This window comes from Acinetobacter sp. YH12076 (assembly GCF_013419525.1).
Classification (GTDB): domain Bacteria; phylum Pseudomonadota; class Gammaproteobacteria; order Pseudomonadales; family Moraxellaceae; genus Acinetobacter; species Acinetobacter amyesii.
Genome location: NZ_VOZY01000010.1, coordinates 1 through 57,671 on the forward strand (window position 1 = coordinate 1; position 57,671 = coordinate 57,671).

Below are 57,671 nucleotides of genomic sequence, written 5' to 3' on the forward strand. Positions count from 1 at the left end.
CTCATGAGTGCTCGGTTATATGCGGGCCAATTGGTTGTGCGGTAGATTTTGTGTGTAGGCTTCTTCATTTGAAAATTATATCGCTGAAAAAGCCTTTACAGATAGGTTTGTGCAACAAAGCCCCTAATAAGCCTAAACCTTCTGCCAAAAAAATTAACATCACAGAACTCAGTAAATATAATTTAGATACCTCACGTGTACAAGAAATGCCAGCCGTTGCTTATGGTCGAACGCAACAAGGCAGCTATAATCCAAACACAGTAGCGAAGAATCTAAGTTTTATTGATGCGATACATATCGCCGTCCAAAGACGTCCAGAAATTACGCAAAGTATTGCTACAGTTGCATCGCAAAACGCCAATATTGACCTTGCGAATGCTGCATATTATCCCCAAATTTCAGGTGGATTAAGTACCGCAGATCTGACAAAAGGCGAGCGTGGACGTCAGTTAGTGTCTTTAAATGCGACGCAGATGTTATATGACTTTGGTAAAACCAAAAGTGCTGTCGGTATCGAAGAAGCAAAAATGTTACAAGAGCAGGCTAATGTACTTGTAAATTTAGATGAAGTTTCTTTTGATGTTGCAAATGCAATTATCAACATTAAACGATATCAAGAAGTGGCTAAAATTGCGCAGCAGCAAATTGCCGGTGTGAGTCGGATTGCTGAGATTGCTAATTTACGTGCAACCGCAGGGATCAGTAGTCAAGCAGACCCTATTCAAGCCAAGTCAAATTTAGAAGCTGCGGAATCAAATTTAATTGTGCAAGAAACTCAACTTCGACAGTACCAACAGCGACTTCGTACCTTGTTAGGTTTTGATGTAAGTCAGATCAATTGGGTGATACCTGATCGGATCTTAACTGCAGCAGCTTTATATGAGGATCCGGACTTCAAGATGATTCCGAGCATGATGAAAGCACAGGCTGGGGTTGAAATTGCCAAATTGCAAAAGCAACAGTCAAAATTAAGTGCTTATCCAACCCTCAATGTCAAAGGCAGTCTGAGTCAGGCGGTGAATGGCCGTAATCCAAATAATGATGAAGATGATGGTTTATATAATTCAATCATGTTGGAAGCCACCAGTAATTTTTACCAAGGTGGGGCAATTGCAGCGCAAACACGTGCCGCTAGCTATGCAGAAGAAGCAGCAAAAGCACAAGTAAATACAGTCTATTTGGATGTGATTGATCAAGTCCGAATGATTCGAGAACAAATCGAAAATAAAAAGCGTCAAATGTCGATATTGGTGCAGCGTCGTGAAACAACTGTAAGAACTAAAGAACTGTATCAAGAACAATATAAATTAGGAACTCGAACGGTTGTCGATCTACTGAATGCAGAGCAAGCCATACATAGTGCCGCACAAGAAATTGTGACATCACAATATGATATCTACTCAGCACTTGCGCAGTACATCCAAGTGACAGGACGTTCACGAAATATTTATGAACTTAATAATATATCTATTCAGGGGTTTGAAGTTCAGCCATGAGTAATACAATAAATTATCAACCGTGGCTACAAGCGGTTATGAATATTGCAAAGCATTATCGAATTGAACCCTCTGAAGAACGTATACGGTTGCAGTTGGATTGGGATCAACACAAAAATGCCGATGAACTGGTCGCAGTGATGGCACGCCAAATTGGATTAAGTGTTCGTAAAAACAAATACGACATAAATCTACTTAATCCATGGCGCTTACCTGTATTGGTCGAGTTCATCAGTGGTGAAGTGGGTGTGGTAGAACGCATCGACGTAGACGGTAATGCCAGTGTCCAATTGAGCGGAGATGAAGGCCTATCTCAAGTCTTCTCTATTGAACGATTGAGCCATGGCGTTCGCAATATTTATATTCTGCGTCCAGAGTCATCTGTACCCGATGCACGTGTTGATGAATACATCAAGCCGTTTGAAAAAAATTGGTTCTGGTCGATTGTTTTAAAAGACTGGAAACGTTATATAGACATTATGTTTGCTTCATTAATGGCGAATATTTTGGCCCTAGCCACTATTTTGTTCTCAATGAACGTGTACGACCGCGTCATTCCATCTCAATCTGTGCCGACCTTATGGGTACTCGCGGGTGGGGTGTTAATTGCGGCGATATTTGAGTTTGCATTACGCGTTTCACGAATTTATTTGTCGGATATTATTGGTAAACGTGCCGATTTGAAAATTTCAGATCGTGTGTTTGGTCATGCATTAAGAATTAAAAATAGCGAACGCTCAAAATCAACGGGTACTTTTATTTCACAAATTCGTGAATTAGAAGGGGTACGCGAAATGGTCACTTCGACGACTGTTACCGCAATTGCCGATTTACCGTTTTTCTTCTTGTTCCTGTTCATCTTCTGGTTAATTGGCGGCAATCTATTTTGGGTCATGCTGTTGGTTGTTCCTTTGATGATTATTCCAGGGATTTTGGCGCAAAAACCATTGGCTAAACTTGCACAAATGGGTATGCGCGAGTCTTCGATTCGTAATGCATTATTGGTCGAATCTGTGCAAGGCATGGAAGATATCAAATTACTTCGTGCGGAATCACGCTTCCAAAACCAATGGAACCACATGAATGAAGTGTCTGCTGATGTCAGCATGCGTCAACGTAAAATCGTCGGCTTAATGTCGGCATGGACGCAAAAAATTCAGGGTCTAACGTTTGCAATCGTTGTACTTGTCGGCTGTTTTGCTGTGATGAAAGGTGAAATGACCACAGGTGCTTTGGTGGCTTGTTCGATTTTGTCTTCACGAATGTTAGCACCGATTTCTGCACTGGCAGGGGTATTAGGTCGTTTACAACAGGCAAAAGTGGCGAAAGCCGGTCTTGATGAGCTCATGAAGAAACCTGTCGATCAACCGGATTATTCTCACCTTATTCATCGACCATCAATTAATGGTCATTATGAACTCAATGGTGTGTCATTTAAGTATGGTGAAGATGATCCACGTCCAAGTCTTTTAATTCCAAAACTGGAAATTAAGGCTGGAGAAAAAATCGCAATTTTGGGCCGTAACGGTGCTGGTAAGTCGACGCTACTCCAATTGTTATCGGGTATGCAAACGCCAGTACAAGGCAAAGTTAAATTAGATGGGATTGAACTGTCTTTAATCGACCCCGCAGATGTGCGTCGTGATATGGGGCTATTGAACCAAAATGCACAGTTATTCTACGGTACGATTCGTGAAAACTTGACCTTGGGTGCTCCGTTGGCTACGGATGAACAATTGATTGAAGTACTGAAAATTACGGGTGCAATTCACTTTGTTCAAGAGAAAAAAGAAGGGTTAGACCATATCATTTTAGAAGGTGGTGTAGGCTTCTCTGGCGGTCAACGCCAAGCCTTGCTGCTTGCACGCTTATTGATTCGTCAACCCAATATTCTATTGCTTGATGAACCTACAGCAGCGATTGATGACGTATCTGAGAAGCAGTTGATCGATCATTTAAAAGGTTATTTACAAAACCGAACTATGGTGGTAGCAACACATCGCCGTGCGGTACTTGAGTTGGTTGACCGCATTATTGTGGTGAATGAAGGTAAAATTGTCATGGATGGGCCTCGTGATCAAATTCTGAATCAGAATGCTCAGAAAAAAGTAGCTGGGGCTTAAATCATGAGTGAAAATAAACAAGAAATACAACGCTCGACCAAAGTCAGCTTTAAAGAGCCACCATTACCGAAATCGAGTTTAATCATTTGGATTATTACGATTGGTCTGGTAATCCTTTTAGTTTGGGCTTGGTTGTTTAAATTAGAAGAAGTCTCTACAGGGACAGGTAAAGTGATTCCATCTTCGAAAGAACAAATTGTTCAGTCGCTTGAGGGAGGTATTTTAACCAAGTTGAATGTGAAGGAAGGTCAAATTGTTGAACAAGGTCAAGTCCTTGCGCAACTCGATCCAACACGCTTCGCATCAAATGTTGGTGAAACCGAGTCTTTACTTGTGGCATCACGTGCGACAGCAGCACGTTTACGTGCAGAAGTGAATGGTACACCATTAACCTTTCCTGAAGATGTTCAAAAGATTCCAGCTTTAGTGAAGGAAGAAACAGCTTTATATCATTCACGTCGTGCAAACTTGGAAGAATCTGTTGCCGGCTTAAAACAGGCATTGGTGTTAGTTCAACAAGAATTGGCCATGACTGAGCCGCTCGTTGCTAAAGGGGCAGCAAGTGAAGTTGAAGTACTTCGTTTAAAGCGTTCAGCGAATGACTTACAAAATCAGTTAAATGATGTCCGTAACCAATATTTGGTGAAATCACGGGAAGAATTGTCGAAAGCCAATACTGATATTGAATCGCAGCAACAAGTGGTGAAAGGCAAATCAGATACACTCAGCCGTACCGTGTTTAAATCTCCAGTTCGTGGTGTGGTCAAAGAGATTGATGTGATGACATTGGGCGGTGTGATTCCGCAAAATGGTAAATTGATGACTATTGTACCTTTGGATGAACAGCTTCTGGTAGAAGCACGTATTTCACCGCGAGATATTGCTTTTATTCGTCCGGGTCAAGAAGCCTTAGTGAAAATTACGGCATATGACTATTCGATCTATGGTGGTCTAAAAGGTAAAGTGACCGTCATTTCACCAGATACTTTACGTGATGAAGTGAAACAAGATCAGTTCTATTATCGTGTTTATATCCGTACAGATAGTGATAAATTAAGCAATAAAGAAGGTAAAAGTTTTAGTATCACTCCGGGTATGGTGGCGACAGTTGATATCCGTACCGGCTCGAAAACTGTACTTGAGTACTTAATCAAGCCATTCAATAAAGCAAAAGAAGCACTTCGCGAACGTTAATAGCGCAGTGCCAATCAAGCCTCCAGCATTGGGGGCTTTTTTGTGGATGTAAGTCTTTCAAAAAACGCTATAATATCCTTTGATACAGGATCTAAAGACGTTATGCCATTTACACTCGCCGCACAGTTTGAATATGAAGAAGACATTAAAAAAAGTCGTTTTCAAGCCATCGCAGTTCCTGTGGAAAATGAACAAGCCGTTAAAGAATTTCTCGAAGCCCATAAAGATATCTCAACAACACATCAGTGTTGGGCATGGAAAATTGGACATACCGTACGTTTTAATGATGATGGTGAGCCTTCAGGCACAGCAGGTCGGCCCATTCTAGCAACCATAGAAGGGAATGACCTAACCAACGTGTTGGTCTTGGTTAATCGTTGGTATGGCGGAATTAAGCTCGGGACAGGGGGATTGGTACGTGCCTATGGTGGCTGTGCAGGTCAATGCCTTTTACAAGCTGAAAAAATTGAACTAATTGAGAAGAAAAAAGTGCAATTTAGTTGTCAGTTTAATGAATGGGCAATTTTCCAATACGAACTCAATCAGCAGCAAATTGAATTTCAGGAAGAATATACAGCGCAGGGCGTAAATGTACTTGCAGCATTGCAAATTCATCAAATCCAACCGCTACAGTTAAAGATTCAAGATGTAACTCGCGGACGTGAACAACTGTATATCGTAGAGGCTGCTGAAGATGAATGAAATAGATCCATTATTGAAATATCGAGAGCAACATAAGCATCGTCTGAATTATATGCCTTGGTTGTATTGGTCACTCAAACCGAAAAATCGTGGTTGGGCTGAAGCTTGGCAACAGGAATATCAAGACTATCTCAAATCGATGGAAACTGTGGAAATTGGTGAAAATAGTTTTATATCGCCATTGGCTCATATTTTTGCCGAACCGGGACGTAAGATTGTTATTGGAGATAACAGCTTTATTGCGGCGGATTGCACTTTGCATGGCCCAATAGAAATAGGCAATGAAGTGGCGATCAATCATCACTGTATTTTAGATGGTGGGCGAGTGGGCATCAAAATTCATGATCAAGTTCGTATGGCGGCATATTGCCATTTATACGCTTTTGATCATGGAATGGATGTCAATCAACCGATCTATCAACAAGCTGTACGTTCACAAGGGATTGAGATAGAGCATGATGTTTGGTTAGGTGCGCATGTTGGAATCAAGGATGGTATTCACATTGCTGAGCAGGCTGTAGTCGGCATGAACAGTATGGTGACGAAAAATGTTGAAGCGCGTGCAATCATTGCGGGAAATCCTGCAAAATTCATTCGATATCGTGAATAAATAATCGCCAAATACTTCATAAATATTTTTTATGCTTACACAAATGCATGCACAGTGAAACAGAGTTGTGATAAGTTAAAAATAACAAACAACATTTTATAGCCAAGCAATAATAAAACGAGGGCTAATCATGAAACGAGTTATCGCCTGTATCGACTCTTCTCCATGCATTAATGCACTAGCTGATGCTGCTGCTTGGGTTGCTAAACAAACTCACCGTGAGTTGGTTTTACTGCAAATACTTGATTACTATCCGGCAAGTTATCACTTAGGTGAAATCAGTGGCGTGATTGGATTTGAAAGTAATGCCATGCTCTTAAAAGAACTCGCGGAGTTAGAACAAAAACAAAGTGATTTAGCGTTAGATTATAGTAATAACTTGCTCAAACACATTTCTGAAATGATCCAAGATAAGCATGGGATTCAAACCACCCATATTCAGGAAAAGGGTGACTTCTTAGAGCAAAGTTTTAATATTTTGCAAGATGACGATATTGTTTTAATTGGTCGCGTTGGTGAACGTTCAGCAGAGCGTAATAAGCCGCTGGGTAGTAATGTTGAAAACTTTATTCGTGGTGCAAGTTGTACAGTTATGACCGTAGGACCAACGTTTAAACCACCGACTCGCTTTATTTTTGCCTATGAATATTCGCCTAAATGCGTTGAGTTAATGAAACGTGTGGCACAAAGTGATCTACTCAAACTCTTACAATGTCATTTGGTTTATGTTGGAGATCACCCACAAATCTTGGATGATCCAAAAAATTATTTAACCAATGCCGGTCTCGATGTGGTGACAGAATACCGTTATGGCGATGTTTCGGAAAATATTCTGGACTATCAACAAGAGCATGGTATTCAGTTAATCGTACTTGGCGCTTTTAGCCACAGTAAAATCCATCAGTTCTTCTTGGGCAGTATCACCACCAGTATTTTCAGAAATTCCAGTGTTCCATTGTTGGTTGTAAAATAAGTTGAGCAAACGAACAGTTGATTTAATAGACGGACAATTACGAGTAAATAAATAATAAGTTGTTGATTTAAAAATAATCAGAGTTATCCTCAAAAATTGTGGATAACTCTGTGTGTAGTATTTGTAAGTAATTGTTTTTATAATAAAATATTATATTGATTGTTTTTTATACCTTTATTCGAGGTGTTTAAAAAACACCTCGATTGAGATTATTTAACGATTGCAATTGCAAAACCGTCATGACCTTTGCAACCAACAGTTTGAAGTGCTGTGCAAGATAAAATTTTCGGATGATTTTGCATAGCTTTGAACATATCACGAATACCTTCAATGCTTGGTTTATGGTTTTCAGCGTTCAGAATCTCGCCTGCACGAATCACATTGTCTAAAACAATCACTGTACCTGAATGAGATAAATTTAAACTTAATTCTAAATATTCAGGGTAGCTCTGTTTGTCTGCATCGACAAAAATAAAGTCAAAAGCTTCTGTGTCGTCAGGAAGGGCACGTAAAATATCTGCCGCACGACCACATTTCAGTTCTATCGTTTGTGCAAGCTTTGCATTATCAATATTTTCTTGACCGAGGGCAGCATGTGTATCACGACCTTCAATGGTCAGAATGTAACCATCTTCAGGTAATGCACGTGCTAACCACATGGTGCTATAGGCTGCAAAAGTTCCAAGTTCTAAAACGCGTTTACACTTGTTCATTTGGATTAACATTTGAAGCAGCATGCCTTGATTAGCCGCTACAGCAAGATGATCAGGAAAGCCACGTTCATCCGTATGTTGAAGTGTTTGGGTCAATATTGGATCTTCAGGAATTAAATGTGAATCGATGTAAGCATCAATGTCTGTCCACATTTGTTGCATGTTGTCGCACCTCGTGATTGATGCAAGCATTTTAAACCTTTCCACCAACATCGCAATTTATTGTTCTATATTTGAATATTTTATGTACAAAAAAGACCTCCGAAGAGGTCTTGATATGACGATGTAATGTTTTAGTAATTACACATTGATGAGCGACTTGAGTGATCAGGCCCCCAAGTACGGTAGCCTTGAGTATCAATATGAATTTGTCCGCTGGCATATAAACCTAATCCCATATTGAGACTCTGCCCGTGTTGTGACCAAAATTGGCATAAACGGAACTTGGTATTTTCAATATAACTGTAGTCTTCGGGCTGCGGGTACGCAGGTCCAATACGGAAATCAATCGCCGAGTTATATAGGTGACGAGATGAACTTGCACCACCGGCACATTGGTTCAAAGGCAAATCACGATAAACCGAAGTCACTTCAAAGTCCGTTAAGATATTTGCAGCTACTAAATATTTAAAGACACGTAAGGTTGCAATTTGGTTTTGCCATAATTCACGGTTAGGCACCATATATTCTGAGCGACCACATTTTTGCCAATCACGTGCAGTACGCATCAGCTCAAATGATGGAATGATATTGCCTACACCATTTTTCTCTAAAAAGACTTCATAGTCTCGAACGCGACGTAAATTATCAACAGACGCGACCCATGAGTTGTATGCATAAGGCACCACTTTAGGCGGGGCTTGTCTGAGGGTCGTCACTTTTTCTTGAGGTATGTAAATACGTTTACCGTCGGGAGTTGTAATAGTGTGACCTTGTTTTTGTGGTGTAGTTGTACAACCAATGAAAACAAGAGGGAATATTGCAACGGACAATAATCCCTTGAGTAAATGCTTCATTATAGAAATCAATTATTTATAAACTCGTTCTATTTTAATCCAATTTGATTGAGAAAATTTGAATAATTTGCAATGAAATGTGTGCTTTAAGTATAAAAAAAGATCAGCATGTGCTGATCTTTTCATGAAAGCGTAAAATTACTTTTCAAGATATTGTAATTTATCAGCTTTACCGTTCCACTCTTCACGGTCGGCAGGTTGATCACCAATTTGAGTGATGTTCGGCCATTTTTGAGAAAGTTCAGTATTAAGTTCGATAAATACTTCTTGACCTTCAGGTAACTCATCTTCAGAGAAAATCGCGTTAGCTGGACACTCAGGTTCACATAGCGCACAGTCGATACATTCATCTGGATTAATAACAAGGAAGTTTGGACCTTCATAGAAACAGTCAACAGGGCAAACTTCTACGCAGTCTTGATATTTACATTTAATACAGTTTTCAGTGACAACAAAGGTCATGGCGACAGCTACCTAAAAAATATGGTTCTAATAAACTAATGGTGTATTTTAGGCAAAAAATAGGGTAACTAACAATTCCTTTTATTGATAATTATTATATGCAGTGCTGTTAAAATCACTAAAAACTGAACAATTTATGTAAATTTCACAATGAATGAGAATCATACTCAAAAACTGATTAAATTACATCTGTTTATCGAACAATATTTTTAATGTGTATTTTAAGCATGAAACATTTTAGAACATTAATTTTTTATCAATTTATTGCTGAATAGCCGCAGTGGTAGATAGCAAACATTCACTAATTTACGCGTTTGAATGGTGTCAATGCAAAGAACACCTTTATAGGTGCTCTTTGCGTTTCTTATCTATCGTTTCTGCTTAATTAGATCTTAAGTAAATCTTTCAAGGCGTAAAGTTGTTGTAGTGCTTCACGTGGACTTAAGTTATCGACATCTAAATCTGCTAAGGCATCAAGTACGGGCGATGTTTTTTCAACTTCAACCACGCGTTCGATGACTTCTGGCTCTGCTAGTGCAGAGAATAAATCGGTTTGTGCAGCCGTATTGAGTTGCTGCTTTTGCTGAGTTTCTAAAATGCGAAGGCGATTTTGTGCTTCTTTGATCACTGCCGCAGGAATACCTGCAAGCTTTGCCACCTGTAGACCATGACTTTGACTCGCCGGGCCTTGTTGAACTTTATGCAGTAAGATCAGGTTGCCATTTAGCTCACGAGCAGTCACATGATAGTTATCGATATTAGCGTCTTTGCCTAACTCGGTGAGCTCAAAATAATGGGTTGCGAATAGGCATAAACATTTAATGCGACGCGTGAGATCGAGCACACATGCCCACGCCAAAGATAAGCCATCATAGGTACTCGTACCACGTCCGACTTCATCCATCAGTACCAGTGATTGATTGGTTGCATGATGAAGAATTTGAGAGGTTTCAGTCATTTCCACCATGAAGGTTGATTTGCCTGTAGACAAGTCGTCGGCAGATCCAATACGGGTAAATATCCGGTCGATAGGCCCTAAAATGGCAGATTGGGCAGGGACAAAGCTACCACAGTAGGCCAATAAGCTGATTAAGGCAGTTTGGCGCATAAAGGTCGATTTACCGCCCATATTTGGCCCTGTGATAATCGCCATGCGGTGATTAAAGTCCAAACTAGTATCATTTGGAGTAAATGCTGATTTGCTCAGAGATTCCACAACTGGGTGACGTCCGGCTTTGATTTTGATCCCAACTTCAGGGCTATATTCAGGACGTGACCAATTTCGTAATCGAGCTTGATGGGCAAAATTAGCCAGTAAATCAATTTGCGCTATAGCGGCGCTCATCATTTGTAAGTTGCCAATATCTGCACGTAACTCATCAAGTAATAGCTCAAAGAGCATTTTTTCGCGCGCTAATGCACGTGACTCACTCGAAAGCACCTTATCTTCAAAAGATTTCAACTCAGGGGTAATGTAGCGTTCCGCATTTTTTAGGGTTTGGCGGCGAATATAATGATCAGGTGCTTGCTCAGCCTGCGCTCGAGTGAGTTCAATATAGTAGCCACTGACACGGTTATAGCCAATTTTTAAGGTTGAAATTCCGGTTTGTTCACGCTCTTTGATTTCGAGATCAATGAGGAATTGTCCTGCATGGTCACGAATTTTACGCAGTTCATCAAGTTCAGTGTCGAAACCCTCGGCAATCACATTTCCATCACGTAAAAGCACTGGCGGGTTTTCTACGATGGCAGACATGAGACGCTCATGTAAGCCGTGAAAATCACCCATTTCATCATTTAACTGAGCGATCAGCTTAGATTGGTGTGACTGAATGATCGGTTCAAGTGCATGTCGAAGATAGGGAATTTGTGCACAAGTTTGACGTAACTGAACTAGGTCTCGTGGACGTGCACTGCCGAGAGCTACACGAGATAGCACACGTTCAATATCACCAATTTCTTTGAGAACTAAGCGGATCGGAGACTCATGATAGCCTTGCAGCATCGCTTGTGATGCATCTAAACGTGCATCCAATAAAGCGGTATCTCGTAAAGGCTGCATTAAGGTACGACTTAATAGACGGCCACCCATCGCAGTTTGGCAATCATTGATCAGTTGGAACAGGGAAGTGCCATGTTCAAATAAAGGATCAATCAGTTCTAAGTTACGACGAGTGACGGGATCGAGCGCCACGAAATCACTACTTTGTTCGAGTTGAATGCTGCGAATATGGGGTAAAGCAGTTTTTTGAGTCACTTTTGCATAGTGAATCAAAGCCGCTGCGGCAGCTTTCGCCAAAGGCAAATGGTCAATACCAAAACCTGAAAGTGTGGCTACTGCAAATTGGTCACACAGAGTTTTTTGTGCGTTATTTAAATTGAAGTCGACGTTTGGACGTTTAGTGACAGGGCAGTCTAATTGACGTTTAATTTGTTCGACAATATTCGGATCAATAAGATCTTCATCAATCAAAATTTCGCTCGGCATTAAACGTGAAAGTTCGATTGCTAATTGTTCCAGCTGATACTCCATTTGCTGAACTTTGAAAATACCTGCACTGAGGTCTAGTAAAGCAATCCCGATCTGATTTTGTTGTAAGCAGATCGCGACTAAATTTGAACTTTGATGGGAGGCAATCAGTGCATCGTCCGTTAATGTCCCCGGGGTAATGATACGGACAATTCCGCGCTCAACCGGCCCTTTGCCTGTCACTTCACCAATTTGCTCGCAGATCACCACCGTTTCACCTTTTTTTACAAGGCGGGCTAAATAGCCTTCAGCTGCATGGTACGGGACACCCGCCATAGGAATAGGCTCACCATTGGCTTTACCACGATGTGTTAGTGTAATTCCTAAAAGTTTTGCTGCCTTATGCGCATCTTCAAAAAAGAGCTCGTAAAAATCACCCATCCGATAAAACATCAGTGAATGCGGATTTTGCATTTTGACTGACATGTACTGTTGCATCATCGGGGTCAGGGTTGAAAGGTCAACTTTGGAATTATCAGCTTGCATGAAACGAAATACCTTAAAATAAAAATTTGTGCGCTGCTAAACGAATAACACTGTTTTGATGGAAATTGAATTTAGAAAAAGTCCTTATATTTATATTGTCTCTTCATTCAAAATTACAGGTGCATGTTAACAAATCGTGTTGCTGATTCTAGCAAAAAAAGTGGTAGGAAAATGCCAGAAAAGGTTTGTCTGCATGTAAAAAAAGCAGTCAAAATATTATTTATAAACGCTAAAAAGTCTGTGTGTAAATTCAACAATGGATAAATTAACAAAGCGATAAACTGACTCAAACATCAAGCTGCGCTTCAGCCTGAGCTAATCGATATTGGTTGCGACCGCTACCTTTTGCAAGGTAAAGTGCACGATCGGCAGCCTATATAAATTTCTGAATTTGATAAGATTTGGATGGAATGATCGTTTCCGTACCGATGCTAATCGTCACAAATTTAGACATATGGCTGGCTGGATGTGGAAGTTCGAGTGATTAAATTCTGCCTAATAAATCGGCTGCCAAAGGTTCAATTTTCAGCTTCAGTTAACACCCTAAAGAGGAGTAAAAACTCTTCGCTGCCATAGTGTGCAGCTAACTCACCATTTCGATTAGTGATTTGAGACAAAACCTCTGCAATTTGGGTCAGGCAGATGTCACCCGCCTGATGACCTAAATGATCATTTTAATTTTCAAAAATTCGATATCGATCACCATGATGCTTAAAGGCTGTTGATGGCGTAGGGCATAACGCCATTGCTGTTCTAAAGCTCCTTATAGCGGACGACGGTTTGCTAGCCCAGTAAGTGGGTCATGTTCTACCAACCAGCAACCATGGCAATATAAAAACGCATACCTACAAAGGCATAGATGATGACCACGGCATAGTTCATGGCTGCATGTAATAGCCATCATTGTGATCATTACAAATCATAGTAAATATGATCGCAACAGCGCACATCGAGCCTAGACAAGTATAAACATTAAAATAAGGGTTTAATGCGGAACAAAAGATAAATCCCATGCAATCAGAATGATAAACACTACCCAAATATACAGAGGAATCTACAAAACTGCGTTATGGAATCACTTGATAAATCCCCGTACATGACAGGGCATACAGGAGAAAAATAATAATTCCGCGAAAACGAAATTCTTTCGCCACTTCATCACGGTAGAGCGGTTGATAAATGGATTATATACTTGACGTAAAATATACTTTATTTAATATTGTTATGATTAGACCCTTAATTTCACAGAAGAAGTGACTTAAAGCCTTAAAATTTCATAATTCGATATGCGCATAAAATAATTAGGAAAAGCGCACAATATTTTGTCTTTATTTTACAATAATTTATTTCCAATATAAGGTTTATGTAAAGTTCAACGAGTGCCTTTGAGTTTTAAAATGATTAAAAAAAAAAGCTTATATAGTAACTACCTGAATAATGGCATATTCAAGTAAATGCAGAAATAAAAAAACCGATCCTGAGATCGGTTTTAAAATATGTAGATCGATTTAAATGCTGTATTGCCTTATGGTTTATAGAGGCCAAGTTCAATCAAATGCAAACGTAATATACGGCGTAGTTCGAGTACAGCTTCAGGGGTTTCTTGAATCGAATGACCCCCTTTAATGATTTTTTCTGAAACAGCACCCTCTAGATGAGCACTAGTGTATGGTACGATATCATCCGTCATAATATTTTTATCTTGACTGTTGGTGTTATTTCCCATAATTGAATGAAACTTCAAACCCTTACGCGGCTGAATATCTTCAGTGAGCGCGATAAATTTTGATTGATGACTTAAGTCACTTGGTCCATTTTGGATCAAGCCATGGTCAATTTCACGAAATAAATCTTTCAGGTCTTCTTCTTGAGTTAACACATCACCCATGGCCGATAAAAAAGCTCCTGGGAGTTTAATAATTTTTCGAGCGGCTTTGGTAAACCAGCGATCTGCATATTCTGTACCGCGATGAGGTGCAGCTAAAAAAATTGCGCGGCTGAAATTAGGAATATCATCAATCACCATACGCTGCTTCACGACTGGAATATTTCGGTACTGATTTAATTGACGTGAATTCATCATTTTCAAAGCTGCTTGTGTGGTATCGGCTTGGCTGACCAGTAGTCGTGCAATAATGCCGCCCATACTATGACCGACTAGAACAGCATCTTTTTTAGCTGCGGCATTGGCGTCTACTTTGCTAAAGGTCTGAGTCAAAATGGAATAAATTTGGAAGCGGCTTTCAATAATCGGCATATTAGTTGAATAGAAGACTTGCCATACTTGATAATGTTCACGTAGCACTGAATCGCCCATAATATCGTTAGTCAGACGAATCCATGCTTCAGGGCTGCTAGCAAGACCATGTACCAAGACGATAACTTTCTTGTCAGGATTATATGGTTCAAGCATGTAGAGATGCGGCATCGTCAGCTTTTCATCTCGGTCAATCAGTGATAAATAAGCTGCCTTACCCAAGTTATTTTGTGCTAACCAAAGACCATATGGAGCAGAAAAATTGGCAGCAAGCGCATAGTTTTTATTGGCAATATTGACCTGTTCATACTTATACGGGTCGTAAGCTTTAATTTGAAACTCATGTTGATTCAAAATTTGATCAACTGTAGTTGTAGCGCTTAGTGGTTCAGCCGTTAAGGTTGCAGCTAAATAGCGCGCTTGATGGATATTAGGATTTGAACCAGACGGATATTTAAAATCAATCGGGTTGATAATATATTTTGCTTTGCCTGTTTCAATCGTATGTTCTTCGGGTAAAACTACAAGAAATTCGGAGCCAAAACCATCTCGGCGGGTAATTGAACGTAAACCTGAGAAGTTGAGGTTATAGGTTGACATCAATTGTTCAATTTTACGATTTTTGAGTTCTGGGTAGTGGCTGAAGTCAATGTGATAGGTGGTTTGTCCGACTTTGATCTGTTGTGTGACTTCTTGCGGTTTATAACGTAGCGCGTAGCTACTAACCAGTTTGGCAATCCCTTGATTATAGAAATCTCGGATTTGAACTTGGCGGTTATCAAAAATACGATCAGCAGGCGCACGTTTGGTTTTAAACATGTACGCATAGCTATAGCGAATACTTTTATCGAGAAGTATCAATTGTTGATCTAAGCACTTATTATAAGTGTCTTGTTCAATTTTTTGTTTTTCTTCAGATTTGTGACTACTGAGCACACCTAACTTGCAGGCTGAAGAAGATTCATATTCTATAGCTTTAGCTAAATATAATTCACTTGCTGTAGAAAGTAATTGTTCATCTTGAATCTGAGGAATTTGTTGTAACTCATCAACACAGGCTTTCGGGTCTTCTGTGCAGGCTTTGGCTTCCCGACCTGTCATCGACAAGACATTTAAACTGGCTTCGCTAAGTTTGTTTCGAGAAATAATACTTTCACGTTCATTGGCAATCGAAACATTGAGTTTTTGATTTTTGACACTGACGACCTGACATCCACTCAGTACGCTTGTACTTATGATTCCAAGGAGCAGTATTTTTTTAATATTTTGCTGCATAAAGAGGCCGCGCATAAGGTTAAGTATTTTCAAATCATACGATAATTGTCAGGATTTTCAATTCACCTTAAATGAAAAAAGACCGTTAAAACGGTCTTTTTTCAAAAGAATTTTCTAAATCGTCTGATTTAAGACGCAGCTTTTGGTGGATTTAAAACTTGCCAAACATTCCAGCGACCTTGCTTTTCAATTTCTTGAATTAAACGATCAGCAACTTCTGCTTCTTGTGGATATTTAACTTTATAGTTCTTTAAAACCTGAATGGCGTTCTTTTTTTGTTCCATGGCAATATAGTTATTTGCTGCAGAAAGATACGCTTCTTGAACACCGGCTTTCATTGCTTTGTCTAAGTATGGAATCGCTTCACGTTGACCACCACCTTCAGATAAACCAAAACCGAACCAGAAGTTTGCTTCTGCATCATCTTGGTTGATTTTTAAAATACGTTGTGCGTAAGTTAATGATTTAGTTGTATACACAGAACCCAAATCAAGGTTACGTGCCATCACACTGGCTTTAAATGCACGAACTAAAATATCAAAAGAAGCATTGTCTTTAGACGCAAGCGTATCTAATTTTTGCGTAACTTCCTTGAGTTTAAGCTCAAACCCTTTGCGTTCTTGGCGTTGAACAAAACGTGGTGGATAGTGACGTGCTTTACCTTCAACAAGCTGTAAGAAATCATCAATTTCAGTAATGTCGATTTCATTGTCACCTGCTAAAGCAGCAAATTTCATCGAACGTTCTTTGCTGTCAACAGTGGGGATAATCAGGCGGTTTTCTTCAAGAGTTAATTGCTTAGATGGGTCGGTTGGGCTAGTTACCACCATCTTAGTCACAGGCTGTGCTGCAGCTTTTTGTAAATTTAATTCAAAAGGAGGTGGTGCATCGTAGTTAAATGGATTGAGTGCGTAGAAAGGTGGAGTCAGTTCAGGCTCTACAAAAATCATGGCATCTTTAGGAGCATTATTTTTAGTTGGGGCGCTTCCACAAGCGGCAAGGGTTAAAGCAATACAAGCAACTGCCAAGGGCTTAAGCGTCATATTATTCATCCATTAAATTTATTTTATAAAAAAAAGCATGTTGGTCAGTCTAAAAAAACTCTGAACAACATGCAAGTTAAAGGCAACTTATTCTGATTGCTTTTGGTTAAGCTTTAGATTGTGAACTTTGCGCTTCGCATTCGCGGCGCACATCTTCAATGATTTTAAGTTCTTCCTGACTAAAAGGTTGTTCATTAAGCTGTTGCTTTTTGAACGTTGGGTCAAGGAGAGACAAACGCTGACACAAATTATTCATACGTTTTTCATTGTGCTGAATACGATCTAACAATACACGCATACCTTCTAACATCGGGTCAGTTTGGTCTTGGGTTGCAGCATAAGGCTGGAAACCAATACTTTCTGCATAGTCGCGACGACGTGTTTCCGCTTCATCTTTTGGTTTATCTTTGGTGATGAAGCGTGCTGGATTGCCCACAGCAGTAGTATTTGCAGGAACTTCTTTAGTCACGACGGCATTTGAACCGACTTTGGCATTTTTACCCACCGTAAATGGGCCCAAGATCTTTGCACCAGCGCCAACCACTACACCATCTTCCAAAGTTGGGTGACGTTTGCCTTTGTTCCAAGTCGTGCCACCTAAGGTCACACCATGGTAGAGGGTGACATCATCACCAATTTCAGCTGTTTCACCAATCACCACACCCATACCGTGGTCAATAAAGAAACGACGACCGATTTTCGCACCCGGATGAATCTCAATGCCTGTGGCAAAGCGGCTAAAAGAAGACAATAGACGAGCTGAGCCTTTACACTCTTTTTTCCAAAGTTCATGTGCCATACGATGCATGATTAAGGCATGAATTCCTGGATAAGTCGTTAAGACTTCGAGTGTATTTCGTGCAGCAGGATCGCGCGCGAATACAGCCTGTATATCTTCTTTGAGCTGCTTAAGCATTAGATTGATCCTCATTGTCTGTAGATTTTTTCCATGTTCCGTTATTTAATGCCTGTACTCGGCTAAAGATGCCACGTAATAAGTGGTATTCCATACGATCTAATTGTATACGTCCAAATAGGCGACGCAAGCGTAAAGGTAATAATCTTGGATTTTTTGGATCCATAAATTCAATCTCTGCCAGCATTTTTTCAATATGCGGGTAGAACTGTTCCATCATTTCATGGGTCACCAAAGGTTCGTCCCATTCCATATCGATGTCATCGGTAACATGCATATTGGCATCAGGATTTGCAGTTAACTCAGTATGTGCAAGGGCGGCCATGCGCATTTCATAGCAAATGACTTGAATCGCTTGGGCAACGTTTAAGACGCCATATTCAGTATTTACTGGAATAGTGACGTGATAATTGGCCATTGCCAATTCTTCATTGGTCAAACCACGGTCTTCACGGCCAAACACCACGGCAATTTCTTGCTGTTGTTCACAGACCGCTTTGAGAGACATTTCGGCAGCAGGGCGAGCGTCGAGTAATGGCCATGGGATGGTACGACTACGCGCACTAGTACCAAAGACAATATGACAATCTTTAATAGCTTCTTCTAATGATTCAACGATTTCAATTTGATCAATTAAATCGACAGCACCGGCAGCTAAGGCATTAATGTCCGGATGCGGGTAAGTCTTCGGTGCAACTAAGACTAACTTTGAAAGTCCCATGGTTTTCATGGCACGTAATGCACTACCAATATTTGCGGGTAATGTTGTGTTCACCATGACAATACGCACATGAGAGAGATGTGCTGAAACCGCAGCATTGTCAGTTTGATTCATGATATTTCCAATATGTTTATTTAAAAAAGCAGTTCAAACAGCGTTTAAACTTTAAGAAAATTGATTGGCTTCTGCTTGGTATAAATCCATGGCATCATCCATGCTCATCCCATCTGGCGGTGGCGGAACCTGCGCAGGAATAGAGGCTTGTTCATAACTTACCGCTTTGGCAGCTTTGGATTTGACATGATATTCGATATGCAAAGATTCTTTGCCGAAGTAGTCACGCAGCTTAGACAGTAATTCATCTAGTGGGGCAACTTTCCAGTTTAAGCCCAAATGAATGTCGGCCGTCGCATATGGATAGTCAATATATAACTGCACAGGGATATGCGTACACATATCGACATTGCAAAAAGGCAGTAAAATATCTTGGATGTCGCGTGATAGCGTTTTACTAAAATGTTCAGGTGTTAATTTAATTTGAATGGCATTGGCACGTTTTTGACGGATTTCATTCAAACTGAAGGCTTTAGTTAAGCGACCCATTGGCCGATCAAAACCTTCACGTTCGTAAATTTCACCTTCAATGACCACCACTTTTTCGTTTTGAATCACATCTTTGAAGCGGTTAAAACGTTCGTGATTCGCAGACACTTCTATACGTGCAGTACCATCATCGAGCGTCACCATCATGCGGTTCGGGAAGTTGGCAATATCGACGACTAGGCCTGCAAATACTGTAGTGACACCACGTCGTGTAGGCGTAAGCTCATTAATGCGCTGTGAAATAAAGGCTTTTAGCTCTGATCGATACACATCGATCGGATGACCTGTTAGATAAAGCCCAAGAGTATCTTTTTCACCTTTAAGACGAACTTCATCAGACCACGGTTTAACAGGTTTAGAAGGTTTACGCTGAACTTCTTCAACTTCACCAAATAAATCCATCATCCCTGTTTCGCGGTTTGTACGGGCTTGGTCAGCCGCTTGTACAGCTTCTGGCAATTGCGCCATCAAGTCAGCGCGTTCTAATCCTAAACAATCCAATGCGCCACCACGAATCAATGCTTCAAGCGTGCGCTTATTGATTTTTTTTAGGTCAATACGATGACAGAAGTCAAACAGATCTTTATATGGGCCATCTTGGATACGTGAGTCAATCACAGACTGCATGGCAGCTTCACCGACACCCTTGATCGCACCTAAACCATAGACGATGGTTTTTGGATCGCTGGCATGGAAATTATATAAAGACATATTGACCGAAGGTGGCAAGACTTCAAGACCATTAATACGACAGTCATCGATCAAGAACACCACGTTATCGGTATTCTGCATTTCCGAGGTCATCACTGCTGACATAAATTCAGCAGGGAAATGTGCTTTTAACCAAGCGGTTTGATATGCAACAAGGGCGTAGGCTGCGGCATGGGATTTGTTAAAACCATAGCCTGCGAATTTTTCCATATAATCGAAGATATGGTTGGCCGTATCTGCATCAATACCTTTGGTTGCAGCACCTTCAGTAAAGATCTGACGGTGCTTAATCATTTCTTCGACTTTCTTTTTACCCATGGCACGACGAAGTAAATCCGCGCCACCCAAGCTATAGCCAGCACAGAACTGCGCTGCCTGCATTACCTGTTCCTGATACACCATAATGCCGTATGTCGGTTCAAGGACACTTTCTAGTAATGGATGTAAGTATTCAAACTCGCCACCATGCATACGGTAAATAAAGTCAGGAATCAGATCCATCGGGCCTGGACGATATAAAGACACGAAAGCAATAATTTCTTCGAACTTACTTGGACGTGCCTCTTTCAGCATTTTTTTCATGCCGACGGATTCAAACTGGAAGACTGCTGTGGTATTTGCATCTGCGAACACAGCATAGGCAGGTTTGTCATCCAAAGGAATTAAGGAAATATCGATAGGTGTAGTGATATCTGGACGGGCATTAATGTGCTTAATGGCATCTTCAATTACAGTTAAGTTACGTAAGCCCAAGAAGTCGAATTTAACTAGACCTGCAGCTTCCACATCGTCTTTATCGAATTGGGCTACACGGTTAGTTCCATCTGCATCACACAGTACAGCGGAATAGTCGGTTAACTTGGTTGGTGCAATTACCACACCACCGGCGTGTTTACCTGTATTACGGGTAATGCCTTCAAGTTTGAGTGCCATTTCCCAAATTTCGGCTGCATCGTCGTAATCAGGATTTGATGGGTTGGTGACAATATCTTTTAGCTGTGGTTCGGCCTCAATGGATTCTTCCAAACTTAAACCTAAAGGCTTGGTCGGAATCATTTTAGAAATACGGTCAGCCAAACCATAAGATTTACCCAAGACACGGGCTACGTCACGAATTGCACCTTTTGCCGCCATGGTACCGAAAGTTGCAATCTGAGAGACCGCATCTCGACCATAAGTGCGTGCAACATAGTCAATAACACGGTCACGACCTGCAATACAGAAATCGACGTCAAAGTCGGGCATTGATACACGTTCAGGGTTTAAGAAACGCTCGAACAGTAGGTCATAACGTAGTGGGTCAAGGTCAGTAATTTTTAAACTATAGGCAACTAAGGAACCTGCACCCGAACCACGGCCTGGACCAACAGGGACGCCATTACCTTTAGACCATTGAATAAAGTCCATGACAATTAGGAAATAACCTGGGAATTGCATGGTCAGGATGATCCCAACTTCATAAGCCAAACGTTCATCATAAGGCTTACGAATTTCTGGCCAGTCGTCACCACGTTGTTCGACAGGGTACAAATGCGCTAAACGTTCTTCTAAACCTTCTTTTGATAAATGTTCAAAATAGGTGTCAATTGTATGACCTTCAGGAATTGGATAATCGGGAAGGTCATGGAAGCCTAAACGTAATGACACATTACAGCGTCGCGCAATGTGATAGGTATTTTCTATAGCCGTTGGAATGTCTGTAAACAGCTCCGTCATTTCCTCGGCAGTTTTAAAATACTGTTCAGGACTGTAATTTTTAGGGCGACGATTGTCACCGAGGACATAGCCATCGGCAATACAAACGCGTGCTTCATGTGCCTCGAAATCTTCTTTACGTATAAAATGCACATCGTTATGAGCAACTACACCAATGTTAAATTTCTTCGCAAGTTTTACTGCTTCGTGAATAAAGTCTTCTTCACCCGAGCGCTCAGTTCGTGTAATCGCTAGATAAACACGATTGCCAAATTTTTCGACCCATTCAGCTAACAGGGGTTCAGCTTTTTGCGGGTTAGAAGAGCAAAGCATTTTGCCGACATCACTTTGCATACCCAGTAAAACAATCAAGTCTTGGTGTTGATTTAAAATCCAATCTTTTTTTACGCAAGGAATATCAAGCTGTTGACCTGAAATATAACCTTCAGAAACCAACTCTGTTAGACTGCGCCAACCTTTATTGGTCATCGCTAGAAGAGTAGCTTTGTGTTCAGCATCATTCAAACGAATGGTTGAACCAAATATGGGTTTAATGCCTTTATCTAAGCACTTTTTATAGAATTTTACAGCAGCATGTAGATTTGAAAGGTCAGTAATGGCCAGAGCGGGCATTTCATCTGCAGCTGCAGCTTTAACAAGATCAGGTATACGTACAATAGATTCAGTAATGGAAAATTCTGTAAAAATACCAAGATGTACAAAGTGCATAGATGAGTCCCTGCGAAAACAGCTGCTGATTTTAGCATGCTCTGAGATCAAACTTGCGTTTATTGCATGGCTTTATACAGATTTATAAATTCACTGTTTAATCAATAAACGCTGTATGACAATCACCATTTAGCAAGCAATACCTTGATTAACTGAAAAGGCAGTTAATTTGCCATTTTTAAAGTTGAATGCTAGATTGCCAATATAGGGTAAATCATAATTTTGCGGCTCTTTCAGCACGGATTTGGCATGAGTCGGTGAGAGTAAAATCACATAAGCAACTTCATTTGGATTGGCCAATTTTGCACTTTTGGGAAAGTCTTTTACAAATTGTTGAAAGTTATATTGGCTTATCAGATGTTTTGACCCAATTTGAATTTTAACGCGTATTTGAGTGGATTTATCCCATTCCATCCAAACATCCCCTTTGGTTTGTCCAAGTTGGGCGAAGCTGCTTTTATTTTTATAGAATGAATCATTCTTAACTTGAGGATTGTCCTCAGCATAAATTTCAAATTTTAGAAATTTACCTTTTGATGTGACATGAAATTCAGTATTACCGGTACATTCTGAATATTCATATTTTGGTCTCACTGGATTTTTGCTGATTAATGCATTTACTTTTGATGCAGGCAAGGGTGAGGCTAAGTCAACATCATTTACCTTAATACTAGTTACATAGTCATAATCAGCAATGGATGTAGATGCTGCTGAAGTGATGAATATCCCCGTCGTGAAAAAATTTAAGCGGAAAATTTTTGCTGTCAGTGTAGTTTGCATGGGGAATATAAAATTCTATTCTTTTGATATTTTGTACTCATTCAAGTTTTTGTAAACGTAATATTGAAGGTTATATTTTAAATTTTATGGTGTTGCTAATTTGCCGTCAAAATAATTTAAAACTAAAAAAATTTTGGTTTAATTACGGCATTAAAAACTAAATTTTAGAATCTAAGAAACTAAAAAGCCCTCCGAGGAGAGCTTAAATATATGAATTATGCCGGCTTAGCGCAGTTTTGATAACCAGTCTCCCAGACTTTGAACAATTTGTACCAAAATCAACAATACAATGACGGTCATGATGACCACGCTACTATCAAAACGTTGATAACCATAAGAAATGGCAAGATCACCGATACCGCCTGCACCTACTGCACCCGCCATGGCTGTTGCACCAATTAAGCTAATGGTTGCAGTCGTTAAGTTTAAAATTAAAGAGCTACGAGACTCTGGTAGGACAAATTTAGTAATGATTTGCAGCGGAGATGCACCCATCGCTTGAGCAGACTCAATGATGCCGTCATTCACTTCAAGCAACGATGTTTCAATCAGACGACCAATGTAAGGACCAACATAGATAGTGAGCGGAACAATTGCAGCCCAAGTACCAATTGAAGTACCCACAATGACTTTGGTCAAAGGGATGACCGCAATCAAGAGGATAATAAATGGCAATGAACGCAGCGCATTCACAATCGGGTTCAAACCATGGTAGATGACACGGTTAGGCAAAATGCCTTGTGGACGTGAGACATATAAAATCACGGCCTGGATAAAACCCCAAATACAGCCAAAGAGCATGGCAAAGAACACCATGTGAAAAGTTTCTTGTAGGGCAGTGACGAACTGATCCATAGACAAAGAACTTTTCCAAAAGGGTGCTGTAATTTGAGTCAGCCATTGAACAATTAAATCTCTCATTGCTGAACTCCTGCTTGAGTGACTTCAACGCCATGTTGTTCTAAGAACGCCACCGCTTGTTGAATCAATGCTGCATCACCTAATAGCTGAACGAACATTTGTCCAATCACCGCACCATTAATTTCAGTCATATTGGCAAACAAAATATTCAGGCTAATATCAAACTGTTTAATTACCGCTTGAATGACGGTTTCCTGTGCCGAACTGCCCAGAAATTTTAAACAATAAATACTGTTATGGTTTTGATTTTCTAGATTATTTAAAATAGTAACAGGAAGCTGTTGCTGCAATACAGTTTGAATAAAGTTTTTGGTTGTATTGTGTTTTGGCTGACTAAAAATCTCTAAGGTTGAGCCGTGTTCGATGATTTTCCCTTGTTCCATCACCGCAACATAATCACAAACAGATTCAATCACATCCATTTCATGGGTGACCATCACAATAGTAATGCCTTGTTCTTGATTGATTTTCTTTAATAACGCCAATACCGACTTAGTGGTTTGCGGATCGAGAGCAGATGTTGCTTCATCACACAGTAAAATTTTAGGATGATTGGCAAGCGCACGGGCAATCCCGACACGTTGTTTTTGACCACCAGAGAGTTCATCTGGATAGGCATATTTCTTATGTTTTAAGTCAATAAATTCGAGCAACTCTTCTAAACGTTTTTGGCGTTCAGCTTTAGAAACACCTAAAAGTTTAAGCGGCATTTCAATATTTTCTGCAACAGTTTTGGTTTGCAGTAAATTGAAGTGCTGGAAGATCATGCCAATATTGGTTCTTTCTTGACGTAGCTCTGCCGAATTTAAAGCAGTAAAGTCTTTATCATGAATAATAATTTGCCCTTCACTAGGACGTTCTAGCAAATTAATTAAACGGATTAAGGTACTTTTGCCTGCACCACTGTAGCCAATTAGACCGAAAATACAGCCATCTGGAATGTCCAGATTAATCTGATCCAGTGCTGTAACGGTTTGGCCTTTTAGCTCAAAATGCTTGGAGATATTTTTAAATTGGATCATAGCGTCAAAAAAGGTTCAGAAATGAAAAAACAGGCAAAGTAAACTTTGCCTGTTTATTTGAAGAAATTATATTACTATTTTGCTTCAGTGAGGTAGCTAGTTGGTTTGTTTACATCAATTTTAGTACCATCAAAATGTTCATCGATGTAAGCTTTAACTGCTGGAGTGTGGTAAAGCGCGCCGACTTTTTGTAGAACTGGGTCATTTTGACGGTCAACAGCAACAGCAAGAATGTTCACGTTCATTTTTGTACTTTGGTCGATTGGCTCATAGTAAACCGCATCTTTCAGTACGTTTAAACCACCTTCCATCGCAAGGGTATTACCCAAAACAATCGCATCAACTTCGTCTTTAACACGAACAGCAGTCGCCATTTGAATTGGTTTGATTACGATTTTTTTCGCATTTTCAGTGACGTCAGCAGGTGTACCTTTTACATCGTCAAAATCAGCTTTAAGTTTGATTAAGCCTGCAGATTGAAGTAGCAACAATGCACGTGATTCGTTTGCGCCATCATTTGGAATCGCAATTGTTGCACCAGTTTTGAACTCTTCAAGTTTTTTGACTTTGCTTGAATAGATACCCATTGGTTCTAAATAAGTTGTCGAAAGCGGTGCGATTTTATCTTTATTGTTGTCATTAAACGCAACCATATAGGCATATGACTGGAATGCATTAACATCAATTTCTTTGTTCGCTACAGCAGTGTTCATAGACACATAGTCAGTAAAGTTTTTCACTTCTAGTTTAATGCCAGCTTCTTTGGTTTCAGGAAGCGTAGCAATATAGCGCCAAATATCAGCATCTGAACCAGTCGAAGCCATGGTAACAGTTTGCACTTCTGCAGTGTCTTTTTGTTGTGCGGCGTCAGTTGCAGGAGCTTCTTGTTTACCACAGCCTGAAAGGCCCACAGATAAACCGAGAACTAATCCTAGGAGCTTTTTCATATATTCACCCGAGTAAATTTATAAAATTAATAAATTCACAAATCATATTATGGAGAGATTTACTTAAGTCTTTTATCAGACAGGCTGATAGATGCTTAATAATTTAAAATGCTACACAGACTTATACAATTAAATCTGAGTCTATTTCCAAATGGGAAAAGATAGCCATTGCAAGCTGCTGTAAACAAAAGATTTAATAAAGCAAATCTCTATATTTCGCTAGGCATCATATCAATTTTTTATTATTCAATATAGTGATTTAAAAAGTTATGCTTAGCACCAAAAATGTATATGGAATATGTTTAATTAAATAATTTAATAAGTAAAAACAATATATTATTTATAATTAAACTATTTAAGTACGTCATTTGTATAAGTTTAGGTCTATATAACAAATTTTAAAATGTATTGCTGAAAAAATGATAAAAATGAAATAAGTCCTGTCATACACAAAATTTGTAACATTCATATGTGAAAATAACGAAGTGCTTCAATCTAAGCTGAGTTGAAATCTTTATTGATATATTTGAAGTTCAACTTTGATTCATGGTTTTTCAAAATTTTAGATCTAAATCTGATGAAGATTGAATCCACTATATTATTTAATATAAACTGCTTAATAATTGATCATAATAAATTGCTATGTGAGGCACGCTATGTTAAATCAGTTTGATTTCGTCTCAATTGTAAAAAAAGCCTACGGTTCATTATGGCGGTAGATCGGTGAGCCATGTTTTAAAAATGGAAGATGGTAGTCAAAAAACCTTCGGTGTATTTTTGCCATCAGAGCAACCCATGACGTTTAAGGCGCATGTGAAAGAACGTGTTGAAATCACATCGGGGCAGTGTGTTGTGCAAATTGGAGAGCAGGGCGAGTTTGTTCAATATACGTCTGGCGAAAGCTTTATTGTTCCACAAGATTCTATTTTTAAAGTGCAATGTACCGATGTTGTCGACTATGTATGCCATTTTGATTAAGCATGCTTAGACAAGTTTGCAGTTGCTTTAGCTTTACACCTTATGATTTTTAGTTCCTAGGTCATAGCAAATGATTTTTTAGAGCTGAACCCCGCACTTAGCGGGGGGTATATGATTCAATGAATGATTTAGCTTTCTTATGCGAAATGCTGCAGTAACTAAAAATAAGCTTTTTAACATCATCTATAGCCACTGTTTGGCAGAGTTAATGTACTTTAGTTTTGCCGTGAATAATTATTGAATTAGCAAAATGGAATGTGCAAATAATCACTGCGCTGAATTTCATAGAGTACATGACGGTTTAATGGATGATCCGCTGGTACATGCGGATGATTAAATTCACGGACTTTTTGCATACCAATGCGTTGCATGACATGTTCTGATGGTGTGTTCAAACTTGCTGTAAAGGAAATAACTTTATCTAATCTTAAGTTTCGAAAAGCATGTTTAAGTACAGCTTTTGCACCTTCGGTGGCATAACCTTGATGCCAATATTGCGGCAGTAAGCGCCAACCAATTTCAGGGGCATCGGCTATTTCAAATTCGGACGGGTGTATGTGTAAACCGATAAAGCCAATAAATTCACCTGTGGCTTTTAGCTCTACAGCGTATAAGCCCCAACCACGTGTTTCGATAGCATCTTTTAAGCGTTGCAGAAATGCAGTGGCTTCCTCAGCATTGAGCTTTTTGAGGAAATAACGCATGACCTCATCATCTGCACACATGTGGATGAATGGAGCAGTGTCGGAGTCTTGCCATTGGCGGAGGATAAGGCGAGGGGTTTTAATAGTCTGTGTCATAAAATAATGTTTCAGTATTAATTGCTTATATCATTTTGCTGGATAATATTTGACGCTGAAATAACCCACCTGTTGAGGAAGGTACAAAGTTCTAAATATATGCGCTGAATTGACTCGTCATTGGTTTTACATCGGATTAAATCATCATAAATAATGATATGGGAGTATAAAGAGCCTTCTTGTATGTAATTACCTACTTCATGGAGATATTCTGAAAGAAAAATTAAATTGTGTAGATGGTATTCGTATTGATGATCAAAAGTTATAGGCAACTTCTTTTGGATATATTCTTCTAAAATGGAAAAAGCGATATTTTCTGTATTGATATTTAATAATTGGGGATTAAGTTCAATAAAATATTTCTCAATTTTATCTGTTGATTCCATAAAGCAGAAATTAAGTGCAAACTCATTATGGATGTCTTTTGAGATCGTAGCTTCAGTCCAATCTTGAATGTCTTTTGCTGTACAAAGTTCCACAATCAATTTGAGTTTTAGACGAAATTTTTCCTCATCATTCATATTTTTTTATTTAAATAATAACAATTGATTTTATTTTGGCATAAAAAAACCCACCTAAGTGGGTTTTTGGAACTTAATTTAAATTAAGCATTTTCACGCGCAATTGCACGGTAACCAATATCTTTACGGTATTGAACACCATCAAAAGTCACTTTTTGGCAAAGCTTGAGCGCTTTTGCTTGCGCTTCACCAATTGTGTTGCCTAGCGCAGTCACACAAAGAACACGACCACCAGCAGTCACAATATCACCATTTTCAAGTGCTTTAGTACCAGCATGGAACACTTTCGCATCAGCCATTTCAGTGTCTAAACCAGAAATCACATCACCATTGCTAGAAGTTTCAGGGTAGCCCTTAGATGCAAGTACGATACCTACAGTCTTACGCTCATCCCATTCAGCTTCTGCAGGTAAGTTACCCGCAATACCTGCTTCAACTAGGTCAACTAAAGATGATTTTAAACGCATCATAATTGGCTGAGTTTCAGGGTCACCAAAACGACAGTTGAACTCGATCACTTTAGGCTGACCTTGTTCATCAATCATCAAACCTGCGTATAAGAAACCTGTATAAACATGACCGTCTTTTTTCATACCTTCAACGGTAGGACGCATCACTTCATTCATGGTTTTTTCAAATACGTCAGCAGTCACAACAGGCGCAGGAGAGTAAGCACCCATACCGCCCGTATTTGGACCTTCGTCGCCTTCAAAGATACGCTTGTGATCTTGAGACGTTGCCATTGGCAAAATGTTGTCGCCATCAATCATACAAATGAAAGAAGCTTCTTCACCTGCAAGAAATTCTTCGATCACCACACGTGAGCCGGCATCGCCAAATTTGTTGCCAGCCAGCATGTCATCAATCGCATCAAATGCTTCTTGATTGGTCATGGCAACGATTACGCCTTTACCTGCAGCAAGACCATCAGCCTTGATTACAATTGGTGCACCATTTTTTTCAACAAATGCTTTCGCTGCGTCTACTTCTGTGAATACGTCATAGAAAGCAGTTGGAATGTTGTGGCGTTTTAAGAAGTGCTTGGCAAATGCTTTAGAGCCTTCAAGCTGCGCTGCAAATTGAGTTGGACCCCAAATTTTTACACCTGCTTCACGGCAAGCATCTACCACACCATTTACAAGTGGTGCTTCAGGGCCAACCACGATTAAATCAACGGCATTGTTTTTTGCAAAGTCGATAATTGCAGCATTGTCTAAAATATTTAGTGCAACATTTTCGCATTTATTTTCAGTTGCAGAACCCGCATTACCCGGTGCTACAAATACTTTTGCGACTTTGTCATCTTGTGCGATTTTCCATGCTAATGCATGTTCACGACCGCCATTACCCAAAACTAAAATATTCATCGGTTCATACTCCATGAATCGAAAATGACATAAAGTCCTCAGCCTAAAAATAGGAGAGGACTTTATGCAAGATTAGAAATCTGTTTTAAACCACATGTATGACTTTGTCATTACATTCTAAGCGCTGTGCTTAGTGACGGAAGTGACGCATGCCAGTGAAGACCATTGCAATACCAGCTTCATCAGCAGCAGCAATTGTTTCTTCATCACGCATAGAACCACCCGGTTGGATAATGCATTTGATACCTGCTTTCGCAGCGTTATCAATACCATCACGGAATGGGAAGAATGCATCAGATGCCATTACCGCACCTTCAACAACTAAACCAGCATGTTCAGCTTTGATTGCAGCAATACGAGCAGAGTTCACACGGCTCATTTGACCTGCGCCCACACCAATCGTTTGACGGTTTTTAGCATAAACAATTGCGTTTGATTTAACGTATTTCGCAACTTTCCAAGCAAAGATCATGTCATCGATTTCTTGTTCAGTTGGTGCACGTTTAGTCACAACTTTAAGGTCATCTTTAGTGATCATGCCTAAGTCTTGGTCTTGAACCAATAGACCGCCATTTACACGTTTGTAGTCAAGCTGTGCTTTACGCTCAGTGATCGCAGGAAGCTCGCCGCATACAAGTACACGTACGTTTTTCTTCGCGCCAGTCACTTCAAGCACGCCTTCAGCAACGCTAGGAGCAATGATCACTTCAACGAATTGACGGTCAACAATGGCTTGAGCAGTTGCAACGTCTAATTCACGGTTGAATGCAATGATGCCACCGAATGCAGATTCAGGGTCAGTTGCATAAGCAAGGTCATAAGCCGCTTGGATGCCGTCTAAAGATACTGCTACACCACATGGGTTTGCGTGTTTTACGATGACACATGCAGGCTTAGCAAATGATTTTACACATTCAAGTGCTGCGTCAGTGTCTGCGATGTTGTTATAAGATAATTCTTTACCTTGAAGTTGTTTCGCAGTTGAAACTGAAGCTTCAGTCGCTGTGTCTTCTACATAGAAAGCAGCAGATTGATGCGGGTTTTCACCGTAACGTAAGTCTTGAACTTTGTTCAATTGAGTATTGAAAGTACGCGCAAATTTATCTGCTTGACCTTCTTCCTTACCTACGCGAGCGCCTAAGTAAGATGCAATCATGCCGTCATACTGTGCAGTATGTTCAAATGCTTTAACCGCAAGGTCAAAACGAGTTGCATGTGATAATGCGCCTTCAGCTTTTAACTCTTCAACAACAGTTCCATAGTCAGATGCATTTACTACGATACCTACAGATGCATGGTTTTTCGCAGCAGCACGAACCATAGTCGGACCACCGATGTCGATATTTTCAATCGCATCAGCAAGTGAGCAGTTCGGTTTTGCAACAGTTGCAGCAAACGGATAAAGGTTAACAACTACCAGATCGATTGCATCGATGTTGTGTTCAGCCATCACAGCTTCGTCTAGACCGCGACGAGCTAAGATACCACCATGAATTTTCGGATGTAGCGTTTTTACACGGCCGTCCATCATCTCTGGGAAACCTGTGTGCTCTGAAACTTCAACTACGGCAACATTATTGTCTTTCAACAATTTGTATGTTCCGCCAGTAGATAAAATTTCTACCCCTAGAGCAGCAAGTTCTTGTGCAAATTCAACAATTCCAGTCTTGTCAGACACAGAGATTAAAGCGCGTTTAATAGTCATGATCTTCGTCACAGTTTTCAAGGAACAGATTAAAACAAAATTAGCAAAATGCAGGTTAAAAAAAATGCCTGCGGAAGCCGCAAGCATTTTATCATTTATTCACTCATTAAACCGTGAGCTTTCAACTTTTTACGTAAAGTACCACGGTTTAAGCCGAGAATCTCAGCAGCGCGGGTTTGATTACCACGTGTATATTCAAGAACTACAGATAGAAGAGGCTTCTCCATTTCCGCCAGCACCATATCGTATACCTGAGATGGTTGCTCGCCTTGCAATTGTGCAAAGTAATGGCGAACTGCGCGATCTACGTGAATACGAAGAGCGACATCAGATTGTGCAGTAAAAATAGGAGATTTGCTATTCATGCGAATTAATCCGAAAAATCAAATATCACTTGGGTAAAGTGATTTGTTAAAAGTGGTCTATAAACTTGAATGAACTCCGTTTTAGTTCCTAATGCGGAGTTCTAAAACTTGTACATTACTTGTAGCTTGACACAACTCGCAAAATTGTTCGAAAAATAAGCGTAACAATAGATTAATAATTGTTACAGCCTAAAAAACAAACAAAAAATCTACTCAATACGCAATAAATATTAAAGCGCACGGTTGGGATTGTATTTGTTGTGAAAAATTAGCGAGGAGTTTGCAGCACAAAGCTTTCGTGGCGCGTATCATACCATTGTCTAGGAAAAAGTGAGCAAGAAAACTGCATTTTTTTTATGTTTTTTTTACTTTTTTAATAGTTTTTTCCAATATTAGGGGCGAATCAACTCAATTGAATAATTATCGAAGCTTTTGCGTGCAATTGGTAGGCTAAATTGGAATTTAAAAGGACTACTTTTTGGGATCCGTTGGATGCCATGCAGACTTTTGTCCAAATACTCTTCAGGTAAAAGCGTATAGTTTGCTATTTCAGCACCATTTTCTTTTAGTGAAATTTTCATATTGGGTAAGGCAAGGCTACGGTCATGAAAATTGATCATTTCACCAGTAAAACGTGTTTCATTATTTCCAATGCTACGAATTTTGACTTTTTTGGTACTAATTAAACTGTAATGTTCCTCTAGACGTGAACAATTGAATACATCACAGACCGCAGTAAATGCAGCACCCATTACTGGGCTGTTTTTTAAATATTGAGGATTGAACCAGAAAAACTGGAATATCAGTGCACCAAATAAGAAGGCATTAATACAGAACCACATAAAATAGTTCAGTGGGGTACGTTTTTTATCCTTTTCAGCCTGTTCTGCCCAATTTACTGCAGGAAGGTTGCCGATAGGCTCGGTACTGAAATAATTTAAGTTATTTAAATAAGTTTTTAGATCGATATTAGAGTTTTCGACTTTTTGATCAAATAGTTTTAATAAATGGTGGGTTGGTGTTTCTTCAACAGTCACTGGCGTAAGCGTATTATTAAATTCGCTGACATTAATAATAGTATTGGTATTTTTTTGCGGTGCATTTTCTGGCTCAGGGGTAGAAAAAGACAACGCTTTATCTACCACCAAATGAGACAGTGCATTAAAAGATGTAGAGCACTTTGGGCAACAAACCATGCCCTGAGCGACAGTAAGCTGCGGAACAGTTACTTTATATGTTGTAAAACAAGTTGGGCAGTTAGTTAATTTGTCGCTCATAAGTACACATTTTAAATTTTAATACTGTTGGCGTTTACCCGAAATTCGGCACCATGTTTCGTCACGTTTTTCTACGTCTAATATATCAAAAAATTCAGAATAAACACTAGAAACATCAGAAACTTGCTCTTCAATTACACCTGCAAGTGCGAACTCTCCCTCAGATTTAATTAAAGTTGAGAATTCTGCAGCCAAGGCCATTAGAGGGCCTGCAAGAATATTGGCAACAAACACATCGGCTTTTTGTCCAGCGAGCTCTTGGTTGAACTCTTCAGGTAGGCCTACATACAGATTTTCGAGTACACCATTCAATTCGGCATTTTGTTGTGTTGCTAAAACCGCTTGTGGGTCAATATCAGTGGCATAAACTTTTTTTGCACCCAAAAGTAAAGCGGCAACACCTAAAATACCAGAACCACAACCGTAGTCGATTACGATTTTATCTTTAAGGTCAACTTTACCTAACCATTGTAGGCATAAGAATGTTGATGCATGGTTACCAGTACCAAATGCCAGACCTGGGTCTAGTTTGATGTTTACGGCGTCTGCTTCTGGCGCTTCCATCCATTCTGGTACGATCCAGTATTTTTCACCAATTTGAATAGGCTCATAAGCATCCATCCATGTGCGTTCCCATTCTTGGTCTTCAATGAATTCGCTACGCATTGGTGCTTCAGGAAGTTGAGCTTTAATAAATGTTTCTAATGCAGCAACATCAATTTCTTCATCATCTTCTTGTGCATAGATACCAGTAACGATCACTTTATTCCAAAGTGGTGTTTCACCTGGAAGTGGTTCAAGTAAATCCTGATTTTCTGCATCATCTAGCGTGACACTGACTGCACCTAAAGAACTGAGCAGCGTTTCAGTGTAATCAACTTGAGCTTTTTCAACAGTAATATGAATTTGTAACCACTTCACGGACATAACCTAAATGAGTTTTATAAAAAGCTATTGTAACGGAACTCGGCAACTTGCAGCTAGCCATTATCAAAATTGACAAAAAATAAAAGGATGCAAGTGGCATCCTTTTAAGTTTTTAGCGCCTTAACTTTTAATTGTTTCTGTTGTAGTTGTCGAGAGCGGTGCAAAACGTGTAATCAGGAAGCCAAATACAGCGGCAAAGATGTACATAAAGATTGAATAAACCGCCGCAGGCATTGCGACGGCTGAGCTTGCCATCACTGTTAAGGCGATGGTCATGGCTAGCGTGCTGTTATGAATACCGATTTCAAATGCACATGCACGTGCCTGAGCACTATTGATGCCAAATAGTCTCGGAACAAAATAACCGATACATAAGCTAAAGATGCAGAATAGAACCGTTGCTAAGCCAACTTGGGTTAGATAAGCCGCAATATTATGTCGTTCAGAGTAAATAGCACCGATAATAATTAAGATGAGAAAGACCACAGCAAAGATACGGAGTGGTTTATGCAGTTTCTCAGTTAGTTTAGGTGCATAGTGACGAAGTAACATACCTATACAGACGGGGATGATAATGATGCCGAAAACTTGGAGGATTTTTCCAAATTGCAGACTGATTTGTTGGCCTTCTTGCATGAAGTGCATGATCGAAAAATTCACGATCAATGGAAGGGTTAATGCTGCAATGACAGAGTTGATGGCGGTCAGGGTAATATTTAAAGCCAAGTCACCTTTAAATAGATAGCTAAATAAGTTCGCTGTACTACCACCAGGTGAGGCTGCGAGTAGCATCAAGCCGACAGCAAGCAGTGGTGGTAATGCTAACAGTTTACATAGTAGAAAGGCGATACCGACAAGCAACACGAGTTGGCAAAATAATGCGATCAACACGGCTTTAGGATGTTTGGTGACACGTGCGAAATCTTTGGGGGTAAGTTCTAGCCCAAGCCCGATCATAATAAAGGCCAGTGCTAATGGCAAAAGAACCGTAATAATTCCAGAATCCATCGTATTTATTCTCCTTGAGCATATTTAATGGTTTTTCACCAAAGTCCTTATGGTGATTACGTTTGAAAAATAGTTTAGGTTTTCACTTGTTGAATTAGGTGGCTGCCACGGCGTGTCAAAATAAAACCAAATAAGGTTGCCAATAAATACATAAAAATAGAATAAACACCGGCAGGTATTGCGACTGTGGTGTTTTCAAGCACACTCAGTGCGATGGTTAGCGCGATACTGGTGTTATGAATACCAATCTCAAAGGTACACGCACGAGCCTGCTTTTCAGGCACATCCGAGAGGAATGGAATTAAGTAACCCAAAAATAGTCCACTGAAACAGAGTAAACAGGTTGCAATGCCGACGCTGGCAAAATACGTAATAATGTTGGATTGTTCACGCAAAACTGCGAGTGTAAAGATAAGAATTAATAAGAAAATAGATAACATTCGCATCGGTTTGTTGATGTGATATGCAATGGTCGGAAAGGAGTTGCGAATAAACATACCGAAACATACCGGTATCAAAATAATCAGAAATACATGTGTGATCTTATCAATAGGCATGCCAATACTGGTACTTTCACCAACAAAATGCAAAATGGATAGGTTGACAATAAACGGCAGTGTAAAGCACGAAACAACTGAGTTAATGGCCGTTAAGCTAATGTTTAATGCAACGTCACCTTTATATAGGTAGCTGAATAGGTTTGCTGTGGGGCCGCCGGGTGAAGCCGCAAGCAACATGAGCCCGACCGCGAGTAAAGGGGGTAACTCAAGCAACTTACACAGGAAAAACGCAATGCTGGTCAGTAGAATAAGCTGAGTAAATAAAGCGATGAAAATAACTTTTGGATAGCGTCCAACGCGTAAAAAGTCTTTGACTGAAAGTTCAAGTCCCAAACCCATCATCATAATGGCTAAAGCAATGGGTAGAAAAAATGCAAATAATCCCGAATCCATGGAATTTCCTGATATTTTTATCCTTATAGTGTTTTTGAGTTTATCTCAGTTTAATAAATAAGCAATAAATAAAAGCGAGTAAAAACTGATGTTTTACCCGCTTTATTTTTGATCTGTTAATTGGTCGATATTTTCATCGACAACTGATTATTTAGGACGAGGAGGAGTAAACCCTAAAGCACATTTTCCTTTAATTTCTTGTCCATTAATCGTTGCAGTAGTGGCTTTTGCATCTGCACTACATGTGCTTAATAATTCGGCTTCTTCGCCATGAAGATTTGCATTTTTGGACGAGCTAAAAAATTGTGGTTCGCAAGTACCATTCCAGATAATACCGCGATAGGCAAATGATACTTGAGCGCCTTGGCTTTTACCTTTACAGACTTGTTGATATCGCTGTGCATCATACACTTTCTCAACTTTATCATTGGCTGAGGCAGCAAGTGGTGATAAACATAAACCGCATAAAACCGTGGATAGCAAAATATTCTTATTCATGCTTATAGTCCTTATGATTCTCATGGGATCTATAACAGAATAAAAAATCATCAGAATAAAACAACAATCTTCGAGTAACATTTGCTTGAGAAATGTATATTTTTATGTGGAATATGCAAAGTATGTATGTTCATAAAGAAATATATAGGCACAAAACAGTAGCCAATAACAATAAAATCGAGTTAATCAGTCAACTTATCGATGAATTTTTGCTATAATCTTCCGTCATCCTTTTTTAATCTCCTTTACCACTATGCATTATCCTAAAGTTTACGATGTCATTGTTATCGGCGGCGGTCACGCGGGTACTGAGGCAGCTCTTGCTGCGGCACGTATGGGTCGACAGACTTTACTCTTAACTCATAATATTGAGACTTTAGGGCAGATGAGCTGTAACCCAGCCATTGGTGGTATTGGTAAATCACATTTAGTACGTGAAATTGATGCGCTTGGCGGTGCAATGGCATTGGCTGCCGACAAAGGTGGTATTCAATTCCGTATTTTAAACTCACGTAAAGGTGCGGCTGTTCGTGCGACTCGTGCGCAGGCTGACCGTATTCGTTATAAAGCTGCGATTCGTGAAACCTTAGAAAATCAAGCGAACTTGGATATTTTCCAACAAGCAGCTGACGACTTAATCGTTGAGGGCGACACTGTAAAAGGTGTGGTTACTCAGATGGGTATTCGTTTTGATGCGAAAACTGTTGTATTGACTACAGGTACATTCTTGGGTGGTGTGATCCACGTAGGTCTAAATAATGCTTCAGGCGGTCGTGCGGGCGATCCTCCTTCAATTTCATTGGCTGCGCGCCTACGTGAATTGAACTTACCTGTAGGTCGTTTAAAAACTGGTACACCACCACGTATCGATGCACGATCAGTTGATTTCTCTGTGATGACTCCACAGCCGGGTGATTTCCCATCTCCGACTATGTCGTTCATGGGTCATGCTTCTATGCATCCTGAGCAAATCAATTGCTACATTACCCATACCAATGAAAAAACTCACGATATCATTCGTGGTGGCTTAGACCGTTCACCAATGTATACCGGTGTAATTGAAGGTGTGGGTCCACGTTACTGCCCATCAATCGAAGATAAAATTCATAAATTTGCCGATAAAGATTCGCATCAAGTGTTCTTGGAACCTGAAGGTTTGGACACACATGAGCTTTATCCAAATGGTATTTCAACTTCTTTACCATTCGACGTTCAGTTTGAATTGGTACGCTCGATTCGTGGTATGGAAAATGCGCACATTTTGCGTCCGGGTTATGCAATTGAGTACGATTATTTCAACCCACAATCATTGAAATTCTCTTTAGAAACCAAATCGATTAATAACCTGTATTTTGCAGGTCAAATTAACGGTACAACAGGTTATGAAGAAGCGGGAGCGCAAGGTTTGCTTGCAGGCTTAAACGCAGCACGCCGTGCATGGGATCAAGAGCAATGGACACCAAAACGTGATGAAGCGTACATGGGCGTGTTGGTTGATGACTTGATTACTCTCGGTACTAAAGAACCATACCGTATGTTCACGTCACGTGCGGAATACCGTTTGATGCTTCGTGAAGACAATGCGGATCAGCGTTTAACTGCCATTGGTCGTGAAATGGGTCTGGTAGATGATGCGCGTTGGGATTCGTTCTGCCAAAAAATGGAAGCTGTAGAAACGGAGAAAGGTCGTTTACAACACCTTTGGGCAGCGCCAAACAATCCACTAGGCAAAAAATTCGTTGAAATGACTGGCGATGACCTGTCAAAAGAAACCAATGCAATTGATTTGCTCAAACGTCCAAATATCAACTTTGCGCAAATTGCTGAATTGACGGGTTCTGAAGTTTCAGCATTTGTGGGTGAGCAAATTGAAATTGCTGTGAAATATGCAGGTTATATTAACCGTCAGCAAGAAGACGTTGCGCAAATGAAGCGTTTGGAAGATACACGTATTCCTGCTGATTTTGATTACGATGTAGTTTCTGGTCTTTCACGTGAAATCACCATGAAGCTGAAAAATGTATTGCCTGAAACATTGGCACAAGCAAGTCGTATTCCAGGTGTAACACCTGCGGCTGTTCAATTGGTGATGATTACGATTCGTAAGAATAACCAAGCGAAAAAATCTGCATAAGATTTTGAATTAAATAAAAAACCCGCTCAGTTGCGGGTTTTTTATTGTCAATAAATTATTGGTTGTTGGTATTTGATCGGATTAAATGAATATTTTGATCATCATTAGTTTTAGCTATGGTTTGATTATTAAAATCTTTCATAAACCTAAGTGATTGATAATTAATTATAAATACAGAAAATAAGATCTAAAAACTATTGATATACAAAGTTTTAGGTCTTAATGGTGGGCTTTTGGTCGTGTGAATTCCGACCTTTGTAGTGGTATTTATTCTACCCAATAAAGCCGAAACTTCAGGGCATGGCGTACAAGTGGGTTTACGCTACATGAATGGAGTTCGATTATGGCAAATCAACAATCGGGAAAAATGCAAAAATTTCTAACAGTATTTTTGTGTTTCTGGGTGGCATTTTTTGAAGGTTTTGACCTACAAGCTCCCGGTATCGCAGCAAAAGGAATCGCAGCGACATTTTCCTTAGATCAGGTGCAAATGGGCTATGTGTTTAGCTTGGGTGTATTTGGTATGTTATTTGGCGCGTTCTTTGGGGGGCGTGTCGCTGACTATTTGGGGCAGAAGAAAGTCCTAATGTTGTCGATTTTTATCTTCGGTGTATTTATGTCTATAACGGCAGTTGCACCAAGTATTGAAATTTTATATATCGCACGATTCTTTACAGGTTTAGGTTTGGGCGCTGCGATGCCAACGATGATCTCGGTGGTGGGTGATGAAGCGACGGATGCTAACCGTGGACGCTTAAATAGTTTGATGTACTGCGGCTTACCTGTAGGTGCAATCTTTGTTGCTGGCTTGGGTATTATTTTTAAAGATATCTCTTGGCATACACTATTTTTAATTGGTGGTTTAACGCCTTTAATTCTAATTCCATTCATGGCGATTATCTTAAAAGATAAGCGTACTGAAAAAGTTCAGGCAGAAAGCAAAGAAGCGGTTCCTCCGATGGGGCAAATCCTTTTTGCTGAACAGCGTTATAAATATACCTTGCCGCTTTGGTTGAGTTTTTTCTTTACCTTAATGGTGAACTATATTCTGATCAGTTGGTTGCCTAACTTGCTTATGGAACAAGGGTTGGAAAAGCAACAAGCTTTTATGATCATGTTGATGTTCCAAGTGGGCGCGGTGATTGGTACGCTGGGTTTAGGCTACTTGCTAGATCGCCTAAAATTATGGCAAATGGCAGTGATTATCTATTCAGGTTTGTTTGTGGCATTGTTTGTACTGTTCACAACAAATTCAATTCCTGTACTTATCGCAGCAGGCATCATGGGCGGGATTTTCTCTACAGGTGGTCAATCGATTTTGTATGGGATCTCTCCAATTTTCTATACACCAGCTGGGAAAGTAACAGGTGTGGGGAGTGCGATTTCATGGGGGCGTTTGGGTGCAATGACAGGTCCATTACTCACAGGTAAGATTTTGGCGCTAGGTCTAGGAACGACAGGTATTTTAATTGCAAGTGCGCCGGGTATTGCTTTGTCAGCTATCGCAGTGGCTGCATTGTCAGCCTATAAGTCATCCCTTAAAAAATAGTCAAAACCAGTCATATTTAAAGGAGCTACGGCTCCTTTTTTATTGAATAAATATCTTTAGCTGAAACTAAGTTTTGTTAGAATAAATCTAATATTTATGAATAAATTTACTTTTATGTCTTATCAATTGATCGAACTTGATATTTCTCCCTCAGATAACATTCAGTGTCCACATTGCCAGCAGCAAGTGATTGATTGGTCAGAAGAGCAGTATGTGCAGCCATGTGAGCATGTGCTGTTTATTGCAATGGATATTGGTTTTGAGTTTATTACCGATGAATTTGAGCAAACCATGCAGCATACAGTCGATGACTTGCATGCCAATGATGATCAATATCATATGTTTACTGAAATTACCGCCTCAAGTTTCCCTGAGTTTCTGATTTATAAGTCTGATTTAGGGGTGGAAGGTTATTCACGTTATGTCGGCTTTACGGCATAAAATATTGCTAAAAAATCTCAAAATAAAAAAGCCAGTCAAGTGACTGGCTTTTTTAATGAAAATCAGAAAATTAACTTTCTAATTCTTCTTCGACATCATCTTCGGCACTGTCCATACCAAGTTCTTTGAGTTTACGGGTTAAAGTGTTGCGACCCCAACCTAAAAGTTCTGCTGCATGGCGCTTACGCCCACGTGTTTGCTGTAGTGCAGCATTGATGAGGGTGCGTTCAAACATTGGTGTGGCAATGTCGAGAATTTTCATCTCACCATTTTTAAGTTTTTGTACGGCCCATTGACCAAGTAACTCATCCCAGTGATGCACACCAATACGATCAATCCCTTGAGTAGCAGGATTGCCATCTGTGCCTTGAATTGGAATCTGTTTTAATTCAGATGGTAAATCTTCTGGATAAACTTCACGGCCTGTGATCATAACCGTTAACCAACGACAGGTATTTTCAAGCTGACGCACATTACCTTGCCATGGCAGTTTTTGCATGTATTCTTGCGTTTCAGGACGCAGAATCTTCGGACTTACCCCAAGTTCTTTACCTGCACTTGCTAGGAAGTGTTGTGCAAGCATCGGAATATCTTCACTACGATGTGCAAGTTTTGGAATATGAATACGAATCACGTTTAGACGGTGGTACAAGTCTTCACGGAAGCGACCTTCATGTACTAACTTTTCTAAGTCTTGGTGTGTTGCCGCAACGATACGGACATCCACCTTGACTGGGATGTGACCACCGACTCGGTAGAATTCGCCATCCGCTAAAACACGCAGTAAACGTGTTTGGGTTTCAAATGGCATGTCGCCAATTTCATCAAGGAAAAGAGTCCCGCCATTGGCTTGTTCGAAACGCCCTTGACGCTGTGTGTTGGCACCGGTGAACGCGCCTTTTTCATGACCAAATAATTCAGTTTCGATCAAATCCTTTGGAATTGCCGCCATGTTGAGCGCAATAAAAGGCTTGTTGCCACGTGGTGAATGCTTATGCAGCGCATGCGCAACCAATTCTTTCCCTGTGCCTGATTCACCATTAATTAATACAGTAATGTGTGATTGAGAAAGACGACCAATGGCACGGAAGACTTCCTGCATAGCAGGTGATTCACCAATAATCTCTGTAGATTGAATCGGTTGAATGGTTTTAGCAGATTCTTGTTGTTGTAATTTGGCAATATGCAAAATTGCACGGTTTACAAGTGCTAAAGCTTCATCAATATCAAAAGGTTTTGGTAGATATTCAAAAGCACCCGTTTGATAGCTCGACACAGCAGATTCTAAATCTGAATGTGCGGTCATGATAATTACAGGTAAGTCAGGGTAGTTGCCTTTGACTTTACCTAAAAAGGTCAGTCCATCAATACCCGGCATACGGATGTCTGTCAAAATAACATCTGGCGCATCGACACTTAACTGATCTAAAGCGGATTGTGCTTCTTCAAAACTGGTAACATCAAAACCTTCTTCTTTGAATGTTTTTTCCAGCACCCAACGCATGGCGCGATCATCATCGATGACCCAAATCTTATTACGCGACATGATCTGACTCCCAAGGTAAATATAGGCTAAATACTGTTTTTCCAGGAACTGATTGGCATTCAATCATTCCGTTATGTTGATGCATAATATTTTGTGCAATGCTTAGACCGAGACCTGTGCCTTTCGCTCGTCCTGTCACTAATGGGTAAAATACGGATTCTAATATTTCTTGTGGGACACCTGGTCCATTGTCCTCGATATCAATGCGTACCGCAGAGCGTTTTAATACACCGTTGATGGTGACTAAACGTTGAATACGTGTGCGCAAAGTGAGTTCTGGTTGGTGCTCAACAAAGAACTCTTTGTTTTCCGTCATTGCCTGAACGGCATTAACACTGATATTCAGCATGACCTGAATCAATTGATCACGATCTGCGAAAACATCCGGTAAAGAAAGGTCGTAATCACGGGTGATCTTAATTTTCTTCTTGGTTTGGTTGACGATCAGTGAACGAACACGTTCAAGGGGTTCATGCACATTGACTGGCTCGTAACTTGGCAATTGTCTTGAACCCAGCATGGTGTCAGCAAGATTTCTTAATCGATCCACTTCACTAATAATAATGTCGGTGAATTCACTGTACTTCGGATCATTTAAGCTACGCGCTAAAAGTTGTGTCGCCCCACGGATACCACCAAGTGGATTTTTAATTTCATGGGCAACACCACGAATCAGTTGTCGTGCGACTTGATGCTGTTGAATCAGGTTTTCTTCTTTAGAGATTTTCAACATCCGGTCGATTTGATTGAGTTCAATCAATAGCAACGGGTGGTAGGGTTTGCCAGAGTTGAGTTGTGACACGGTGTAATCAACATGAATGTCTTTAAAGTTGACATTAATCGTTGCTTCTCGGCGCGTATAGTGCTGGCCAGAAGTTAATGTATTCATTAATGCATCATGCGTATTGAATTCATCATCGGGCATATGGAGTAAATTTAATACAGGCTGACCTGATGCACGAAGTAAGCTGATGTCAAAAAGCGCTTCACATGATGAATTTAAATAAAAAATATTCAGGTTGCTATCGACCAATAAAATGGCAGTGGTTAAATTATCCACTAAAAGCCGGTAATCAATCGTCATAGTCTGATCCATTAGCGAGAGGTTCCTGTCTTAAAATGGCGCAATGGCATCTTCATAAAGCAAATCGTTCAATCTAATAAGGTTCGAATTGATGCAAGTTATGCAAGATATAAGCCAACTATTTCAGAAATACGCTAAGTTTTGATGCTTATTTGAATAAATGCGCTTATTTAAGACTTTAAATAAAGTGTATAGCTGATTAAAAACAGGCTGTAAATCTAAAATGCATTAAAATGGTGCAAATGAAATTATATGGATGAATTTATAGCATTATTTTGGTGCGTGATATAAAGAGTGGCCTTTTCACCTGTTTTTATGTTTTGAAAAGACATACAATACGCGGATTATAGTGGAGCGCAGATTCATGAAATCCCCCAAAGTCGGTTTTGTTTCTTTAGGTTGTCCTAAGGCATTGGTAGATTCCGAACGAATTTTAACTCAGTTAAAGACTGAAGGTTATGATGTAGCATCAGATTATGATGGTGCCGATTTAGTAGTTGTAAATACCTGTGGTTTTATTGAATCTGCAGTACAAGAGTCGCTAGATGCCATTGGCGAAGCGATGAGTTCAAACGGTCGCGTAATTGTGACTGGTTGTTTAGGTAAAGACGAAGACAAAATTCGCCAAATGCACCCAAATGTCTTAAAAGTGACAGGTGCTGCGGCATATCAAGAAGTGATGGAAGCTGTGCACGAATACGTGCCTGAGCCACCGAAACACAATCCGTTTATTGATCTAGTACCTGAACAAGGTATTCGATTAACACCAAAACATTATGCTTATTTGAAGATTTCAGAAGGTTGTAACCATCGTTGCACATTCTGCATTATTCCGAGCATGCGTGGTGATTTGGTTTCTCGTCCAGTAGGTTCAGTATTGACTGAAGCTCAAGCGCTGAAAAAAGCAGGTGTAAAAGAAGTCCTTGTGATTTCTCAAGATACATCGGCTTATGGCGTAGACACCAAATACAAATTGGACTTCTGGAACGGTCAGCCCGTTAAAACCAAATTCTATGACATGTGTGAAGCATTGGGTCAATTGGGTATCTGGGTGCGTCTGCACTATGTATATCCATATCCACATGTGGATGCTGTGATTGACTTAATGGCGCAAGGCAAAATTTTGCCTTATTTGGATATTCCATTCCAACATGCAAGTCCTAAGATTTTGAAACTCATGAAACGTCCTGCGCACAGTGAAAATACACTAGAGCGTTTAAAAGTTTGGCGTGAGAAATGTCCTGATCTTGTGATTCGTTCTACATTTGTTGTGGGCTTCCCGGGTGAAACTGAAGAAGACTTCCAAATGTTGCTTGATTGGTTAAAAGAAGCGCAGCTTGATCGTGTGGGTTGTTTTACTTACTCACCAGTTGAAGGCGCGACTGCAAATGATTTGCCAGATCATGTGCCTGAAGAAATCAAACAAGAGCGTTATGAACGTTTCATGCAAGTTCAGCAAGAAATCTCTGCTGTGAAATTGCAAAGTCGTATCGGTCAGAAAATGACAGTACTTGTGGATGATCTTGAAGAAGAGTTCCCAGTTGCTGTTGCGCGTTCTTATGCAGATGCACCTGAAATTGATGGTAATGTTTTTGTGGAAGATATCGATAAGTCAGTGATTAAAGCAGGTGATTTACTTGAAGTAGAAATCACAGATGCAGATGAATATGACTTATTTGCAAAACTAATCTCGGTTAAGTCTGCTTAAACGATTCATTAAAAATAATTGAAATTAAATAATTCGGAGTTGATGATGCTTGATTCTAAAAAACCACGTTTTGGTCGCATCCTGCTTAAGCTTTCAGGTGAAGCTTTAGCGGGCAATAAAGAGATGGGTATCGATGCACAAGTGCTCGATCAAATGTCACTCGCAATTGCGCACCTTGTTGGTTTGGGTGTTCAAGTGGGTATCGTTGTCGGTGGTGGTAACCTTTACCGTGGTAGCCAATTACAAAAAGATGGTTTGGTTGGGCGTGTAACAGGTGACCAAATGGGTATGTTGGCGACTGTGATGAACGGTTTGGCGCTTCGTGATGCTTTGGTGCGTCGTAATATCAAAACTCGTCTAATGTCGGCTTTACCCATTGGTGCAGTAGTTGAATCATATTCTAGCCGCGATGCAATTCGTCATTTAACTCGTGGCGAAGTATGTGTATTTGTCGCAGGTACGGGTAACCCATTCTTTACGACAGATACAGCAGCATGCTTACGCGGTATCGAGATTGAAGCCAATCTTATCCTTAAAGCGACGAAGGTTGATGGCGTATACAACAAAGATCCAAGTAAATATGAAGATGCAGTGAAATACGATGCATTAACATTTGACCAAGTTTTAGATGAAAAACTGGGTGTGATGGATTTAACTGCGATCTGCTTATGCCGTGACCACAACGTTCCACTTCAAGTATTTGATATGAACAAATCAGGTTCATTACTTTCAGTGGTAATGGGTGAAAAAGAGGGTACTCACGTTACTAACTAATGTACGTAGGCCCTAAAGCTCTTTATACTACAAGCTATTTTAGAATTTACATCTTTTCGAATTAAGTTAGGAAGATCACATGATTAACGATCTTAAAAAAGACGCAGAAGACCGTATGAATAAATCTCTAGATTCTCTAGAGCATGGTTTTGCCAAAGTTCGTACAGGCCGCGCGCACCCATCAATTTTAAATGGTGTTATGGTTCCTTACTATGGCTCTGATGTGCCATTAAACCAAGTGGCGAACGTGGGTGTAGAAGACTCTCGTACTTTACTTGTTCAGCCTTTTGAACGTTCAATGGTTGCTGCAATTGATAAAGCAATCCGTGAATCTGACTTGGGCTTAAACCCGATTACTGCTGATGCGATCCGTGTTCCTATGGCTGCATTAACAGAAGAAACACGTAAAGACATGCAGAAAATTGCACGTAACGAAGCTGAAAATGCAAAAGTTGCGATCCGTAACATCCGTCGTGATGTTTTGGGTGATATCAAAGCATTGTTGAAAGAAAAAGAAATTTCTGAAGATGATGAGCGTCGTGCGGGTGATGACATTCAAAAAATCACAGACAAATTCGTTGCTGAAGTTGAAAAACGTCTGGCTGCAAAAGAAGCTGAATTGATGAAGGTCTAAGTTTTAATGACCTCATCTGAAGAAACTTCCCGTCTTCCAAAACATGTTGCCATCATTATGGATGGCAACAATCGTTTTGCCAAAAAGAATCAAATGCAAAAAGGTGAAGGGCATCGTTCTGGAAAGGACATCCTAGATCCCATCGTTGAACATTGTCGTAAAAGAAATATCCAAGCACTGACGGTTTTTGCTTTTTCGAGTGAAAATTGGAATCGTCCTCAGTTTGAGGTTGATTTGTTGATGGCTCTTCTTGAAGAAACCATTCATGAACAGTTGCCACGCATGGAAAAATTTAACATTTCCCTACGTTTTATTGGTGATCGTTCTCGTTTATCTCCTAACTTACGTGACTTAATGTTGCAAGCTGAACAAAGGACTGCTAATTTCGACAGCATGACTTTAACTATTGCAATTAGTTACGGTGGTATGTGGGATATGACACAGGCTGCAAAAAAAATCGCAGCAGATGTTTTAACTAACAAAATAAATCTTGAAGCAGTGGATGCTGAAGTCTTTGGTCAATATGTCAGTTTAAGTGATCTACCTCCGGTAGATTTGTTAATTCGTACAGGTGGTGATTTCCGTCTCTCGAACTTCTTGCTTTGGCAAGCTGCGTATGCAGAACTTTATTTTACCCAGACATTATGGCCTGAATTTACCATTGAAGAATTTGACGACGCACTAGCGGTATTTGGTGGTCGTGAACGTCGTTTTGGTAAGACTTCAGAGCAGATTCAACAAGAGCAGTTTGAGAATAAATAAATGTTAGAGCGGATAATAACCGCATTGGTACTGGTTTCAGTTGTATTGAGTTGCATGTTTGCAACCGAGTCTAAATACCCAATGCTTGTGCTGATGATTATTGCATCAGCTGTCGCGGGTTATGAGTGGTTCAAACTCATGCCGCGTAATACAAAAAATGTGATTAAGCCTTTCGCTTGGGGCTATGGTCTAGTCACTGCTATTCTTTCAGCACTAGCATTGCATTTTACAGATGTTGCATTACTGCTTTGGGCGGCTTCGATCTTTACTTGGATCTTAAGTGTCTATTGGGTGAAGTCTTATCCTGATTACGATAACTGGTATAACCCGAGTCTCAGTGGTATTGGTTTAGTCTTAGTTCCTGCTGCGGTAACTGCTATTTTTTCTGTGTGGATGAACTCACCGTGGTGGCTCATGTATCTGTTCCTTTTGGTATGGGGTGCAGACAGTGGTGCATACTTCGTGGGACGTAAATTTGGTAAGAAAAAACTTGCACCAGATGTGAGCCCAAATAAATCGATCGAAGGTTTATATGGCGGTCTATTCACTGCAATGCTAATTGTTATTGTTGTTGAAATTATTTATCTTGATTTAAGTATCGCTGAACATATTTTATTTTTAATACTTTCAGTAATAACAGTATTTAGTTCAGTACTTGGTGATTTATTTGAATCGATGATCAAGCGTCGTGCAGGGATCAAAGATTCTGGTCGTATTCTTCCCGGACATGGTGGTGTGCTGGATCGTATTGACTCGTTGCTTGCTGCAGCACCTATCTTTGCGGCAGGTATGTATGTTTTAAAATTAATTGGCGTAGATTTATAGATGTCACAATCTGTTTGTATATTGGGTGTAACAGGATCCATTGGTCAAAGTACTTTAAAGATTCTGCAACAGCACCCCGAAGAGTATTCAGTTTTTGCAGTCACTGCACATAGCCGAATTGTTGAACTTGTCGAAATATGCAAACAATATCGACCGAAAATCGCAGTTGTTCCATACAATAAAGTGGATGAACTGCGCCAATTACTCGTAGCTGAAAAATTAACTGATATTGAAATCTTGCATGATGAAGCAGGATTGATTGCAGTAGCAGAACATCCACAGGTTGATGTGGTCATGGCAGCTATTGTGGGTGCGGCAGGGTTGCTACCTACATTGGCTGCTGCGAAAGCAGGTAAACGCGTGTTGCTTGCAAATAAAGAAGCGCTGGTGATGTCGGGTGACATCATGATTCAGACCGCACGTGAAAATAATGCTTTGTTGCTGCCGGTCGATTCTGAACACAATGCAATCTTCCAATGCTTACCTGAAACTTATCTACAAGGTGAGCGTCATGGTCAGCCAAAATTGGGTGTAAAACAAATTTTACTTACCGCTTCTGGCGGTCCATTTTTACATCATAGTTTAGAACAATTGCAAAGTGTAACGCCGGCCCAAGCCTGTAAGCATCCAAACTGGTCGATGGGACAAAAAATTTCTGTTGATTCTGCAACGCTGATGAATAAAGGCTTGGAATTGATCGAAGCCTGTCATCTTTTTGCAGTTGAAGAACAATTTGTAACAGTTGTTGTTCATCCACAGAGTATCATTCATTCAATGGTTCAATATGTAGATGGTTCGACTTTGGCGCAAATGGGAAATCCTGATATGTGTACGCCTATCGCTCATGCATTAGCGTGGCCAAAGCGTATTCAAACACATGTGCCTCCATTAGATTTATTTGTTCATTCACAGTTAAACTTTGAACAGCCTGATATACAGCGATTCCCAGCACTAAAATTAGCACGTCAAGCCATGAAGGCTGGGGGCTTAGCTCCTACGATTTTAAATGCAGCCAATGAAATCGCTGTGGCAGCATTTTTGCATGAGAAAATTGGCTTTACTCAAATCCCTCAAATTGTGGAACATGTGTTGGGGCAAGTTGAAAACTCAGCTGCAAATAATATTGATGTTATTTTGCATGCAGATAAATCGGCACGTATGGTTGCTGAAAAAGCAGTATTGAATTCAGGAAGTTAAGACATGAATGCCTTGTTTATGATTATTGCAGCAATATTGCTACTTGGACCGCTGATAGCGATTCATGAATTTGGGCATTATTTCGTTGCACGTAAACTGGGCGTAAAGGTTTTGGTGTATTCGATTGGTTTTGGCCCAACACTACTTAAGTGGACGTCAAAGAAGTCGGGTATTCAATATCAACTGTCTGCATTGCCACTGGGTGGTTATGTCAAAATGTTGGATGAGCGTGAAGGTGATGTCGCAGCAGAAGACTTACCGAAAGCATTTAACAGACAACACCCTTGGAAACGTATTGCAATTGTTGCTGCAGGACCACTCATCAACTTGGCTTTTGCTGTGGTGTTGTTTTGGATTTTATTTTTACCAGCTCAGGAACAGCTCAATACGCGTATAGGTAAAATTTTACCGAATACGCCAGCAGCGGCTGCGCAAATGCAGACTGGTGATAAAATTACTGCCGTAGATGGCACTCAAGTATCCACTTGGGAGCGCTTGAATTATGCCTTGGTTGATCGTGTAGGTGAAACTGGCAATATTCAAATTCAAGCTGAACGAGCAGGGCAAATTCAAAACTTCAGTTTACCTATTCAAAGTTTCTTACGTGATCAAACTCAGTCACCACTCGATGTTCTAGGTTTTACACCGTATCGTCCTGAAATTCCTGCAGTGGTTTCAAAACTCAGTGAAGATGGCGCAGCGATTCGCCAAGGGATGCAAGTGGGTGATCGAATTGTTTCGATCGATGGCGTAAAAATGAAAGACTGGTTTGATGTTGTACAAGTTGTACAAGCTTCTCCAGAAAAGTTACTTAAAATTGATGTTTTACGACAAAATAAAATTGTGCATTTAAGCGTGATGCCGCAAGGTAAGCGTGACCAAATGGGTAAAGTCACAGGGCTTTTAGGTGTACAAAGTGATCCGGGTAAAGTCAATATTCCAGCCGAATACAAACAAACAATTCAATACACGCCTGTAGAGGCGATGGGTAAAGCGGTAGAAAAAACAGGTCAGATATCTAGTATGATCCTGAATTCTATTGTAAAAATGGTGCGTGGTTTGGTTGGTTTAGATAATTTATCTGGTCCGATTACTATTGCGAAAGTGGCTGGACAAAGTGCTGAGATGGGGTGGCAAACCTTCATTTCATTTATGGCACTGATGAGTGTAAGTTTGGGTATTTTAAATTTACTACCGATTCCTATGCTCGATGGCGGTCATTTAATTTACTATTTTATTGAATTAATTCGTGGTAAACCTGTTTCTGAACAAATACAATTGGTTGGATTAAAAATTGGTATGGTATTGCTGGGTAGCATGATGCTACTGGCTCTATTCAATGACATTATGCGTTTATAAGAACGTTATACGAAATAAATTAACAGCGGAAAAGACTGGCATGCAGCACAAACATTTATTTATGCCATTGGCACTGGTTAGTGCTATGGCCGTAGCACAACAAGTATATGCAGCAGATGATTTTGTAGTACAAGATATTCGTGTTGATGGCTTAGTGCGTTTAACTCCTGACAATGTAGCCGGAATGATCCCATTCTCCGCTGGTGATCGTGTCAATGATCAAATCATTTCAAACTCAATTCGTAGTATGTTTGCGTCGGGTTTGTTTGATGATGTGAAGTCTTCACAAGTCGGTAATACCCTTGTATATACCGTGGTTGAACGCCCAGTTATTTCTAAAGTTGAGCTCAAAGGCAATAAACTTATTCCTAAAGAAGCCTTGGAAGAAGGCTTAAAGAAAATGGGACTTTCCGAAGGTGAAGTTTTAAAGAAATCATCTTTGCAAACGGTTGAAACTGAATTAGAACAACAGTACATGCAGCAAGGTCGTTATGATGCTGATGTCAAAGTTATTACAACCGCTCAACCGAATAACCGTGTCAATGTCTTAATCGAGTTTGAAGAAGGTCAATCTGCCAAAGTATTTGATATCAATATCATTGGTAATACGGTCTTTAAAGAAAGCGAAATTAAACAAATTTTTGCATTAAAAGAAAGTGGTTGGAACTCGATCATTTCTCGTAATGACCGCTATGCACGTGAAAAGATGGCTGCGAGTTTAGAAGCGTTACGTGCGATGTATCTCAACAAAGGTTACATCAACTTCAACATTACCAACTCAAGTCTAAATTTGAGTGAAGATAAAAAACATGTCTTTATCGAAGTTTCGGTGGATGAAGGTGAACAATTTAAGTTTGGTGAAACCCATTTCTTAGGTGATACGCTTTATACGCAAACTGATTTAAACGCTTTAAAACTCTATAAAGATGGCGATTTATATTCACAAGAAAAAGTGAATGGTGTGAAACAACTTTTACTTCGTAAATACGGTAACGCAGGTTACTACTTTGCAGAAGTGAACATTGTTCCTGAAATCAATAAAGACACCAAATTGGTTGATTTAAATTACTATGTGAATCCGGGTCAGCAAGTCACTGTTCGTCGTATTAATTTCACAGGTAACTCGAAGACAGCTGATGAAGTGCTACGTCGTGAAATGCGTCAAATGGAAGGCGCATTAGCAAGTAACGAAAAAATTGATTTGTCTAAAGTGCGTTTAGAGCGTACTGGCTTCTTTAAAACCGTTGATGTTAAGCCTGCACGTATTCCGGGCACACCAGATCAAATTGATTTAAATGTGAATGTGGAAGAACAGCATTCGGGTACAAGTACTTTGGCTGTTGGTTTCTCACAAAGTGGCGGTGTGACTTTCCAAGCAGGTTTGAGTCAAACCAACTTCTTGGGTACAGGTAATGCGGTTTCTATCGATTTGTCTCGTTCAGAGACTCAAGATTACTATAACCTCAGTGTAACTGACCCGTACTTCACTATTGATGGTGTACGTCGTGGTTATAACATGTACTACCGTAAAACCAAGTTAGATGACGACTATAACGTTAACAACTACGTTACTGACAGTTTTGGTGGTGGTATTAACTTCGGTTATCCGATTGATGAAAACCAAAGTATCAGTATGGGGTTAAATGTAGATCAAACTGATGTGACTACAGGTCCATATGTTTCTACATATGTGCGTGATTACTTACTTGCAAATGGCGGTAAGGCAACACATTCAACTAGCTATTGTCCAGTTGACTTAGTACCAATTAAAGATGCTGATGGCAAAATTACAGGTTATGAGCCATGTTCAGTGCCTGAAATAACTTATAATGATGAATTTAAAGGTGATTTCTTAACCTATAACTTAAACTTAGGTTGGTCGTATAACACGCTAAACCGTCCTGTATTCCCAACTTCAGGTATGTCACATCGTGTAAATACTGAAATTGCCTTACCGGGTAGTGATGTTGAATATCAAAAAGTCACTTACGATGCACAAGCTTATTTCCCACTCGGTAAAGACTTTGTGGTTCGTGGCTATGGTAAGTTGGGTTATGGTAATGATTTACCGTTCTATAAAAACTTCTATGCAGGTGGTTTTGGGTCGGTACGTGGTTATGACAACAGCACTTTAGGTCCAAAATACGATGGTGTTTACTATCAAGGTATTGGTAAAGAAGATTTGGATTTTGAGGAAGTGGGCGGTAATGCACTTGTCCAATTTGGTGCTGAATTAGCCTTACCAGTGCCTTTCAAAGGTGATTGGGCGCGTCAAGTACGTCCAGTATTGTTTGCTGAAGGCGCACAAGTATTTGATACCCAATGTGACGTTCCAGCCGCGGATAGTGTACTGGTTAAAGATGGTCAAACATATAACGCTCGTGAATACTGTAAAGATAACTACGGCTTTGATATGAATAATATGCGTTATAGCGTTGGTGCTGGCTTTACTTGGATCACGATGATTGGTCCAATTTCACTGAGTTATGCATTCCCGCTTAATGATAAAGCTGGCGATGAAACAAAAGAAATTCAATTCGAGATTGGTCGTACGTTCTAAGTACGACCCTTCTGGGAATAACAAAATTACAGGTTGATAAGATGAATAAATTATTTGCTGGTTTGGCGGTATTGGGTATGTCATGTACTGCTGTTGTGCATGCAGCAGGTTACGGTGTGGTTGATTTAGAAAAGGTGGTGGATCAAAGCACTTATCTAAAACAACAAAATGCTCAAATTCAACAGCAGTTGAAACCACAAACCACTAAAATTGAATCACTTGCAAAAGAGCTGGAAGCAATGCAGCAAAAAGCTCAGCAAGGTGGTGATAAGTTGACTGCTGCGCAAAAGCAGCAAATGGGTCAACAGTATCAAGCTAAACTTAAAGAGCTGACTGATTTACAGCAAAAAGTTCAAGCTTCGGTTCAAGGGAATATTCAGTCCTTAAATCGCACGATGGATACTCGAATCAAGCAAGTTGCAGAACAATTGCGCACAGAAAATAAGTTAGATGTTGTTTTGAATAAAAATTCAGCACTTGCGTATGACCCTAAGTTTGATTTAACTGATAAAATGATTCAAAAGGTTAATGCAATTAAATAATCAATGAATTCTCAAAAATTCAGTTTAGAAAAGCTTGCTCAACTTGTTCAAGGTCAATGTATTGGTCAGCTAGACTTGCAATTCAGCGGAATGGCAAGTTTGGAGAGTGCTCAACCACATCAGCTTGCATTTTTAAACGCAGATAAATATCTGAATGAAGCTCAACAGTCTAAGGCTGGTGCGCTGATTGTGACTGCAGACATGCAGTCACAAATCCCTTCACAGCAAAACTTCATTGTTGTACCCAATCCGTATCTGGCTTTCGCTATTCTAACGCATGTTTTTGAAAAGAAATCTGTAGAAATAGGAATTGAAAGTACTGCCCAAATTCATCCTTCCGCAATCATTTCTGATACTGCTTATATTGGGCATTATGTGGTGATTGGTGCGAATAGTGTGGTGGGTGAAGGAACGCGCATTGAATCACAAGTGAAGATTGATCATGGTGTTGAAATTGGTAAAGATTGTTTTATCGATTCGCATGTGACGATTACCGGTGAAGCCAAGTTAGGTGATCGTGTACGTATCCATGCAAATACGGTGGTCGGTGGTGAAGGATTTGGTTTTGCACCTTATCAAGGGAAATGGCATCGTATTGCTCAATTAGGTTCTGTACGCATCGGGAATGATGTACGTATTGGTTCAAATTGTAGTATTGACCGTGGTGCTTTAGATGACACAATTTTGGAAGATGGTGTCATTATTGATAACCTTGTGCAAATCGCGCATAACGTCAAAGTAGGTGCAAATACGGCAATGGCAGCGAAATGTGGCATTGCAGGCAGTACAACTATTGGCAAAAATTGTGTGCTAGCAGGGGCTGTTGGTATCGTAGGTCACATTAATATTACAGATAATGTGACAATTACCGGTATGTCAATGGTCACAAAAAGTATTTCCGTTGCTGGGAGTTATTCTTCAGGTACGCCAATGCTTGAAAGTGGTTCTTGGAAAAAGGCAGCAATCCGCTTTAAACAATTAGCAGATGTGCCATTGACCCAATTGGTCAAACGACTTGATCATATGCAGTCTCAAATTGAGTCCCTTGAATCAACATTTAAATTGCGTAAATAATTATGATGACAGAGTCGAATACCCCAGCTTTCACAAAACCTGAATTACCAATGACTATTCAGACTATTCGTGAATATTTGCCACATCGTTATCCGTTTTTATTGGTTGATCGTGTTGTCGAAGTGACTGACAACGGGATTGTAGGCTATAAAAATGTAACGATTAATGAAGAATTTTTACAAGGCCATTTTCCTGAATACCCAATTATGCCGGGTGTGCTGATTGTTGAAGCATTGGCGCAAGTATCGGGTATTTTAGGTTTCATCATGAATAATGAGAAACCTTCAGCGGGTTCGCTGTTCTTATTTGCTGGTGCAGAGAAGGTTCGATTTAAAAAACAAGTCGTTGCAGGCGATCAACTTGTATTAAAATCGGAATTAGTGATGCAAAAGCGTGGCATTTACAAATATAATTGTGTTGCCACTGTAGATGGCGTAGTCGCAGCAACCGCGGAAATTATGGTTTCGCATCAGAAAACAGAGACAGCATGAGCAATAACGAATTAATTCATCCTACCGCCATTATTGACTCATCAGCAGTAATTGCTCCGGATGTGCAAATTGGACCATATTGTATTATTGGTCCTAAAGTCACAATTGGAGCGGGCACTAAACTGCATTCACATGTTGTGGTGGGTGGTTATACCCGTATTGGTCAACATAACGAAATTTTTCAATTTGCCAGTGTTGGTGAAGTCTGCCAAGACTTAAAATATGCTGGTGAAGAAACCTGGTTAGAAATCGGTGATTATAACTCGATTCGTGAACACTGTAGTTTACACCGTGGTACTGTTCAAGATCAGGGTCTAACTAAAGTTGGTAGTCACAATTTATTGATGGTGAATACACATATTGCACATGACTGTGTGGTAGGTGATCATAATATCTTTGCCAATAATGTCGGCGTTGCAGGTCATGTCCACATTGGTGATTACGTCATCGTAGGTGGTAACTCTGGTATTCATCAATTCTGTAAAATCGATTCATACAGTATGATCGGTGGTGCTTCGCTTATTTTGAAAGATGTACCTGCTTATGTCATGGTATCTGGTAATCCAGCCCATGCTTTTGCAATGAACATTGAAGGAATGCGTCGTAAAGGTTGGTCTAAAAATGTGATTCAAGGTTTACGTGAATCTTTTAAATTGATCTATAAAGATGGCTTAACGACGAATGAAGCGATTGAACGTATTCGGACTGAAATATTACCTGAAGTGGAAGAGGCGCAATTGTTGATTGATTCACTTGAGCAGTCTAAGCGCGGTATCGTACGCTAAATGCTGCGAATAAAAAAAGACACCTTATAAGGTGTCTTTTTTTGCATTAAAAAATAGAACTATTTTTTAACAAAGCCTGCTTCTTCAGATTTTGGATACTTTTGGGTGAGCTTGGTTTTGAGCTGCGTTGCTAAACTGCTATTTCGATCGACATCTTTTGCAATGCTATACAGTTGATATAACGCTCTAGGCGCGCGGGTCGATTCAGGGTATTGATCTACCACGATACTATAGTTCTTTTTCGCTTCCGCGTAGTTGGTCGGTTCAACAGCAAGGTTGAACTCAGCTAGCCAAAAATATGCGTTGCTAATATAGACACTGTTAGGATTATTCTTAATAAAGTTTTTCATCGGTGCAATGGCTTTTTTCGCACCACCTTGTTTGTATGCATCTAAAGCAACGGTATATGCCGCTTTCTCGAGCTCAAGTGAGTCACCACCTGCATTTACAGGTTGGTTTGCAGATGAGCTTAATGTTGCTTGGGTCGTAGGTTGTTTAACAGGTGCAGGCGCTGTATTAGCTGTTACTGGGTGCAGTACCTTGTTGGTTATCCTCCGCAGCCTCTGTGTCTTCACTTGGATCTACTTTTTGTTGGAGTAGTTCTAAACGTTGATCTAAATCTGCATAGCGGTTTGTAAGTTCACTTTTTAATTGTTCAATAATATTGTCTTGCTCTTCCATTTTACCGCGTAAGCTACGCAATTCATTTTCGAGCTGTTGGTTCTTCTGCATAAGCTGCCAATTCAAATTGGTTGGAATAGGGGTAGAGCCAGCACCTGTTTGAATGGCCGTATTATTTGCTGTATACACAGTACCATTATTAGCGCCACTCAAACCACGAGATTCAATTGGAATATTGGCAAATAATGCACCTGAGCAAGTCAATGTAAGGGCACACAATACATGCTGTTTAAACATCATAAAAATTCCATATAGTTACAAGCATGTCCGTATAGAATAGTTTTATTACAGACAGCTTTAGATAAAACAATAAGCACATTAAAAACGCCAAAGTTCTGAATTGCAATAAGCTTTTACAATCTTGTTGTGTATTAAAGTAAAAATATAGTGGTGAAGCTTCACGTTTTCTACATCATCGACCATCATATTGATTTATAAATAATCAAACAGTGTTTTCTACTCAGGAATTCTTGGTTTTAGGCTTGCATGTTTATTAAAAATCTCTATACTCTGTTCTTGCAATGGTAGCCCTGCCGGTTACTTCGCAATTGTACTCTACAAACCCCGCCAGGACCGGAAGGTAGCAACGGTAGTAGAAATATGATGTGCCGAAGTCTTGCTGGTAGGGTTGCCACCAGTTTCAATAATAATAAATTAAACTTCCTCTCATTTTTCAATCCTAGATTCTTCTTTATTTTAATTTTATTAATTCATCATTTAGATCTATATCTTTATTATTCGTCTTCAAATTCTTTACGTGCAATCACTTTAAAAATCGTATCGAGGTCAAAGCCTCGATATTGTAAAAAACGTATTTGTTTGGCTTTTTGTTTTGGATCACGTTCAACAGCTTTGCCAAATTTTTTTATTTTGAGCTGGTAGGCTTCAGTGACCCAATCTGTTTCTTTTAATTCATCCTGAATTAATTCACTGTCTACTTTTTTATTTTTTAACGCGAGCTTTATACGATTAGGGCCTTTACCTTTACGTTTTTGACTCGATAGCACCATCTCTGCTACACGCTGATCGCTTTGATAGTTCTCACGCGCGAGTTCCTCCACCAAGTGTATGACTTCTTCTCGGCTATCCGCATACAGTGCTAATTTTTCGATTAAATCCGCTTTTGAGTATTCTTTACGTGTGAGTACTGCAAAAGCATACGAGCGTAGACGAGAGCCGCGCAGTCCTGGTTTTTTTTCAG

48 protein-coding genes, 1 other RNA gene and 2 pseudogenes (1 of these 51 running past the window's edge) are annotated in these 57,671 nt (G+C 39.9%); 23 read left to right on the plus strand and 28 right to left on the minus strand.

Going from position 1 to position 57,671, the window contains the following annotated elements; all coding sequences use genetic code 11:
• Window positions 1-101: 101 nt before the first annotated feature.
• From FTU22_RS10985 to FTU22_RS11010, 6 genes are all read left to right on the plus strand, one after another.
• Window positions 102-1,496, plus strand: a complete 1,395-nt coding sequence (locus FTU22_RS10985) for a TolC family protein (RefSeq protein ID WP_373886589.1) — start codon at window positions 102-104, stop codon at window positions 1,494-1,496.
• Window positions 1,493-3,619 carry a type I secretion system permease/ATPase gene (locus FTU22_RS10990; RefSeq protein WP_180023828.1) on the plus strand — a complete coding sequence of 709 codons (2,127 nt, stop codon included), beginning with the start codon at window positions 1,493-1,495 and terminating at the stop codon, window positions 3,617-3,619. The genes FTU22_RS10985 and FTU22_RS10990 overlap by 4 nt, the downstream gene beginning before the upstream one ends.
• A gap of 3 nt (window positions 3,620-3,622) precedes the next feature.
• Window positions 3,623-4,813, plus strand: a complete 1,191-nt coding sequence (locus tag FTU22_RS10995) for an HlyD family type I secretion periplasmic adaptor subunit (protein WP_180094448.1) — start codon at window positions 3,623-3,625, stop codon at window positions 4,811-4,813.
• Window positions 4,814-4,915: 102 nt separating this feature from the next.
• Entirely contained in the window at window positions 4,916-5,515 is a 600-nt protein-coding gene (locus FTU22_RS11000) for a YigZ family protein (protein ID WP_180094450.1), read from the plus strand.
• The gene (locus FTU22_RS11005; RefSeq protein WP_180094452.1) at window positions 5,508-6,125 is read left to right on the plus strand and encodes a DapH/DapD/GlmU-related protein; all 618 of its coding nucleotides are present in this window, start codon (window positions 5,508-5,510) and stop codon (window positions 6,123-6,125) included. The genes FTU22_RS11000 and FTU22_RS11005 overlap by 8 nt, the downstream gene beginning before the upstream one ends.
• 130 nt (window positions 6,126-6,255) lie before the next feature.
• Window positions 6,256-7,098: a universal stress protein gene (locus tag FTU22_RS11010; RefSeq protein WP_078193559.1), complete on the plus strand. Its 843-nt coding sequence runs from the start codon at window positions 6,256-6,258 to the stop codon at window positions 7,096-7,098.
• Window positions 7,099-7,307: 209 nt separating this feature from the next.
• On the opposite strand, the gene FTU22_RS11015 is transcribed toward FTU22_RS11010, so the two are convergent.
• From FTU22_RS11015 to FTU22_RS11080, 14 genes are all read right to left on the minus strand, one after another.
• Window positions 7,308-7,973 carry an O-methyltransferase gene (locus FTU22_RS11015; protein WP_180010142.1) on the minus strand — a complete coding sequence of 222 codons (666 nt, stop codon included), beginning with the start codon at window positions 7,971-7,973 and terminating at the stop codon, window positions 7,308-7,310.
• A 131-nt stretch (window positions 7,974-8,104) separates the two neighbouring features.
• Window positions 8,105-8,827 carry a D-Ala-D-Ala carboxypeptidase family metallohydrolase gene (locus FTU22_RS11020; protein ID WP_111883778.1) on the minus strand — a complete coding sequence of 241 codons (723 nt, stop codon included), beginning with the start codon at window positions 8,825-8,827 and terminating at the stop codon, window positions 8,105-8,107.
• A gap of 138 nt (window positions 8,828-8,965) precedes the next feature.
• Window positions 8,966-9,289: a ferredoxin FdxA gene (fdxA, locus tag FTU22_RS11025; protein WP_004651686.1), complete on the minus strand. Its 324-nt coding sequence runs from the start codon at window positions 9,287-9,289 to the stop codon at window positions 8,966-8,968.
• Window positions 9,290-9,674: 385 nt separating this feature from the next.
• Window positions 9,675-12,305, minus strand: coding sequence for a DNA mismatch repair protein MutS (gene mutS / locus FTU22_RS11030; protein ID WP_180094454.1), 2,631 nt, complete (start codon window positions 12,303-12,305; stop codon window positions 9,675-9,677).
• Window positions 12,306-12,823: 518 nt separating this feature from the next.
• A complete protein-coding gene (locus FTU22_RS16340) occupies window positions 12,824-12,922 on the minus strand; it encodes a hypothetical protein (protein WP_257222568.1) in 99 nt (32 codons plus the stop codon).
• A 908-nt stretch (window positions 12,923-13,830) separates the two neighbouring features.
• Window positions 13,831-15,837 (minus strand): triacylglycerol lipase, encoded by a 2,007-nt coding sequence (locus FTU22_RS11040; RefSeq protein ID WP_180094456.1) that lies wholly within the window; start codon window positions 15,835-15,837, stop codon window positions 13,831-13,833.
• A gap of 128 nt (window positions 15,838-15,965) precedes the next feature.
• Window positions 15,966-16,880, minus strand: a complete 915-nt coding sequence (locus FTU22_RS11045) for an ABUW_2363 family tetratricopeptide repeat lipoprotein (RefSeq protein ID WP_078193555.1) — start codon at window positions 16,878-16,880, stop codon at window positions 15,966-15,968.
• Window positions 16,881-16,986: 106 nt separating this feature from the next.
• A complete protein-coding gene (gene cysE, locus FTU22_RS11050; RefSeq protein ID WP_111883774.1) occupies window positions 16,987-17,796 on the minus strand; it encodes a serine O-acetyltransferase in 810 nt (269 codons plus the stop codon).
• Window positions 17,789-18,631 (minus strand): RNA methyltransferase, encoded by an 843-nt coding sequence (locus tag FTU22_RS11055; protein ID WP_180039995.1) that lies wholly within the window; start codon window positions 18,629-18,631, stop codon window positions 17,789-17,791. The genes cysE and FTU22_RS11055 overlap by 8 nt, the downstream gene beginning before the upstream one ends.
• Before the next feature lie 51 nt (window positions 18,632-18,682).
• Window positions 18,683-22,255 (minus strand): DNA polymerase III subunit alpha, encoded by a 3,573-nt coding sequence (gene dnaE / locus FTU22_RS11060; protein WP_180094458.1) that lies wholly within the window; start codon window positions 22,253-22,255, stop codon window positions 18,683-18,685.
• Between the two features lie 129 nt (window positions 22,256-22,384).
• Entirely contained in the window at window positions 22,385-23,035 is a 651-nt protein-coding gene (locus FTU22_RS11065; RefSeq protein ID WP_180094459.1) for a hypothetical protein, read from the minus strand.
• A 225-nt stretch (window positions 23,036-23,260) separates the two neighbouring features.
• Entirely contained in the window at window positions 23,261-23,956 is a 696-nt protein-coding gene (locus FTU22_RS11070) for a methionine ABC transporter permease (RefSeq protein ID WP_078188742.1), read from the minus strand.
• On the minus strand, window positions 23,953-24,978 hold the full coding sequence (locus FTU22_RS11075; RefSeq protein ID WP_180054450.1) for a methionine ABC transporter ATP-binding protein: 1,026 nt from the start codon (window positions 24,976-24,978) through the stop codon (window positions 23,953-23,955). The genes FTU22_RS11070 and FTU22_RS11075 overlap by 4 nt, the downstream gene beginning before the upstream one ends.
• Window positions 24,979-25,052: 74 nt before the next feature.
• Window positions 25,053-25,925, minus strand: coding sequence for a MetQ/NlpA family ABC transporter substrate-binding protein (locus FTU22_RS11080; protein WP_180094461.1), 873 nt, complete (start codon window positions 25,923-25,925; stop codon window positions 25,053-25,055).
• 656 nt (window positions 25,926-26,581) lie between these two features.
• Between FTU22_RS11080 and FTU22_RS11085 the strand changes: the two are divergent.
• Window positions 26,582-26,903, plus strand: a pseudogene (locus FTU22_RS11085) (pyrimidine/purine nucleoside phosphorylase).
• Window positions 26,904-27,145: 242 nt separating this feature from the next.
• Here the strand turns inward: FTU22_RS11085 and FTU22_RS11090 are convergent.
• From FTU22_RS11090 to FTU22_RS11135, 10 genes are all read right to left on the minus strand, one after another.
• On the minus strand, window positions 27,146-27,703 hold the full coding sequence (locus FTU22_RS11090; RefSeq protein WP_180094463.1) for a GNAT family N-acetyltransferase: 558 nt from the start codon (window positions 27,701-27,703) through the stop codon (window positions 27,146-27,148).
• A gap of 17 nt (window positions 27,704-27,720) precedes the next feature.
• Window positions 27,721-28,224 carry a hypothetical protein gene (locus FTU22_RS11095; protein WP_180094472.1) on the minus strand — a complete coding sequence of 168 codons (504 nt, stop codon included), beginning with the start codon at window positions 28,222-28,224 and terminating at the stop codon, window positions 27,721-27,723.
• Between the two features lie 83 nt (window positions 28,225-28,307).
• Window positions 28,308-29,591, minus strand: a complete 1,284-nt coding sequence (purD, locus tag FTU22_RS11100) for a phosphoribosylamine--glycine ligase (protein WP_180034776.1) — start codon at window positions 29,589-29,591, stop codon at window positions 28,308-28,310.
• A 130-nt stretch (window positions 29,592-29,721) separates the two neighbouring features.
• Entirely contained in the window at window positions 29,722-31,296 is a 1,575-nt protein-coding gene (gene purH / locus FTU22_RS11105) for a bifunctional phosphoribosylaminoimidazolecarboxamide formyltransferase/IMP cyclohydrolase (RefSeq protein ID WP_168377619.1), read from the minus strand.
• Window positions 31,297-31,391: 95 nt separating this feature from the next.
• Window positions 31,392-31,661 (minus strand): DNA-binding transcriptional regulator Fis, encoded by a 270-nt coding sequence (gene fis / locus FTU22_RS11110; RefSeq protein WP_001086304.1) that lies wholly within the window; start codon window positions 31,659-31,661, stop codon window positions 31,392-31,394.
• A gap of 392 nt (window positions 31,662-32,053) precedes the next feature.
• A complete protein-coding gene (locus FTU22_RS11115; protein ID WP_180094474.1) occupies window positions 32,054-32,938 on the minus strand; it encodes a DUF3426 domain-containing protein in 885 nt (294 codons plus the stop codon).
• An 18-nt stretch (window positions 32,939-32,956) separates the two neighbouring features.
• On the minus strand, window positions 32,957-33,859 hold the full coding sequence (prmA, locus tag FTU22_RS11120; RefSeq protein WP_078188734.1) for a 50S ribosomal protein L11 methyltransferase: 903 nt from the start codon (window positions 33,857-33,859) through the stop codon (window positions 32,957-32,959).
• Between the two features lie 126 nt (window positions 33,860-33,985).
• Window positions 33,986-34,873, minus strand: coding sequence for a bile acid:sodium symporter family protein (locus tag FTU22_RS11125; protein ID WP_180034778.1), 888 nt, complete (start codon window positions 34,871-34,873; stop codon window positions 33,986-33,988).
• Between the two features lie 74 nt (window positions 34,874-34,947).
• Window positions 34,948-35,826, minus strand: a complete 879-nt coding sequence (locus FTU22_RS11130) for a bile acid:sodium symporter family protein (protein ID WP_180094476.1) — start codon at window positions 35,824-35,826, stop codon at window positions 34,948-34,950.
• 147 nt (window positions 35,827-35,973) lie between these two features.
• A complete protein-coding gene (locus FTU22_RS11135) occupies window positions 35,974-36,324 on the minus strand; it encodes a hypothetical protein (protein ID WP_078188731.1) in 351 nt (116 codons plus the stop codon).
• A gap of 253 nt (window positions 36,325-36,577) precedes the next feature.
• Between FTU22_RS11135 and mnmG the strand changes: the two genes are divergently transcribed.
• From mnmG to FTU22_RS11150, 3 genes are all read left to right on the plus strand, one after another.
• Window positions 36,578-38,458, plus strand: coding sequence for a tRNA uridine-5-carboxymethylaminomethyl(34) synthesis enzyme MnmG (gene mnmG / locus FTU22_RS11140; protein WP_180094478.1), 1,881 nt, complete (start codon window positions 36,578-36,580; stop codon window positions 38,456-38,458).
• A gap of 343 nt (window positions 38,459-38,801) precedes the next feature.
• A complete protein-coding gene (mhpT, locus tag FTU22_RS11145; protein WP_180059077.1) occupies window positions 38,802-40,007 on the plus strand; it encodes a 3-(3-hydroxy-phenyl)propionate transporter MhpT in 1,206 nt (401 codons plus the stop codon).
• A gap of 114 nt (window positions 40,008-40,121) precedes the next feature.
• Window positions 40,122-40,448, plus strand: a complete 327-nt coding sequence (locus FTU22_RS11150; protein ID WP_078193710.1) for a hypothetical protein — start codon at window positions 40,122-40,124, stop codon at window positions 40,446-40,448.
• 70 nt (window positions 40,449-40,518) lie between these two features.
• On the opposite strand, the gene glnG is transcribed toward FTU22_RS11150, so the two are convergent.
• Together glnG and glnL are read right to left on the minus strand one after the other, a co-directional pair.
• The gene (glnG, locus tag FTU22_RS11155; RefSeq protein WP_078193538.1) at window positions 40,519-41,994 is read right to left on the minus strand and encodes a nitrogen regulation protein NR(I); all 1,476 of its coding nucleotides are present in this window, start codon (window positions 41,992-41,994) and stop codon (window positions 40,519-40,521) included.
• A complete protein-coding gene (gene glnL / locus FTU22_RS11160) occupies window positions 41,984-43,090 on the minus strand; it encodes a nitrogen regulation protein NR(II) (RefSeq protein WP_078193537.1) in 1,107 nt (368 codons plus the stop codon). Before glnL ends, glnG begins: the two co-directional genes overlap by 11 nt.
• 352 nt (window positions 43,091-43,442) lie before the next feature.
• Here glnL and rimO point away from each other — a divergent pair, with 352 nt between their 5' ends.
• From rimO to lpxA, 12 genes are all read left to right on the plus strand, one after another.
• Window positions 43,443-44,786: a 30S ribosomal protein S12 methylthiotransferase RimO gene (rimO, locus tag FTU22_RS11165; protein ID WP_180094480.1), complete on the plus strand. Its 1,344-nt coding sequence runs from the start codon at window positions 43,443-43,445 to the stop codon at window positions 44,784-44,786.
• A 45-nt stretch (window positions 44,787-44,831) separates the two neighbouring features.
• On the plus strand, window positions 44,832-45,560 hold the full coding sequence (gene pyrH, locus FTU22_RS11170) for a UMP kinase (protein ID WP_078193535.1): 729 nt from the start codon (window positions 44,832-44,834) through the stop codon (window positions 45,558-45,560).
• Window positions 45,561-45,639: 79 nt separating this feature from the next.
• Window positions 45,640-46,194, plus strand: coding sequence for a ribosome recycling factor (frr, locus tag FTU22_RS11175; RefSeq protein ID WP_111883758.1), 555 nt, complete (start codon window positions 45,640-45,642; stop codon window positions 46,192-46,194).
• 6 nt (window positions 46,195-46,200) lie between these two features.
• Window positions 46,201-46,956: a polyprenyl diphosphate synthase gene (gene uppS, locus FTU22_RS11180; RefSeq protein WP_180041113.1), complete on the plus strand. Its 756-nt coding sequence runs from the start codon at window positions 46,201-46,203 to the stop codon at window positions 46,954-46,956.
• Window positions 46,957-47,781 carry a CDP-archaeol synthase gene (locus FTU22_RS11185; protein WP_180094482.1) on the plus strand — a complete coding sequence of 275 codons (825 nt, stop codon included), beginning with the start codon at window positions 46,957-46,959 and terminating at the stop codon, window positions 47,779-47,781.
• A complete protein-coding gene (gene ispC / locus FTU22_RS11190; RefSeq protein WP_078193532.1) occupies window positions 47,782-48,978 on the plus strand; it encodes a 1-deoxy-D-xylulose-5-phosphate reductoisomerase in 1,197 nt (398 codons plus the stop codon). It begins immediately after the preceding gene.
• A gap of 3 nt (window positions 48,979-48,981) precedes the next feature.
• Window positions 48,982-50,337 carry an RIP metalloprotease RseP gene (gene rseP / locus FTU22_RS11195; RefSeq protein ID WP_180094484.1) on the plus strand — a complete coding sequence of 452 codons (1,356 nt, stop codon included), beginning with the start codon at window positions 48,982-48,984 and terminating at the stop codon, window positions 50,335-50,337.
• A gap of 40 nt (window positions 50,338-50,377) precedes the next feature.
• On the plus strand, window positions 50,378-52,897 hold the full coding sequence (gene bamA, locus FTU22_RS11200) for an outer membrane protein assembly factor BamA (protein WP_180078383.1): 2,520 nt from the start codon (window positions 50,378-50,380) through the stop codon (window positions 52,895-52,897).
• Window positions 52,898-52,938: 41 nt separating this feature from the next.
• Window positions 52,939-53,439: an OmpH family outer membrane protein gene (locus FTU22_RS11205; protein ID WP_180078385.1), complete on the plus strand. Its 501-nt coding sequence runs from the start codon at window positions 52,939-52,941 to the stop codon at window positions 53,437-53,439.
• Window positions 53,440-53,442: 3 nt separating this feature from the next.
• A complete protein-coding gene (lpxD, locus tag FTU22_RS11210) occupies window positions 53,443-54,513 on the plus strand; it encodes a UDP-3-O-(3-hydroxymyristoyl)glucosamine N-acyltransferase (RefSeq protein WP_180094486.1) in 1,071 nt (356 codons plus the stop codon).
• A 5-nt stretch (window positions 54,514-54,518) separates the two neighbouring features.
• Window positions 54,519-55,004: a 3-hydroxyacyl-ACP dehydratase FabZ gene (gene fabZ, locus FTU22_RS11215; protein WP_171263789.1), complete on the plus strand. Its 486-nt coding sequence runs from the start codon at window positions 54,519-54,521 to the stop codon at window positions 55,002-55,004.
• Window positions 55,001-55,789, plus strand: coding sequence for an acyl-ACP--UDP-N-acetylglucosamine O-acyltransferase (lpxA, locus tag FTU22_RS11220; RefSeq protein WP_180094488.1), 789 nt, complete (start codon window positions 55,001-55,003; stop codon window positions 55,787-55,789). Before fabZ ends, lpxA begins: the two co-directional genes overlap by 4 nt.
• A 59-nt stretch (window positions 55,790-55,848) precedes the next feature.
• On the opposite strand, the pseudogene FTU22_RS11225 reads toward lpxA, so the two are convergent.
• Window positions 55,849-56,710: pseudogene (locus FTU22_RS11225) on the minus strand (YbgF trimerization domain-containing protein).
• Between the two features lie 291 nt (window positions 56,711-57,001).
• Between FTU22_RS11225 and ffs the strand changes: the two are divergent.
• Window positions 57,002-57,098: signal recognition particle sRNA small type (gene ffs, locus FTU22_RS11230), an RNA gene on the plus strand.
• A 106-nt stretch (window positions 57,099-57,204) separates the two neighbouring features.
• On the opposite strand, the gene FTU22_RS11235 is transcribed toward ffs, so the two are convergent.
• On the minus strand, window positions 57,205-57,671 hold the 3' portion of the coding sequence (locus tag FTU22_RS11235; protein WP_180094490.1) for a regulatory protein RecX. 178 nt of this gene lie beyond the right edge of the window; the window shows 467 of its 645 coding nt (coding positions 179-645); the start codon falls outside the window, past its right edge — the gene reads right to left on this strand; its stop codon occupies window positions 57,205-57,207.

What these genes read in the sequence shown, in the direction of transcription:
- fis (WP_001086304.1), bottom strand. Translation starts at nt 31,661, where the DNA reads ATGAATAGCAAATCTCCTATTTTTACTGCACAATCTGATGTCGCTCTT.
- FTU22_RS11075 (WP_180054450.1), bottom strand. Translation starts at nt 24,978, where the DNA reads ATGATCCAATTTAAAAATATCTCCAAGCATTTTGAGCTAAAAGGCCAA.
- purD (WP_180034776.1), bottom strand. Translation starts at nt 29,591, where the DNA reads ATGAATATTTTAGTTTTGGGTAATGGCGGTCGTGAACATGCATTAGCA.
- purH (WP_168377619.1), bottom strand. Translation starts at nt 31,296, where the DNA reads ATGACTATTAAACGCGCTTTAATCTCTGTGTCTGACAAGACTGGAATT.
- FTU22_RS11150 (WP_078193710.1), top strand. Translation starts at nt 40,122, where the DNA reads ATGTCTTATCAATTGATCGAACTTGATATTTCTCCCTCAGATAACATT.
- frr (WP_111883758.1), top strand. Translation starts at nt 45,640, where the DNA reads ATGATTAACGATCTTAAAAAAGACGCAGAAGACCGTATGAATAAATCT.
- rseP (WP_180094484.1), top strand. Translation starts at nt 48,982, where the DNA reads ATGAATGCCTTGTTTATGATTATTGCAGCAATATTGCTACTTGGACCG.
- FTU22_RS11010 (WP_078193559.1), top strand. Translation starts at nt 6,256, where the DNA reads ATGAAACGAGTTATCGCCTGTATCGACTCTTCTCCATGCATTAATGCA.
- FTU22_RS11205 (WP_180078385.1), top strand. Translation starts at nt 52,939, where the DNA reads ATGAATAAATTATTTGCTGGTTTGGCGGTATTGGGTATGTCATGTACT.
- ispC (WP_078193532.1), top strand. Translation starts at nt 47,782, where the DNA reads ATGTCACAATCTGTTTGTATATTGGGTGTAACAGGATCCATTGGTCAA.
- mhpT (WP_180059077.1), top strand. Translation starts at nt 38,802, where the DNA reads ATGGCAAATCAACAATCGGGAAAAATGCAAAAATTTCTAACAGTATTT.
- FTU22_RS11125 (WP_180034778.1), bottom strand. Translation starts at nt 34,873, where the DNA reads ATGGATTCTGGAATTATTACGGTTCTTTTGCCATTAGCACTGGCCTTT.
- FTU22_RS11045 (WP_078193555.1), bottom strand. Translation starts at nt 16,880, where the DNA reads ATGACGCTTAAGCCCTTGGCAGTTGCTTGTATTGCTTTAACCCTTGCC.
- lpxD (WP_180094486.1), top strand. Translation starts at nt 53,443, where the DNA reads ATGAATTCTCAAAAATTCAGTTTAGAAAAGCTTGCTCAACTTGTTCAA.
- glnL (WP_078193537.1), bottom strand. Translation starts at nt 43,090, where the DNA reads ATGGATCAGACTATGACGATTGATTACCGGCTTTTAGTGGATAATTTA.
- FTU22_RS11015 (WP_180010142.1), bottom strand. Translation starts at nt 7,973, where the DNA reads ATGCAACAAATGTGGACAGACATTGATGCTTACATCGATTCACATTTA.
- bamA (WP_180078383.1), top strand. Translation starts at nt 50,378, where the DNA reads ATGCAGCACAAACATTTATTTATGCCATTGGCACTGGTTAGTGCTATG.
- FTU22_RS11005 (WP_180094452.1), top strand. Translation starts at nt 5,508, where the DNA reads ATGAATGAAATAGATCCATTATTGAAATATCGAGAGCAACATAAGCAT.
- lpxA (WP_180094488.1), top strand. Translation starts at nt 55,001, where the DNA reads ATGAGCAATAACGAATTAATTCATCCTACCGCCATTATTGACTCATCA.
- FTU22_RS11115 (WP_180094474.1), bottom strand. Translation starts at nt 32,938, where the DNA reads ATGAGCGACAAATTAACTAACTGCCCAACTTGTTTTACAACATATAAA.
- FTU22_RS11070 (WP_078188742.1), bottom strand. Translation starts at nt 23,956, where the DNA reads ATGAGAGATTTAATTGTTCAATGGCTGACTCAAATTACAGCACCCTTT.
- rimO (WP_180094480.1), top strand. Translation starts at nt 43,443, where the DNA reads ATGAAATCCCCCAAAGTCGGTTTTGTTTCTTTAGGTTGTCCTAAGGCA.
- glnG (WP_078193538.1), bottom strand. Translation starts at nt 41,994, where the DNA reads ATGTCGCGTAATAAGATTTGGGTCATCGATGATGATCGCGCCATGCGT.
- FTU22_RS11080 (WP_180094461.1), bottom strand. Translation starts at nt 25,925, where the DNA reads ATGAAAAAGCTCCTAGGATTAGTTCTCGGTTTATCTGTGGGCCTTTCA.
- fdxA (WP_004651686.1), bottom strand. Translation starts at nt 9,289, where the DNA reads ATGACCTTTGTTGTCACTGAAAACTGTATTAAATGTAAATATCAAGAC.
- cysE (WP_111883774.1), bottom strand. Translation starts at nt 17,796, where the DNA reads ATGCTTAAGCAGCTCAAAGAAGATATACAGGCTGTATTCGCGCGCGAT.
- fabZ (WP_171263789.1), top strand. Translation starts at nt 54,519, where the DNA reads ATGACAGAGTCGAATACCCCAGCTTTCACAAAACCTGAATTACCAATG.
- FTU22_RS11065 (WP_180094459.1), bottom strand. Translation starts at nt 23,035, where the DNA reads ATGCAAACTACACTGACAGCAAAAATTTTCCGCTTAAATTTTTTCACG.
- FTU22_RS11090 (WP_180094463.1), bottom strand. Translation starts at nt 27,703, where the DNA reads ATGACACAGACTATTAAAACCCCTCGCCTTATCCTCCGCCAATGGCAA.
- FTU22_RS11000 (WP_180094450.1), top strand. Translation starts at nt 4,916, where the DNA reads ATGCCATTTACACTCGCCGCACAGTTTGAATATGAAGAAGACATTAAA.
- dnaE (WP_180094458.1), bottom strand. Translation starts at nt 22,255, where the DNA reads ATGCACTTTGTACATCTTGGTATTTTTACAGAATTTTCCATTACTGAA.
- FTU22_RS10995 (WP_180094448.1), top strand. Translation starts at nt 3,623, where the DNA reads ATGAGTGAAAATAAACAAGAAATACAACGCTCGACCAAAGTCAGCTTT.
- uppS (WP_180041113.1), top strand. Translation starts at nt 46,201, where the DNA reads ATGACCTCATCTGAAGAAACTTCCCGTCTTCCAAAACATGTTGCCATC.
- mnmG (WP_180094478.1), top strand. Translation starts at nt 36,578, where the DNA reads ATGCATTATCCTAAAGTTTACGATGTCATTGTTATCGGCGGCGGTCAC.
- FTU22_RS11020 (WP_111883778.1), bottom strand. Translation starts at nt 8,827, where the DNA reads ATGAAGCATTTACTCAAGGGATTATTGTCCGTTGCAATATTCCCTCTT.
- FTU22_RS10990 (WP_180023828.1), top strand. Translation starts at nt 1,493, where the DNA reads ATGAGTAATACAATAAATTATCAACCGTGGCTACAAGCGGTTATGAAT.
- FTU22_RS11135 (WP_078188731.1), bottom strand. Translation starts at nt 36,324, where the DNA reads ATGAATAAGAATATTTTGCTATCCACGGTTTTATGCGGTTTATGTTTA.
- pyrH (WP_078193535.1), top strand. Translation starts at nt 44,832, where the DNA reads ATGCTTGATTCTAAAAAACCACGTTTTGGTCGCATCCTGCTTAAGCTT.
- FTU22_RS11185 (WP_180094482.1), top strand. Translation starts at nt 46,957, where the DNA reads ATGTTAGAGCGGATAATAACCGCATTGGTACTGGTTTCAGTTGTATTG.
- FTU22_RS11055 (WP_180039995.1), bottom strand. Translation starts at nt 18,631, where the DNA reads ATGAATCAAACTGACAATGCTGCGGTTTCAGCACATCTCTCTCATGTG.
- FTU22_RS11095 (WP_180094472.1), bottom strand. Translation starts at nt 28,224, where the DNA reads ATGAATGATGAGGAAAAATTTCGTCTAAAACTCAAATTGATTGTGGAA.
- mutS (WP_180094454.1), bottom strand. Translation starts at nt 12,305, where the DNA reads ATGCAAGCTGATAATTCCAAAGTTGACCTTTCAACCCTGACCCCGATG.
- FTU22_RS11130 (WP_180094476.1), bottom strand. Translation starts at nt 35,826, where the DNA reads ATGGATTCGGGATTATTTGCATTTTTTCTACCCATTGCTTTAGCCATT.
- FTU22_RS11040 (WP_180094456.1), bottom strand. Translation starts at nt 15,837, where the DNA reads ATGCAGCAAAATATTAAAAAAATACTGCTCCTTGGAATCATAAGTACA.